This window comes from Ruminococcus sp. 1001136sp1_2201st1_G3_2201SCRN_220225, from assembly GCF_040924365.1.
Taxonomy (GTDB): domain Bacteria; phylum Bacillota; class Clostridia; order Lachnospirales; family Lachnospiraceae; genus Blautia_A; species Blautia_A faecis.
This window is the reverse complement of sequence record NZ_JBCOME010000012.1, coordinates 1-57,671: the sequence shown is the minus strand read 5'-3', so window position 1 is coordinate 57,671 and position 57,671 is coordinate 1. Positions and strand designations below refer to the sequence as shown.

General features: G+C 43.3%; 50 protein-coding genes, 1 tRNA gene and 1 riboswitch (1 of these 52 running past the window's edge). Of the genes, 36 read left to right on the top strand and 15 right to left on the bottom strand.

What is annotated here, in order from left to right; all coding sequences use genetic code 11:
- On the bottom strand, positions 1–738 hold the 5' portion of the coding sequence (gene nadC, locus AB5642_RS05985; RefSeq protein WP_173717473.1) for a carboxylating nicotinate-nucleotide diphosphorylase. The gene continues 120 nt to the left of window position 1, outside the view; only the first 738 of its 858 coding nucleotides appear in the window; the start codon lies at positions 736–738; its stop codon lies beyond the left edge, outside the window.
- Positions 731–2,068 carry an L-aspartate oxidase gene (locus AB5642_RS05980; RefSeq protein ID WP_195982909.1) on the bottom strand — a complete coding sequence of 446 codons (1,338 nt, stop codon included), beginning with the start codon at positions 2,066–2,068 and terminating at the stop codon, positions 731–733. Before AB5642_RS05980 ends, nadC begins: the two co-directional genes overlap by 8 nt.
- 357 nt (positions 2,069–2,425) lie before the next feature.
- Between AB5642_RS05980 and nadA the strand changes: the two genes are divergently transcribed.
- Positions 2,426–3,343, top strand: a complete 918-nt coding sequence (gene nadA, locus AB5642_RS05975; protein ID WP_347708956.1) for a quinolinate synthase NadA — start codon at positions 2,426–2,428, stop codon at positions 3,341–3,343.
- Between the two features lie 116 nt (positions 3,344–3,459).
- Here nadA and AB5642_RS05970 read toward each other — a convergent pair whose 3' ends face one another.
- Both AB5642_RS05970 and AB5642_RS05965 read right to left on the bottom strand, forming a co-directional pair.
- Positions 3,460–4,761: a sensor histidine kinase gene (locus tag AB5642_RS05970; RefSeq protein WP_195391716.1), complete on the bottom strand. Its 1,302-nt coding sequence runs from the start codon at positions 4,759–4,761 to the stop codon at positions 3,460–3,462.
- A gap of 12 nt (positions 4,762–4,773) precedes the next feature.
- On the bottom strand, positions 4,774–5,514 hold the full coding sequence (locus AB5642_RS05965) for a LytTR family DNA-binding domain-containing protein (RefSeq protein ID WP_118583205.1): 741 nt from the start codon (positions 5,512–5,514) through the stop codon (positions 4,774–4,776).
- A 260-nt stretch (positions 5,515–5,774) separates the two neighbouring features.
- Here AB5642_RS05965 and AB5642_RS05960 point away from each other — a divergent pair, with 260 nt between their 5' ends.
- Complete coding sequence (locus tag AB5642_RS05960) at positions 5,775–8,753, top strand: glycoside hydrolase family 3 protein (RefSeq protein WP_118583207.1); 2,979 nt, start codon at positions 5,775–5,777, stop codon at positions 8,751–8,753.
- 43 nt (positions 8,754–8,796) lie between these two features.
- Here the strand turns inward: AB5642_RS05960 and AB5642_RS05955 are convergent, their stop codons facing one another.
- The gene (locus AB5642_RS05955; RefSeq protein ID WP_330608471.1) at positions 8,797–9,261 is read right to left on the bottom strand and encodes a hypothetical protein; all 465 of its coding nucleotides are present in this window, start codon (positions 9,259–9,261) and stop codon (positions 8,797–8,799) included.
- Between the two features lie 447 nt (positions 9,262–9,708).
- Between AB5642_RS05955 and eda the strand changes: the two genes are divergently transcribed.
- The 4 genes from eda (at position 9,709) to AB5642_RS05935 (ending at position 13,684) form a co-directional block, all read left to right on the top strand.
- Complete coding sequence (gene eda, locus AB5642_RS05950) at positions 9,709–10,347, top strand: bifunctional 4-hydroxy-2-oxoglutarate aldolase/2-dehydro-3-deoxy-phosphogluconate aldolase (protein WP_195391715.1); 639 nt, start codon at positions 9,709–9,711, stop codon at positions 10,345–10,347.
- A gap of 4 nt (positions 10,348–10,351) precedes the next feature.
- Positions 10,352–11,374 (top strand): sugar kinase, encoded by a 1,023-nt coding sequence (locus AB5642_RS05945; RefSeq protein WP_173736461.1) that lies wholly within the window; start codon positions 10,352–10,354, stop codon positions 11,372–11,374.
- 207 nt (positions 11,375–11,581) lie between these two features.
- Positions 11,582–11,797: a hypothetical protein gene (locus tag AB5642_RS05940; protein WP_195391714.1), complete on the top strand. Its 216-nt coding sequence runs from the start codon at positions 11,582–11,584 to the stop codon at positions 11,795–11,797.
- A gap of 201 nt (positions 11,798–11,998) precedes the next feature.
- Positions 11,999–13,684 carry an AAA family ATPase gene (locus tag AB5642_RS05935; RefSeq protein WP_195391713.1) on the top strand — a complete coding sequence of 562 codons (1,686 nt, stop codon included), beginning with the start codon at positions 11,999–12,001 and terminating at the stop codon, positions 13,682–13,684.
- Positions 13,685–13,746: 62 nt separating this feature from the next.
- Here the strand turns inward: AB5642_RS05935 and AB5642_RS05930 are convergent, their stop codons facing one another.
- Positions 13,747–14,874 carry a glycerate kinase gene (locus AB5642_RS05930; RefSeq protein WP_195391712.1) on the bottom strand — a complete coding sequence of 376 codons (1,128 nt, stop codon included), beginning with the start codon at positions 14,872–14,874 and terminating at the stop codon, positions 13,747–13,749.
- A 199-nt stretch (positions 14,875–15,073) separates the two neighbouring features.
- Here AB5642_RS05930 and AB5642_RS05925 point away from each other — a divergent pair, with 199 nt between their 5' ends.
- From AB5642_RS05925 to AB5642_RS05885, 9 genes are all read left to right on the top strand, one after another.
- Positions 15,074–16,030 (top strand): ketopantoate reductase family protein, encoded by a 957-nt coding sequence (locus tag AB5642_RS05925; protein WP_118583213.1) that lies wholly within the window; start codon positions 15,074–15,076, stop codon positions 16,028–16,030.
- Positions 16,031–16,321: 291 nt separating this feature from the next.
- Positions 16,322–16,516 (top strand): hypothetical protein, encoded by a 195-nt coding sequence (locus AB5642_RS05920; RefSeq protein WP_187565841.1) that lies wholly within the window; start codon positions 16,322–16,324, stop codon positions 16,514–16,516.
- 83 nt (positions 16,517–16,599) lie between these two features.
- Positions 16,600–17,277 carry a DUF3990 domain-containing protein gene (locus AB5642_RS05915; RefSeq protein ID WP_195391711.1) on the top strand — a complete coding sequence of 226 codons (678 nt, stop codon included), beginning with the start codon at positions 16,600–16,602 and terminating at the stop codon, positions 17,275–17,277.
- Positions 17,255–17,896 carry a helix-turn-helix domain-containing protein gene (locus tag AB5642_RS05910; RefSeq protein WP_195992626.1) on the top strand — a complete coding sequence of 214 codons (642 nt, stop codon included), beginning with the start codon at positions 17,255–17,257 and terminating at the stop codon, positions 17,894–17,896. Before AB5642_RS05915 ends, AB5642_RS05910 begins: the two co-directional genes overlap by 23 nt.
- 513 nt (positions 17,897–18,409) lie before the next feature.
- On the top strand, positions 18,410–19,798 hold the full coding sequence (locus AB5642_RS05905; RefSeq protein ID WP_055174131.1) for an alanine/glycine:cation symporter family protein: 1,389 nt from the start codon (positions 18,410–18,412) through the stop codon (positions 19,796–19,798).
- Positions 19,799–19,935: 137 nt separating this feature from the next.
- Complete coding sequence (locus tag AB5642_RS05900) at positions 19,936–20,217, top strand: hypothetical protein (RefSeq protein WP_118583217.1); 282 nt, start codon at positions 19,936–19,938, stop codon at positions 20,215–20,217.
- A complete protein-coding gene (locus AB5642_RS05895) occupies positions 20,214–20,675 on the top strand; it encodes a hypothetical protein (protein ID WP_118583219.1) in 462 nt (153 codons plus the stop codon). The genes AB5642_RS05900 and AB5642_RS05895 overlap by 4 nt, the downstream gene beginning before the upstream one ends.
- 835 nt (positions 20,676–21,510) lie before the next feature.
- The gene (locus AB5642_RS05890; RefSeq protein ID WP_118583221.1) at positions 21,511–21,789 is read left to right on the top strand and encodes a type II toxin-antitoxin system Phd/YefM family antitoxin; all 279 of its coding nucleotides are present in this window, start codon (positions 21,511–21,513) and stop codon (positions 21,787–21,789) included.
- Between the two features lie 2 nt (positions 21,790–21,791).
- A complete protein-coding gene (locus AB5642_RS05885) occupies positions 21,792–22,109 on the top strand; it encodes a type II toxin-antitoxin system RelE/ParE family toxin (protein ID WP_118583223.1) in 318 nt (105 codons plus the stop codon).
- 471 nt (positions 22,110–22,580) lie between these two features.
- Here the strand turns inward: AB5642_RS05885 and AB5642_RS05880 are convergent.
- Positions 22,581–22,652, bottom strand: a tRNA-Gln gene (locus tag AB5642_RS05880).
- A 430-nt stretch (positions 22,653–23,082) separates the two neighbouring features.
- Between AB5642_RS05880 and AB5642_RS05875 the strand changes: the two genes are divergently transcribed.
- The 8 genes from AB5642_RS05875 (at position 23,083) to AB5642_RS05840 (ending at position 35,399) form a co-directional block, all read left to right on the top strand.
- Complete coding sequence (locus AB5642_RS05875) at positions 23,083–24,558, top strand: nicotinate phosphoribosyltransferase (protein ID WP_118583227.1); 1,476 nt, start codon at positions 23,083–23,085, stop codon at positions 24,556–24,558.
- 156 nt (positions 24,559–24,714) lie between these two features.
- Positions 24,715–28,413 (top strand): hypothetical protein, encoded by a 3,699-nt coding sequence (locus AB5642_RS05870; RefSeq protein WP_368371495.1) that lies wholly within the window; start codon positions 24,715–24,717, stop codon positions 28,411–28,413.
- 104 nt (positions 28,414–28,517) lie between these two features.
- The gene (locus AB5642_RS05865) at positions 28,518–29,345 is read left to right on the top strand and encodes a hypothetical protein (protein WP_368371494.1); all 828 of its coding nucleotides are present in this window, start codon (positions 28,518–28,520) and stop codon (positions 29,343–29,345) included.
- Complete coding sequence (locus tag AB5642_RS05860) at positions 29,269–29,850, top strand: leucine-rich repeat domain-containing protein (protein ID WP_368371493.1); 582 nt, start codon at positions 29,269–29,271, stop codon at positions 29,848–29,850. The genes AB5642_RS05865 and AB5642_RS05860 overlap by 77 nt, the downstream gene beginning before the upstream one ends.
- A gap of 231 nt (positions 29,851–30,081) precedes the next feature.
- Positions 30,082–31,548: a glycoside hydrolase family 32 protein gene (locus AB5642_RS05855; protein WP_173736163.1), complete on the top strand. Its 1,467-nt coding sequence runs from the start codon at positions 30,082–30,084 to the stop codon at positions 31,546–31,548.
- 113 nt (positions 31,549–31,661) lie between these two features.
- On the top strand, positions 31,662–33,068 hold the full coding sequence (locus AB5642_RS05850) for an MATE family efflux transporter (protein WP_173719196.1): 1,407 nt from the start codon (positions 31,662–31,664) through the stop codon (positions 33,066–33,068).
- 6 nt (positions 33,069–33,074) lie between these two features.
- The gene (locus tag AB5642_RS05845) at positions 33,075–34,388 is read left to right on the top strand and encodes a sensor histidine kinase (protein ID WP_173736161.1); all 1,314 of its coding nucleotides are present in this window, start codon (positions 33,075–33,077) and stop codon (positions 34,386–34,388) included.
- A 3-nt stretch (positions 34,389–34,391) separates the two neighbouring features.
- Positions 34,392–35,399, top strand: a complete 1,008-nt coding sequence (locus AB5642_RS05840; protein WP_173769647.1) for a GTP-binding protein — start codon at positions 34,392–34,394, stop codon at positions 35,397–35,399.
- 74 nt (positions 35,400–35,473) lie between these two features.
- Here AB5642_RS05840 and AB5642_RS05835 read toward each other — a convergent pair whose 3' ends face one another.
- The gene (locus tag AB5642_RS05835; RefSeq protein ID WP_173769646.1) at positions 35,474–36,850 is read right to left on the bottom strand and encodes an amidohydrolase family protein; all 1,377 of its coding nucleotides are present in this window, start codon (positions 36,848–36,850) and stop codon (positions 35,474–35,476) included.
- 146 nt (positions 36,851–36,996) lie between these two features.
- Positions 36,997–37,093, bottom strand: a riboswitch (purine riboswitch).
- 59 nt (positions 37,094–37,152) lie between these two features.
- The gene (locus AB5642_RS05830; protein ID WP_368366955.1) at positions 37,153–37,296 is read right to left on the bottom strand and encodes a DUF6783 domain-containing protein; all 144 of its coding nucleotides are present in this window, start codon (positions 37,294–37,296) and stop codon (positions 37,153–37,155) included.
- 25 nt (positions 37,297–37,321) lie between these two features.
- Between AB5642_RS05830 and AB5642_RS05825 the strand changes: the two genes are divergently transcribed.
- From AB5642_RS05825 to AB5642_RS05815, 3 genes are all read left to right on the top strand, one after another.
- Positions 37,322–38,032 carry an acyl-[acyl-carrier-protein] thioesterase gene (locus AB5642_RS05825; RefSeq protein ID WP_148463303.1) on the top strand — a complete coding sequence of 237 codons (711 nt, stop codon included), beginning with the start codon at positions 37,322–37,324 and terminating at the stop codon, positions 38,030–38,032.
- 122 nt (positions 38,033–38,154) lie between these two features.
- Complete coding sequence (locus tag AB5642_RS05820) at positions 38,155–39,123, top strand: Gfo/Idh/MocA family protein (RefSeq protein WP_173769645.1); 969 nt, start codon at positions 38,155–38,157, stop codon at positions 39,121–39,123.
- 428 nt (positions 39,124–39,551) lie between these two features.
- The gene (locus AB5642_RS05815) at positions 39,552–40,250 is read left to right on the top strand and encodes an L-ribulose-5-phosphate 4-epimerase (protein WP_118583558.1); all 699 of its coding nucleotides are present in this window, start codon (positions 39,552–39,554) and stop codon (positions 40,248–40,250) included.
- 133 nt (positions 40,251–40,383) lie between these two features.
- On the opposite strand, the gene AB5642_RS05810 is transcribed toward AB5642_RS05815, so the two are convergent.
- The 4 genes from AB5642_RS05810 to AB5642_RS05795 all read right to left on the bottom strand — a co-directional run bounded on the left by AB5642_RS05810 (position 40,384) and on the right by AB5642_RS05795 (position 45,927).
- Entirely contained in the window at positions 40,384–42,546 is a 2,163-nt protein-coding gene (locus AB5642_RS05810; protein WP_226855434.1) for a glycoside hydrolase family 3 C-terminal domain-containing protein, read from the bottom strand.
- Between the two features lie 116 nt (positions 42,547–42,662).
- Positions 42,663–43,517, bottom strand: coding sequence for a carbohydrate ABC transporter permease (locus AB5642_RS05805; RefSeq protein WP_173769643.1), 855 nt, complete (start codon positions 43,515–43,517; stop codon positions 42,663–42,665).
- Between the two features lie 12 nt (positions 43,518–43,529).
- Positions 43,530–44,417 carry a carbohydrate ABC transporter permease gene (locus AB5642_RS05800; RefSeq protein ID WP_118583552.1) on the bottom strand — a complete coding sequence of 296 codons (888 nt, stop codon included), beginning with the start codon at positions 44,415–44,417 and terminating at the stop codon, positions 43,530–43,532.
- A 217-nt stretch (positions 44,418–44,634) separates the two neighbouring features.
- The gene (locus tag AB5642_RS05795; protein WP_368371492.1) at positions 44,635–45,927 is read right to left on the bottom strand and encodes an ABC transporter substrate-binding protein; all 1,293 of its coding nucleotides are present in this window, start codon (positions 45,925–45,927) and stop codon (positions 44,635–44,637) included.
- A 420-nt stretch (positions 45,928–46,347) separates the two neighbouring features.
- On the opposite strand from AB5642_RS05795, the gene AB5642_RS05790 reads away from it, so the two are divergent.
- The 3 genes from AB5642_RS05790 (at position 46,348) to AB5642_RS05780 (ending at position 49,069) form a co-directional block, all read left to right on the top strand.
- The gene (locus AB5642_RS05790) at positions 46,348–47,232 is read left to right on the top strand and encodes an AraC family transcriptional regulator (RefSeq protein WP_148463309.1); all 885 of its coding nucleotides are present in this window, start codon (positions 46,348–46,350) and stop codon (positions 47,230–47,232) included.
- Positions 47,233–47,460: 228 nt separating this feature from the next.
- On the top strand, positions 47,461–48,315 hold the full coding sequence (locus AB5642_RS05785; RefSeq protein WP_118583547.1) for an alpha/beta hydrolase: 855 nt from the start codon (positions 47,461–47,463) through the stop codon (positions 48,313–48,315).
- A gap of 259 nt (positions 48,316–48,574) precedes the next feature.
- The gene (locus tag AB5642_RS05780; RefSeq protein WP_195379319.1) at positions 48,575–49,069 is read left to right on the top strand and encodes a hypothetical protein; all 495 of its coding nucleotides are present in this window, start codon (positions 48,575–48,577) and stop codon (positions 49,067–49,069) included.
- Between the two features lie 445 nt (positions 49,070–49,514).
- Here AB5642_RS05780 and AB5642_RS05775 read toward each other — a convergent pair whose 3' ends face one another.
- Both AB5642_RS05775 and AB5642_RS05770 read right to left on the bottom strand, forming a co-directional pair.
- Positions 49,515–49,730 carry a PTS ascorbate transporter subunit IIC gene (locus AB5642_RS05775; protein ID WP_368371491.1) on the bottom strand — a complete coding sequence of 72 codons (216 nt, stop codon included), beginning with the start codon at positions 49,728–49,730 and terminating at the stop codon, positions 49,515–49,517.
- Positions 49,730–50,749, bottom strand: coding sequence for an SPFH domain-containing protein (locus AB5642_RS05770; RefSeq protein ID WP_227200806.1), 1,020 nt, complete (start codon positions 50,747–50,749; stop codon positions 49,730–49,732). Before AB5642_RS05770 ends, AB5642_RS05775 begins: the two co-directional genes overlap by 1 nt.
- A 200-nt stretch (positions 50,750–50,949) precedes the next feature.
- On the opposite strand from AB5642_RS05770, the gene AB5642_RS05765 reads away from it, so the two are divergent.
- The 7 genes from AB5642_RS05765 to AB5642_RS05735 all read left to right on the top strand — a co-directional run bounded on the left by AB5642_RS05765 (position 50,950) and on the right by AB5642_RS05735 (position 57,370).
- On the top strand, positions 50,950–52,089 hold the full coding sequence (locus AB5642_RS05765; RefSeq protein WP_195379316.1) for a helix-turn-helix domain-containing protein: 1,140 nt from the start codon (positions 50,950–50,952) through the stop codon (positions 52,087–52,089).
- A gap of 30 nt (positions 52,090–52,119) precedes the next feature.
- Positions 52,120–53,427 carry a glycerate kinase gene (locus tag AB5642_RS05760; protein ID WP_270413636.1) on the top strand — a complete coding sequence of 436 codons (1,308 nt, stop codon included), beginning with the start codon at positions 52,120–52,122 and terminating at the stop codon, positions 53,425–53,427.
- Positions 53,428–53,431: 4 nt separating this feature from the next.
- Entirely contained in the window at positions 53,432–53,626 is a 195-nt protein-coding gene (locus AB5642_RS05755; RefSeq protein ID WP_148463316.1) for a hypothetical protein, read from the top strand.
- A gap of 230 nt (positions 53,627–53,856) precedes the next feature.
- Positions 53,857–54,714, top strand: a complete 858-nt coding sequence (locus AB5642_RS05750) for a transporter substrate-binding domain-containing protein (protein WP_173716972.1) — start codon at positions 53,857–53,859, stop codon at positions 54,712–54,714.
- A gap of 123 nt (positions 54,715–54,837) precedes the next feature.
- Positions 54,838–55,629 (top strand): amino acid ABC transporter permease, encoded by a 792-nt coding sequence (locus tag AB5642_RS05745; RefSeq protein WP_173716973.1) that lies wholly within the window; start codon positions 54,838–54,840, stop codon positions 55,627–55,629.
- The gene (locus AB5642_RS05740) at positions 55,629–56,372 is read left to right on the top strand and encodes an amino acid ABC transporter ATP-binding protein (RefSeq protein WP_272105090.1); all 744 of its coding nucleotides are present in this window, start codon (positions 55,629–55,631) and stop codon (positions 56,370–56,372) included. Before AB5642_RS05745 ends, AB5642_RS05740 begins: the two co-directional genes overlap by 1 nt.
- A 158-nt stretch (positions 56,373–56,530) precedes the next feature.
- Entirely contained in the window at positions 56,531–57,370 is an 840-nt protein-coding gene (locus AB5642_RS05735) for a S1 RNA-binding domain-containing protein (protein ID WP_173718338.1), read from the top strand.
- The last annotated feature ends 301 nt before the right edge of the window (positions 57,371–57,671 follow it).

Genomic DNA, 57,671 nt, shown 5'->3' with positions numbered 1-57,671 from the left:
TACATTTCCGGAAACTTCAATTTCGGCACGTCCGGCAATGTAGTCGATGGATTCTTTCAGCTGTTCAGTGGTCATATTATCCAGCATGATAATGTCCGCACCAGCTTCTACTGCCTCTTTTACCATATCCAGGTTTTCGACCTCTATTTCAATTTTGCGGACAAAAGGAGCGTAGGCTTTTGCCATGGAGATGGCCTGTTTTACGCCGCCTGCGGCACCGATGTGATTGTCCTTGAGAAGAACGCCGTCGGAAAGATTATAGCGGTGGTTATTGCCGCCGCCTACGCGAACGGAATATTTCTCGAAAATACGGTTATTCGGAGTGGTTTTTCTGGTGTCCAGAAGCTTGATCCCGGTTCCCTCAAGAAGAGCTGCAACCTGGCTTGTGTAGGTGGCGATTCCGCTCATTCTCTGGAGATAGTTAAGAGCGGTTCTTTCTCCGCAAAGGAGCACACGGATATCTCCGTAAATTTTTCCCACAAGCTGTTTATTTTCTACGTGGTCTCCGTCTTTTACATAGAATTCAGCTCTGGTGGATGGATCCAGAAGTGTGAAAACACGCTCAAAAACCTGGAGCCCGCAGATGATTCCATCTTCTTTGCAGATAAGATCTACAACGCCTGGGGTGGGATTGGGCATAACGCTGTTAGTGGATACGTCTTCGCTTGTGATATCTTCTTTTAATGCGCTTAAAATGAACGGATCAACATTTAATCCGAGAGTTACCTGATCATACATATAAAAATTCCTTTCTGCCTTCTGGATTCTGGCCAAGGGTGATGGCCTGTGTGGCAAGGTGATGATAAGTTTCGGCCAGGGTCTGAATGTCCTGGTATGGGGTGAAGTCTACGTGGGAAGCAAGGTAATCAGCAATTTCGCTAGCATTCTGGGGTGAAGCATTCTTAAGATCATGCTCTGCCATATCCTGCGCCGCACGTCTTGCGAAAACAAGGCTTTCCAGCAGGGAGTTGCTTGCCAGGCGGTTTTTGCCATGGACACCGTTGCAGGCAGCTTCTCCTACTACATAGAGATTTTCCATGGAAGAACGGCTTTGATAATCCACTTTTACGCCGCCCATGAAATAATGCTGTGCCGGAACAACCGGGATACATTCCTTGAAAACATCATAGCCCATTTCCCTGCAGTGTTCAACAATGTTTGGAAAATGGTGGCGAAGAGTTTCTGCCGGGATGGTGCGCAGGTCTTCCCAGACAAAGTCGGTGCCGTCTTTTGCCATCTGTTCGTGAATTTTCTGGGAAAGAAGATCACGAGGCAGCAGCTCGTTTACGAAACGGTTCATGTTTTTGTCGTAAAGTCTGGCACCTTCGCCACGGACAGATTCGGAAATCAGAAAGCTGCGGTCTTCCGGATGTTTGGTGTAGAAGGTGGTAGGGTGGATCTGCACGTAATCCGGGTTCTGCAGTTCAATATTATGCTTACCTGCAATAGCAAGTGCGTCGCCGGTAAGGTGGCGGAAGTTGGTGGAATGTCTGTAAAGTCCACCTACACCTCCGCTGGCCAGAACGGTATAGGCTGCAGTAACGGTGTCAAGGGAACCATCTGGACGGCGGATCACAGCGCCGTAGCAGTGGTTGTCTTTTTCCAGAATATCAACCAGGGTTGTGTATTCCAGAAGTTCTACATTGGAAAGCTTCTGGACTTCGCGGAGCAGGGTGCTGGTGATCTCTTTTCCGGTTACATCCTCGTGGAAAATAATACGGTTGGTGGAATGGGCTCCTTCTTTGGTGTAGGCAAGGCTGCCGTCTTCATTTCGCTCGAACTGGGCACCGTAAGAAACAAGATCCCTGACAACCTCCGGGGAGGTTTTAATCATGATCTCTACGGATTTTTTGTCATTTTCGTAGTGTCCGGCTTTCATGGTGTCTTCAAAAAAGCTGTCATAGTCGGACTGTTCTTTCAGCATGCACATGCCGCCCTGAGCGAGAAAGGAATCGTTACTGGTAAGGTCGGACTTGGTGATGACGATGATTTTTTTGTCGCGGGGAAGCTGGAGGGCACAGTAAAGACCGGAGCAGCCGCTTCCTGCGATGAGGATATCTGTTTTCATAATTGATGGTCCTTTTTTCGTGGATAAATTTGGTGTACAGAGAAATTTTGCAAAAGTAATCTGAAGCGCAGGCTTATGAAATTTCTCTGTGAATGATTACAATGGTGCGTGCGGATTCAAATTTTCCGAACGACATGCCCTGTAGTATATCACTAAACTTTACAATTGACAAGATAGCTGTAAACTTTTTTGTTGACAGTGAGGACGGCAGGTAATATAATCCTAAGAAAATGTCCGAAAAGAGTGGAGCTATTAGCAGCCAATGAGGGTAAGAAGATATTTAAGAACACATTCGGGCATACATGGAAAATTAAAGTTCCGGAATAAATGAAAACACAGGAGTGAAAAACGATTATGATGACAACAAGACAGCTGCAGGATGAAATTCTGCGTTTAAAGAAGGAAAAAGATATCTGCATTTTGGCGCATGCATACCAGAGCCATGAGATTCTGGAGGTAGCAGATTACACAGGTGACTCTTATGGACTGAGCCAGCAGGCGGCTAAGGCTCCGCAGAAGAACGTGCTGATGTGTGGTGTAAGATTTATGGCAGAAACTGTGAAGATCCTTTCCCCGGAGAAAAAGGTTTACCTTTCCAACAGCGGCGCAGGATGTCCAATGGCAGAGCAACTGGATGTGGAGATGCTTTCCGCACTGAAGGAGTCTAATCCGGACCACACGGTTGTGGCTTACATTAATACCACTTCCGAACTGAAAACGATTTGTGATGTGTGTGTAACTTCTTCTTCTGCGTTGAAGATTGTGAACAATATCGACAATGACAAGATTCTGTTTATCCCGGACTGCAACCTTGGCGCATGGGTGGAGAAGCAGGTTCCGCAAAAAACGTTCAAGTTTGTTCACGGGGGATGCCCAACCCATCTTAGAATGTCTGTAAGAGATGTAAAAAAAGCCAGAGCAGCTCATCCGGAAGCGAAGTTACTGGTTCATCCGGAGTGTCTGCCAGAGGTTTCTGCAATGGCAGATTATATCGGAAGTACAACTGGAATTATGAAATATGCCAAGGAAAGCGATGCCAAAGAATTTATTATCGGAACAGAGAACAGCATTGTTCAGCATCTTCAGTACGAGTGCCCGGACAAGAAATTTTATCCGCTGTCAAAGGACTGCGTATGCCACAATATGAAACTGACAACCTTGATGGATGTCTATAATTGCGTCTGCGGTCAGGGCGGAGAAGAGATCAAGCTGGATGAGAATGTGAGAGTGAAGGCGAAGGCTTGTATTGATACTATGTTGACGCTGGGGGAATAAAGATATTGACATACAGTAGAAGAGATTTTGGTACGAATATCCCAAAATCTCTTCTATAATGTTATGAATTTCTTAATTACTATTCTTTTTTGGTAAAAATAAGTCTGAAAACGTATCTATAATGTCAGCATAATATCTACGACATACAGCCCATTTTCCCAGTGGTTTTGAAAGTAGCCCTGATATTTAGTGACAATGGAGCGGATTACACGCATTCCAATGCCGTGGTTGCCGGAATCTTTTTTTGATGTGATTAGAAGCGGATTGCTTTTTAATACGTCAACTGAGGAACAGTTTTTTATGGAAATATAGAGATACTGGGAATCAGTGTGGATTTGCAGCTGAATGTCGCCATTTTTTTCCTTGCGGCAGGCATCGATGGCATTATCCATAAGATTCATGAGAAGACTGCACAGGTCATTTTCTTCGATGGAAATTTCAGGTGGAAGCTGAACATCTGCCATAAATTTAATATTGGAATCCTTTGCCTCATTTGCTTTTTGAGTCAAAAGATAGTCTACAAATTTGTTCCCGGTATTAAATTCTTCCAGGCGATCATAACGCTGTGAAAGGTTATGCTCTACAAATGTTTCCAGGTCATCATATTTTTTTAGTTGAAGTTCTGCCTGCAAATAAAAAAACAGGTTTTTCATCTCATGCTTATCGCGGTGCAGTTGTTCTACAAGCGCGGCAGAGCGTTCCAGATGTTCCAGTTGAAGTGCCTGTCTTTGATTGAGCATGGAAACCTCCATGAAGTGATCAAAGTTTCGGATCATCAGATAGGAAAGATAATATACAAGTACGATTAAAAAGCACAGCACAAATTCCTGTAAAAGTCCATAAAACGACTGAACCCGGTAACTTCCCCAAATAGAGAAATAAGATAATATCTGAAGTCTGTCTGCTGTATAGATAAGAACTGGTGCGAGAAACATGAAAAACCAGTAGGAATAAGGCTGTACAGATGTACTTTTTAAGGCATGGCGCTTATAGAAAGCAGATACTGCAATGATTGCCAGATAGTATAATAATGCGGAGAAAAAATTAAAACTATATTGGCTTACATAGCTGGAAAGCGTCAGTGAAAAAAGAATACCAATGCAGCCCTTTATGCTGACGAAAGTAAAAAGGCAGGAAACAAAAGTTGTCATAACATTTTTCAAATCGTAGTTCACAAAAAGCAAGGCATATAGCAGGCCACATCCGATTAACATAATGAGATAGAGATTAAATTCATCATAAAACACGTCAAACACATTAAATGGAATGGCAAAAATAATAGTAAACAGAATAATAGAAGCCCATTTGTTTATGTATTTATTTTCTTTAAAACTATAAGCGGAAACTAATGTAACCAGAAGGACGAAAAAAGTGATAACATCTTCCGGCCAGCTGACGATAATGCTTAATATTTCCATAAATAACTCCTCTTAATGCTGCATTTTCAATGAAATAAACTGAGCTCGTGTTTCAGTGATCCGATTTCTGCTTAAAGGAAGAACAGCGCCATTTTCCAATACAATCTGATTTTTTTCAATCCGGGAAATATAGCGGTGATTTACCAGATAGCTTCGATGAGGCTTTATAAATCCCTGATTGTTTAATTTGGTTTCAAAAAGGGAAAGGGTCTGGCGTAAAGAAACAGTTTCCTTGTTAGTGATAACTTTGCAGTGTTTTCCGTTTACTTCAATATATTGAATTTCGTTACAGTGAAAAGAGTAAACGGCAGTGCTTTTTTCTTCCTCTATTGTGATTGCTTTTTCTTCGTTGCGGGTCATTTCATAGATCAGATCACGGGTTAAAGGGGCAAGTTCTTCCAGAAAATGATTTTTGCGGATAAATCGAAACGGTCTCACTTCGAAAGACTGAAACACAAGCTCAGATTTGTTGCTGATAAATACGATCAGGGTTTGCAGACCAAGCTCACGTATTTTTGAGCTTAATTTTATGCCGTTTAATCCAGGCATTTCAATATCCAGAAAAAGAATATCGTAGGTGTTTCCTTTTAGAACAGACTGAAGCAGTGAATTGCCATCTGAAAACTCAGCACAGTCTGTTTGGTAATTGTGCTTTTGAAATGCTTCTATAATGTGAAGCGTCAGGTAATTTCGTATTGCCGCTTCGTCCTCTGCAATTGCAAAACGGACGGATTTGTTGATTACAGAATTCATAAGACCTCCCCATATTTATAAAACGCATTGCGTATTTGAAAAAGTTTCAAATTTTATATTCAGTATAGCACAATCCATTTCCGAACGTCATTGGAATATCTACATTTCAAGCCCTATTTTTACATTTCATGCCCCGTCCGAAACATCTGGAACCCCTATTTGACAATTGGTGCCACACTACTTCCTTTTTGAAAAAAAGTCTGTTATCTTCTCCTATACCAAAAGACATTGGGAAATGCAAAGAAAGAGAGGAAAGAACTATGAAAGAGAAGCTGAGAACAATATTTCTTAGCAGCAGTGTGTCCTTGTTGTGTTTTACATCAAAAGTAAGTGCGGCTGGCTTAGAGGTGCAGACAAGTGACGTAATAACGGTAGTAAAAAACTGTATTCCGTATGTGATCGGAATGCTTGCAGTAATTATAATTGCAATTGCAGTTGCTGTTGCTGCAAAAAAACAGGATTTAAAGAAAAAATTTATGATCAGAAAACAGTGCTTATGTGCAGGAATCCTTTCCTTTGTACTGTCCTTTAACTTAATCTGTAACGGACCCCTTAGTACGTTGCTGGATGTGCTTGTAAATCCGGTAAAAGAGGTTTCAGCAGAGACAAAAGAAGAGGCAAATAACCTGATTACAGATATTGCAGGAGAAGGTTCTGTTCTGTTAAAAAATGATGGAACCTTACCCCTTTCTTCCGACGTGAAAAACCTGAATGTATTTGGCTGGGCGTCTACCAATCCGTGTTATGGCGGAACCGGTTCAGGTGCAGTTGATACATCAAACTGCGTATCACTTCTGGATGGAATCCAGGCAGGTGGATATACTTTAAACCAGACTTTAATTGACATGTATACTTCTTACGCGGAAGCGAGGGGCGAAGCTGGAATGACAGCTGTTGATTGGACTTTGCCTGAACCTACAGCAGATTATTATACAGATGAAATTTTGGATGAAGCAAAAGAATTCTCTGATACAGCAGTGATCGTGCTTTCCCGAATTGGTGGCGAGGGAACCGATCTTCCTACTGACTTTGGAGCAAAAGATGCTGAAGGAAATAAAATTTATACATACAATGATAACAGCAGCGAATACAGCGATTTTGAAGAGGGACAGCATTACCTTGAACTTAGCCAGACTGAGAAAAATATGATAGACATTGTGTGTGAAAATTTTGCTCATGTAATTGTGATCTGCAACAGCTCAAATGCAATGGAGCTTGGGTGGGTAGAGAATTACGACCAGATCGGCAGTGTGATCAGTTGCCCAGGCGCTGGAGAAACAGGTTTCGCTGCACTGGGAAAAATCCTTAATGGAGAAGTAAATCCCTCTGGAAAACTGGCTGACACTTATGTATATGATCTGACAGCAACACCTGCATTCAACAATTTTGGTGATTTCACTTATGAAAATATGAATGAATTCGGCTGGGAAGAGGCCAATCCATTCAGCGGTGAGACAAAGCAGAACGATGTAAACTTTGTCAACTATGTTGAGAATATTTATGTTGGCTATAAATTCTATGAAACAGCATATGCAGAAGCGGAAGCTGGAAATATGGATTTTGACTATGATAAAGTAGTTCAGTATCCATTTGGCTATGGTTTATCTTACACCAGTTTTTCCCAGAAAATCGTAGATTCAAGCGAAACAGATGAGGGAATCAAGCTTACTGTCGAAGTTGAGAATACTGGTGATGTGGCAGGAAAAGATGTAGTAGAGGTTTATTATAATCCGCCATATACCAATGGCGGCATTGAAAAGTCAGCTGCTAATCTGATTGACTTTGGAAAAACAGGTGTGTTAAATTCTGGTGAGAAAGAAACTCTGGAGTTTACTATTAACAAGGAAGATATGGCATCTTATGATTATAAGAACGAAGGCTGCTATGTTCTGGATGAAGGCGACTATGAACTGAGTATTCGTTCAGATGCACATACGATTCTGGATACTGTAGAGTATAATGTGCCTGAAACCATCGTTTATGATGAGGACAATGCAAGAGAATCTGATCAGCAGACTGCAACAAATCAGTTTGATTTTGCAGAAGGAGATGGTGTTGTTTATCTGAGCAGAGAAAATGGCTTCGAGAATTACGATGAGGCAACAGCAGCTCCGATTGATTTCACAATGGATGAGGATAGAAAAGCAAATTATCAGAATATCACCAATTATGATATTGATAGTATGAATGATAATTCAGAGGAAATGCCAACTACAGGCGCTGATAATAAAATTAAGCTTGGTGCCCTCAGAGGAAAAGATTATGATGACGAAATGTGGGACAGCCTTTTGGATGAGCTTTCTATTGAGGATATGACCACATTGATTGCAGGCGGTGGTTATCAGACAACTGCAATTGATTCCATTGATAAAGCAGCAACAACGGACAATGATGGTCCGGCAACTATTTACAACAACTATACGGGAGCAACCGGAAGTGCATTTACAACAGAGGTTATGCTTGCAAATACCTGGAATAAGGATATTGCTTATGAAATGGGTAAGAGCGTAGGAAAAGAAGCAGACGAGATGGATGTTTCAGGATGGTATGCACCTGCAATGAATATTCACAGAACTGCTTTTGGCGGAAGAAACTTTGAGTACTATTCAGAGGACAGCGTACTTTCTGGAATTATGGCAGCAAATGAGATCAAAGGTGCTGATGAGTATGGCGTATACAGTTATGTGAAGCATTTTGCCCTGAATGACCAGGAGACAAACCGAATTTACCAGCTTTGCCTGTGGAGTACAGAGCAGGCAATCCGAGAGACTTATTTGAAGGCATTTGAGATTGCTGTAAAAGAAGGTCATACAGGTGCAGTAATGGATGCACATTGTTTTATTGGTGATAAGTGGGTCGGCGCAAGCAGTGAGCTGAATAACACAGTCCTTAGAGATGAGTGGGGCTTCCAGGGCTTTGTTTCTACAGATATGTTTGCTGGATATGGCTATTATGATGCGGATATAGCAATCCGTTCCGGTGTGGACAGTATGTTGAATCCAATGAATTCCCCAGACGCAACTGTAACGGATACACAGAGCGCTACTTCTGTGAATGCAATGCGTAAAGCCTGCCACAACATTTTATACACAGTGGTAAACAGCAGAGCATATAATGAGGAGAATGCATATTTTATGGTTCTTTGGAAGAAGATCCTGATTATGCTCGATGTGTTGGCAGCAGTTATTCTTGTTGTGATTGAGATACTTACAGTGAGAAAATATCGTAAGATCAAATAAAATGTTTTAATAATGATAAGGTCCTGCACCTGTGGAGAAATCTTCAGGGCAGGATCTTTTGTGCTTCCACAGCAGAAGGAATTCGGCAAAATGGGGGAATAATACCCACATCAACATTGTAACCGCGCATGCGAAGCTCATTATAGATGACATTTTCCATAGAATGAGTCTGTTCAAACTGGCGGAAATTGATCCTTGCATTGCGGAGTCCTAAATCTGTAAAATAATATTTTTTCGGCGTTTCGATATATGCTTTTCCCTTAATGTTATAACGACCGGCTGCTTCAATTAGAAAAGAATCTTCAAAATAATCCAGATATTTCTTTATAGTACTGGAAGTTATTTTGGATTTTTTTACTGTTCTGAAGGTGTTTTTCAGTTTTTCATCCATATTGTCTTTTCGGAGATAACCGTTTAGAACGGATTCGAAACAATCCAACATTTGCACTTCGTCCAGGAGAAGATAATACATTTTATCGTCTACAATCTGAGTACGAATGTAAGCCATAAATTTCTCTGGATCTACACCTCCTTGTAGAAGAGATTTTTGGTAATATATGTAAAATCTCTTTTAGAAAGTTCGTGCTTCGCTGAAAGATAGCCAGCCGTTTCGGCAGACTTTTTTCTTCATCTGCAACTGTCATCATACGTTTTCACACAAAGCAAAAGACTATAGTTGCAGGAAACTTGCAAAAAAGAACTGCCAAAATGGAAAAATAACCTAAAATTGAAGGAAATAATTGGTAGTAATTACATATTGCAAATAGAGTATGGTGAGATATATTATAAGCACATCAGATGAATTTTATAATAAAAAAGAAATATCTGCTAAAAAATGGAGGTTATCTGTTAAAAATAAAAAAATGGTATGATGAATTTGATGCGTTCGAAAAACGCTCATGTCTATTGTTAGACAGGATTTTCGTAGTAATTAAGTGGTGAAAAAGGAGAAAGTATGAACACAGTATTGGAAAAAATTAAAAAAATGGGAATTGTACCGGTTGTAGTAATTGAAAATGAGAAAGATGCAGTGTCGCTGGCAGATGCACTTTGTAATGGCGGACTTGCCTGCGCAGAAGTAACTTTCAGAACTGCAGCAGCAGGTGAAGCTATCCACCTCATGAAAGAGGCACATCCAGAAATGCTAGTGGGTGCAGGAACCGTACTCACTGTAGAGCAGGTAGACCGTGCTGTTCAGGCAGGTGCTGAATTTATTGTAAGCCCTGGTTTTGACCCGGAAATTGTCGATTACTGTATTGAGAAAAAGATTCCGGTGCTTCCAGGCTGCATTACACCATCTGAAGCTGCACGGGCAGTACGCAGAGGTCTTTCTGTAATCAAATTTTTCCCGGCGGAGCAGGCTGGTGGACTGGCATTTATTAAGGCAATGGCAGCACCGTATACTTCCTTAAGTTTTATGCCAACAGGCGGAATCAATCCGGAGAATGTAAAGAAATATCTGGAATACGATCGTATTTTTGCCTGTGGAGGAAGCTGGATGGTAAAAGGCAAACTGATCGCAGAAGGCAGGTTTGACGAAATTGAGAAGCTGACCAGAGAAGCCGCAGAAATCGTAAAGAATATAAGAGGATAATAAAATGGGAAAAAAATTTGATATGCTGGCATTAGGCGAAGTGCTTCTTCGTTTATCACCAGAAGGAAACGAACGTTTAACCCAGGGTACCAGGTTTGAGAAACAGCTGGGTGGGGCAGAATTAAATGTAGCTGTTGGCGCAGCCAACCTGGGGCTTACTACAGGTATTATCTCCAAGATTCCATCTCATGCCATTGGAAATTATGCGAAAAGGGAGATCAGAAGAAACGGTGTTGACACGGATTACCTGGCTGGAGATGACAGTGCAGATTCCAGACTGGGAATTTACTATTACGAATATGGCGCAGATCCTCGTAAACCGCAGGTGGTTTACGACCGCAAGTATTCTTCTGTGAATAAATTATCTTTAGAAGATTTTCCAGAAGAAATGTATGAAAATACAAGATGCTTCCATACCAGCGGAATTACCTTGGGACTTGGCGGTCCGGTAAGGGAAAATGCTATTGAAATGATGAAAAAATTCAAAGAAAAAGGTGCATTGATCTCATTTGATGTAAATTTCAGGGGGAATTTGTGGACCGGAGATGAGGCAAGAGACTGCATTACAAAGATTTTGCCCATTGTAGATATCTTTTTCTGCTCAGAATCCACAGCTAATCTCACATTTGGAAAAACAGGGGATATAAAAGAAATCCTGAAAAGTTTTTCTGATGAATATGATATTGCTGTAGTTGCAGCAACCCAGAGAATCGTGCACAGTCCCAAGTCCCATACTTTTGGTTCTGTAATCTATGAGAAAAAAACAGACAGCTATTATGAAGAAAAGCCTTATGAGAAAATTGAGGTTGTAGACAGAATCGGAAGCGGAGACGCTTATATTTCCGGTTTCCTGTATGGATTATTAAAGGAGAATGGAAACTGCCAGGCTGCGCTGGAATATGGAAATGCAGCCAGTGCTATGAAAAATACCGTCAGTGGGGATATGTTATGGACAGACCCTCAGGAAATGCAGCAGACAATCGAGATGCATCACAATATAGGGCAGGATTTTGAAATGAAGCGTTAGAGCCTGCTACTTGCCCGGTACATACATAATAAAAGGCTGTTAATGCTTGTGATAAAAGGGCTGGCTGTATCTGTCGGCTCTTTTTTTCGTAGGTCTAAATTACAGAAAACGATTTTATGTATGTTGTCTGCAGGTAATGATTCGAGGAATACATTGCTGTGAAGCTCATGAATAGAAAGTTTATATGAGTCAGAAAGGGAGGAATTTATGAAAGCTCCTGATTTTTACTTAAATAATTACATTGCTGATGAATTAAGAGCAGCTTTCGATAAAGAAGATGTATGTATCAGTTACAGTGGAGATTATGAACCGGAAACTTTGAATCAGGTTCATAATTCCTGCGAAATTCTTTTTGTAGAAGAGGGGGAAGCGGATCAGGAGATGTATAAGGAGAAGATGGCATCCCGGGTCGGGAGAGAGTAAATGGAGGAGACCATCGGTTGGCAATATTTTGTGGCTACCGGTGGTCTTGTTCTTGTAAAGCATTCAGATGATAGTGTATAATGAAGTAATAATTTAAGGCGTAGCATCAAATTATTACGCTACGCAAACGTAGCCGCAGGCGGAGTTCGCGGTTCCACGAGAATTAATTTGAGACGTAGCATTTGAAAGCGAGGGTGAGGTATGGGACAGGTTATCAGTATTGGAAAACAGGATTATGTTTCTTTAAGAGAAAACCACTATTTTTATATTGATAAAACGGATTTCATCAGGCAGTGGTGGAAAAATGCAGATGATATTACCCTTATTACCCGTCCGAGGAGATTTGGAAAAACACTGAATATGAGTATGTTGAACTGTTTTTTTTCAAGACAGTATGCAGAAAGAGGAGACCTTTTTGAGGGACTTTCCATTTGGGAAGAGGAGAAATATCGCGAGCTGCAGGGAACCTATCCGGTGATTTTTATTAGCTTTGCAGATGTGAAGCAGAATAATTATGAGGATGCGGTTCAGAAGATTAAAAATATTATTGTGGATGTGTATAGACAGCATCGCTATTTGGAACAGCAGGAGTGCTTTTCTGAAAGCGAGAAGCAGAATATATTGTCTGTCACGGAAGAAATGAATGATGTGACAGCACAGGATGCGCTGAAAAATCTCTCCAAATACTTAAAATTATTATATGGAAAAAAGGTTTTGATTTTTCTGGATGAATATGATACGCCCATGCAGGAAGCGTATATACATGGATATTGGGATGAATTTATTGGATTTATGAGGGGGCTTTTTAATGCAGCCTTTAAAACAAATCCTTATCTGGAAAGAGCGGTGATGACTGGGATTACCCGTGTGTCAAAAGAATCCGTATTTTCGGACTTAAATAATCTTGCGGTGATTACGACTACATCAGAGCAGTATGCAGATTGCTTCGGTTTTACAGAAGAAGAGGTCTTTTCAGCCTTAGATGCGTTTGGAATGTCTGAGAAAAAACAGATAGTAAAACAGTGGTATGATGGATTTATTTTTGGTCAGAGGCGGGATATTTACAATCCCTGGTCAATTACGAATTATCTGAAGGAAAAGAAACTAAAGCCATATTGGGCGGCAACAAGTTCTAATGCACTTATCAGCAAATTAATCCAGACGGCTTCGGCTGACATGAAAAAGCAGATGGAAAGGCTTTTAAATGGAGAACTGATTACTGTCAGCTTTGATGAGCAGGGTGTATTCAGCCAGTTAGAGCAGGATGAAAGTGCAATATGGAGTCTGCTTGTGGCAAGTGGGTATTTGAAAGTGGAGGACGTGGAATATCGGGGAATGACGCTGGAGCCATGGTATCATCTGGATATAACAAATCTGGAAACGGTAAGCATGTTTTCTAATATGTTTAAAGGATGGTTTGCTCCGGTAGCATCAAATTATAATGAATTTATCAGAGCCTTACTTGAGGGAAATGTTAAGGCTATGAATCTGTATATGAATGATGTTGCACTTGCAACGTTCAGCAGCTTTGATGTTGGAAAATATGTCTCTGAGAGAACACAACCGGAACGTTTTTACCATGGATTTGTGCTGGGGCTTCTGATAGAAATCAGAGATCGTTATGCTGTTCGTTCTAACAGAGAAAGTGGTTTTGGAAGATATGATGTAATGCTGCTTCCCAAGAGCAAGCGGGATAATGCAATTATTTTGGAATTTAAGGTGCGTGAGCCAGATTCGGAAAAAACACTTGAAGATACTGTGGAATCTGCACTCGATCAGATAATAGAGAAAAAATACGATGCAGAGCTTCTGGCACTGGGGATTACACAGGAGCGGATCAGGCATTATGGGTTTGCGTTTGAGGGGAAGAAAGTTTTAATAGGATAAATGGAGAAAGGCGATATAATGGTTTAATTCGGTTTACAGCCAGAATTAAACCATTATATCGCTTAAAGCAGCCGGAAGACCTGCTCGGCAGTGGCAGTCATATTGTTTTTTGCAGTGGCAGGATCCATAGCCTCCGCAAGTGTGCAGACATTTCGTAAAATTGGAAAAAAAGCATCAATTCCCTCTTTATTGCAGGCGGCAGCTTCCTTTGTGACACTTCCGGCAAATGCGATAACCTTTGCATGGTGCTTTTTTGCCAGCTTTGCCACGCCTACAGGGGCTTTTCCCATGGCTGTCTGAAAATCCAGGCGGCCTTCACCGGTGACTACCACGTCCGCATCAGAAAGTTCCTGCTTCAGTCCTACAGCATTCAGAATCAGTTCGATCCCAGGCGTCAGCGTCGCCCCCAGGTAGGAGAGAAAGGCGAAGCCAAGCCCTCCGGCAGCACCGGCACCAGGGGTATTGCAGTAATCCGTTCCCAGAGCTTGGGAAGTGATTTGCGCAAAATGTGCCATATCTTCATCTAATTGCTTTTTCTGATTTTCTGTCACACCTTTTTGCGGACCGTAAACATATGTGGAACCAATTTCCCCGCAAAGAGGGTTATTCACATCGCATGCCACCTGAATATGAGCTTCTCTTAAAAGCGGATTCAGGCCGGAAATGTCGATTCTGGAAACCTTCGCCAGTGCCTGTCCGCCTTCGCCTGCATCCACATCATTTTCATCCAAAAAACGTACGCCAAGAGCTTTTAACATACCGATGCCGCCGTCGTTGGTGGCGCTTCCGCCGATTCCAATGATAAAATTGCGGCAACCCTTTTGGAGGGCATGGTTTATCATTTCGCCCACACCGTAGCTGGTAGCAAGAAGAGGATCCTTTGCATCATCTGGAACCAGTGTGATTCCGGCAGCGGAAGCCATTTCCATGACAGCGGTATTGCTGTCTTTCAGATATCCATAATGAGCCTTGACCGGAGTGTGCATGGGTCCGGTGACGGTCAGATCGATCCGCTCTCCGTTCATGCCTTCGATCAAGGCGTCCGTAGTGCCCTCTCCGCCGTCTGCGAGAGGTTTTACGATGACTTCTGCATCCGGCTTTGCCCGAAGAACTCCTTCCCTGATGGCCATTCCGGCTTCTATTGAGCTTAAGCTTCCCTTTAAAGAATCAATTGCGATGACAACCTTCATATGAAAAAATCCCCCAAAAAATAAATGGTAAAATATGTTGCGAAAAGATTCTCAATCTTATGTCTATTTAAAGAATAGACCGCCTGGATTGTGGAGTCAAGTAGAAAAAAGCAAGAATTTTTGTATGGAGTTTTTATCAGATAATGATAAAATAGTAATATCTGTCTAGAAGGGAAAATATACATGGGAGGTTAAGACAATGAAGATAAAAACAGTTGCAGTTCTTGGCGCAGGTGCGGTTGGGTCTTATGTGATATGGGGGCTTTCCAGGCGGAAGGATATCCGGCTGGGAGTTCTTGCAGAGGGTAAGCGTGCGGAGAAATTGAAAAAAGGCTGCACGATCAATGATGAGGTTTATCATCCGGAAGTATGGACACCCCAGGAAGCAAAAGGGATAGACCTGCTGATCGTATCTTTGAAATATGGAGCGCTGCCAGGTGCAATGGACAGCATCCGCCAGGTTACAGGAGAGAATACCACGGTCATGAGTCTTATGAACGGCGTGGACAGTGAGAAATTGATTTCCGATGAAATTGGAGCTTCCCATGTGATCTATTCGGTAATAAAAGTTGCTTCCCATAAAGAGGAAAATGGATATTGTTTTAACCCGGAAACCACCATTGGCATTATTTTCGGAGAGCCTTGCGCACCCTATGACAGTGAACGTGTGCAGGCCATTGAGGCTCTTTTTGCAGATACCGGACTGCATTATCGCTCTACAGAATATATCAGGGAAGAAATGTGGAGCAAATTCCGGCTGAATGTATGCAATAATCTGCCCCAGGCAATTCTAGGGGCAGGAGTTGGCTGTTACCAGGACAGCGTTCATATGAAAGCAATCAGCGACGGACTTAGAAGAGAACTGGAAGCCATTGCTTCTGCAAAAGGAATCGATATAAGTAAGGCTGCTGCATCCTCTGGACATGGAAGTGCCGTTCCCCCATCAGCCAGATATTCCACATTGCAGGATCTGGATGCGGGACGCCATACGGAGATTGATATGTTCTCAGGCGCGTTGGTCCGCATGGGGCGGGAACTTGGGATTCCTACGCCGTATAATGAATATACCTACCATATGATAAAAGCTTTGGAAGAGAAAAATGATGGGAAGTTTGACTATAGCAAAGAGGATGGAGAAGTAACCTGTTCCAGGTAAAGAATTACAGCTATTGAGAGGCGTAAAAATGAACAATAAATGGCTTGATTTTGCAATCCGTATTCAAAGCATCGGCTGCACTCTCTTGTATCCACAGAGGCGGCTGGAGTCGAGAAAGCACATGAAGAAAAATGACGACATTATTGCATTTGTTAAAACAAAATGTTCGTAGTTTTTTGAGTGATTATAGAAGAATGGAAGAGACTGGAAATTTGAATTCTGGTCTCTTTTTTTATATCTTCAAATCTGTAACAAGGTGTAAATATTTAGATATGCTCATAGAAGGGAGAATTGGAACCAGAGCAGGTTCGGAACATTATGGACAGCATGATAAGAAAATTGTATGACATGGAACTGGAAGAACAGGGACGGAGCGACTGGCAGGATGAAAAATTACTGTCAGAAGTCAGAAAACTTCCGGAAAATAACAAGGCTTCTATCCAGGTGGAAGATAAAACTGGACGTGAGGGTGAATGGCGTGGGTAGACCCTAAAAGTCAAAATAACGGTAAAGAAAATACTTGAAACTATATCGCACAAGAGATACAATAAAGTAAAAGGGGTGATGAGATGGAAAGAACGTTATACCATGGCTCACAGATCATTCTGGAAAAACCGGAATATGGAAAAGGTGCAAGAAATAATGATTACGGAAGAGGATTTTACTGTACCGAGGAAATAGAACTGGCGAGAGAATGGGCATGTGCAAAACAGACAAATGGATATGTCAATCAATATAAGCTGGATTTGGAAGGGCTTCGGGTGCTGAATCTGAATAATGGCAAGTATAATATTTTAAATTGGCTTGCATTATTGGCTGCCAATAGGACATACTGGCAGAATGGAAGCATTGCAGAAGAGGGGAAAAGATATCTGAAAGAACATTTTTTGCTGGATATTTCAGAATATGATGTGATCATAGGATATCGGGCGGATGATTCTTATTTTTCGTTTGCACAGGATTTTGTGGCAGGGGTAATCTCGTTACAGAAGCTTTCGGAAGCTATGCAGCTTGGGAAACTTGGTGAGCAGATTGTCTTGAAAAGTCCGCAGGCATTTGAAAAAATCCAATATGTAAAAAGTGAACTGGTTGACATGCAGGCGTACTATATAAAGAAAATAGAGCGGGAGCGTGCCACCAGAAAAGAATATCGAATGAGTAAACGACAGAAAGCAGATTTAAACGAACTGTTTATATTGGATATTATGCGAGAGGAAATGGAAAATGATGATCCACGCTTATTCTGAAGATTATTTGAATAATGCACAAAAAATACTTGGAGATATGATGGATTATGCGGTAAATACGTATGAGTTTTCTCCGAATCAGTTTTATGAGATGTTTCTGGTATCGGATGTGTCAATGCAGTTTCAGACAGGAAATCCGACTTATGTGGCAGGAAAGACCGGGTGTGAACTGGTAAAAGAAGTAATTCGGAAATCAGGTCTGTTGATTCCAGAACTGGAAGATGAAATGTATCTGGATAAATCTCCGGAGTACTGGTGTGGTTGGGCACTGGCCTATTATCAATGGTACACAGGGCGAAGCTTCATAAAAATCTATCATGCGGTCTCAATCGAAGAGATTTTAAACATGTATCCAGTTTATCACGAAATGGATATTTCCAGATTTGTAGAAACCATAAATGAAAAATGGGATCAGTACTATGTGGAAACCAATTTGAAGCGGCTTCGGATGTTATCCGGTCTGTCCCAGAGCGAGCTGGCAAAGAGGAGTGGTGTGGCACTTCGTCAGATCCAGCTTTTTGAACAGCGTCAGAGGGATATCAACCATACAAGGGCGATTGATGTGTTAAGTCTGGCAAGAGAAATCGGCTGTAAAAGTGAAGAACTGCTGGAAATTTAAAAGATGTAGTAATACGAAAAAAGGGGATGTGAAATAAGTCCCCGCGCCGCAACTCTCGGGTTTTCTGTGAACTTTGTTCACAAAAAACACCTCGCGGAATGTTACCAGTGAACCAATGGTATTTAGATAATGCAAACAATACTTGATGAAATTCCATGTTAAACGATGCTGTAGGCTTCAAACATAGTTGAAAGCTTGATTGCCAGTAAATAAACTATTTATTTTCAACGACAAATAAGATGATGTGATTTTATTAAAAGGAAGAGTTTCGCCGGCGGATATGAATATGGCGGTAGAGGAAGCAAGAAAGTTTACACTGGATATATGTGAACAGTTTTGGTAAGGTGAAAGATTTAATTATTTAAAGTTTTTGACTTTAAACCCTAAAAGTACTTGCGTTTAAAGGTTAATATGGGCTATACTATTATGGTATCTGTCCGGGAATCAGGCTGTTGTAGATGACGTGAGCAGCATGTATCCCGGATGTTGTGAGTATGGAAGAGGGTTTAAAGTATGATAGTTACTCTGATTGAGAAAGTATATAGTTTTCTGTGGGGAGATCTGGTGCAGATTCCACTGCCGGGCGGCAGCACTCTGGGGATTTCGCTTCTGATTATATTACTGATTCCTACAGGAATTTATTTTACGGTTCGGACGCGTTTTCTGCCGATTCGCCTGTTCCCGGATATGGTGCAGGCACTGGTTGAGAAGAAACAAGAAAAAAACAGTCTGTCTTCATTTCAGACACTGATCGTTTCGACGGCAACCCGTGTCGGTATGGGAAATCTGGTCGGTGTTGTTGCGGCAATTTCGGCAGGCGGCGCCGGTGCGGTTTTCTGGATGTGGGTGACGGCAATTATCGGTTCATCAACAGCTTTTATAGAAGCGACACTGGCACAGCTTTATAAAGAAAAAGATCCGCTGTACGGAGGTTACCGCGGCGGTCCGGCGTATTATATTCATGCATATGTAGAAGAAAAACAGAAGAAAAAGAGAAACAAAGTGGTGATTTCTGTGTTGTTTGCAATCTCCGGTCTGATCTGCTGGTGCGGTATCAGTCAAGTGATCAGCAATTCTGTTGTTTCTTCATTTAAAAATGCATTTTCCATTCCGCCGATCTATATGACGGTAGTACTTGTTGCTGTGGCTGCTGTGATAGTGCTTCGTAAAGATGCGACAGTTAAGATCCTGGATATGGTAGTGCCGGTCATGGCGGTATGCTATTTTGCAATCACGATTCTGATCATTGTGATGAATCTTGGAAGTTTGCCGGGTGTTTTTGCAAGAATTTTTGAGGAAGCATTTGGATTCCGACAGGCAGCAGCCGGCGGTTTTGGCGCAGTCCTAATGAATGGAATCAAACGTGGACTGTTTTCGAATGAAGCAGGTTCCGGATCTGCTCCGTGTGCGGCAGCAGCGGCAGAATGTGACCAGCCGGTCAAAGCCGGATTGGTACAGGCGCTCGGGGTATTTGTGGATACGATTGTGATCTGCAGCTGTACAGCATTTATCATGCTGCTTGCGCCGGAAGAAAAAGTTACAGGACTTTCCGGAATGGATCTTCTGCAGACAGCAATGGAACATCATCTTGGCCGTTTTGGTGTGATCTTTATTGCGGCGACGCTGTTTTTATTCAGTTTTTCGACGTTTCTGGGCATCCTTTTTTATGCGAGATGCAATGTTGCATATCTTTTCGGAGATAACTGGGCTTCACAGACTGCATACAAAGTACTGGCGCTTGTGATGCTGTTCATCGGCGGCCTTGCAGCATATACATTTGTGTGGGATCTTGGTGATGTTGGAATCGGACTGATGACGATCTTTAATATCATCATTCTTTACCCACAGGGTGAGAAGGCTCTGAAAGAACTGAAAGAATACGAAAAAGAAAAAAGAAAATGAAAAACACAAAGAGGAAGCATTTGAAACTATGTCTGTTGTTATTGTTTATGGTTCTGGGATGTTTTGCGATAACCAATGTCAGGACGACAACGGTGCAGGCATCATCGCGGACGTTCAAATCAAATGGCAGAACCTATATGGAAAAGCATAATGACAATACACTTAATACGGTATTGTATCAAAAAGTTTCCGGACGTTACAAACAGGTTGCGAAATCGTCAAGATATCTCATCTACAGATTTTCTTATGGAAAGAAATTGTATTTTTCAAGTGCTGACGATGAAGGAACAGGTATTACCTGCACATATACGAAAGGCAAAAATGGATTTAAACTTGAACGAAGCAAGATGGTACTGACAGAACGCAGTGGAAGATATGCAGTCGGATATATCTGTATGATCGTGTATACAATTTTATGATCCCGTTTGTGGATGTTGTTTACGACGGGGATGATTATGAATTTGAAATTTCCCTTGAGCCAAAGGATCCGTGCTGCTTTGGATTTAAAGTAGTATATCATAACGGTTCATTTTTACTCCTGCAGAATATTGAGTCAATAGACATCTCCTGTGTCCCGGGAATGGAATATATTGAAAACGATGAAGAACTGTATGACCGTGAACCGTTTACGGTAGAAGTTGGAAATACAGAAGACATTGATAAAATCGCAGATATTCTCCGTGAGCTTGGAGACCATTATCTGGAAGAAGATGTAGCATCTATTCCGTTATCACTCACTGCTTATATGAAAGTCACATCTTTTAATCCAGTTGTATATGAAGTTTGCTACATGGATAAAGAAAGAAAACAGAGGACAGTAGAAGAGGAGAAACTTCGAAAAGAAGCAGTACAGGAACTTCTGATATACCAGGGGTAATTTTCGAACATTTTTTGGGGATGTGAAAAAACTCAATCGAGTTTTTTCACATCCCCTTTTTTCACGTTCAAATATATCAGAGAAAGGAGCTATGCCAATGGATTTTTCATGGGAGCTGTTATTTGAGCTGCTGGGTAAGGTTGCAGATACAATCGGTAATGTTCTCGGCGGTACAAAGAAAGATTAAATTAAGGTAAATGCAAACAGAAAGTGATGAAACGTGGGAAAACCTACGGTAATGCAGGAGGTACGGCAACTCTATTGTATTTATAAGATACAGCTAAGAGAAAGGAAAGCACCTGTATATCAGCGGATCAGCGGTACAGGGCAAAGGCGCTAGAGAATGATAAAAGAGGCTGAACGCTATCTGGACTATGCGTGGGTTGATTGGGAGTATAGGAAATGAGCTAAAAGTGATGGAGAAGAGAACAAAAAATATTTTCGAGTAAAGATCAATCGAATACCACCATATTACCCTATAAACGCAGCTTACGACTTTGAAGAGGATGTGTGGGCTTACTCAGACAAGGGAGCAGAAAATAAAGTAAAAGGGCAGTATAAGAAATGTTACGGAAGCCATGTTATAGAAAAAGTTATAGAAGTGTCTAAGGCTGATTTCCGTGGAGACAAAAAAGTTGTGATGTAAGAGAAGAAGAGAAAATTCTATGTTCAATTACTACTGGGGATGTCGAAATGAGGTATTAATCGACATCCCCTTTTGGGGTGCTAGAACAAATGAAGAATTCTAAAATTTATGAATGGAATTGACTAAGAAGTTGAAAGTATAGACATTAAATGATATAATTTTCATATATAACAACAGGAGGTGCGTATTATGTTTGCTATGCAGGAAACTATCAGACCATCAGCGGATTTAAGAAATCATTATAATGAAATCTCAAAGCAGTGCCGTGAGGGAAAAGAAGCTGTTATCATAACTGTAAATGGAAGAGGCGATACAGTGTCTCTGTCCTATGAAGAGTACAAGAACATGAAATCAAGAATAGAATTGCTTGAAATCCTTACTGAAGCAGAAGATGATGTAAAGAATGGTCGCGTTGCGCCAATCAGTGAAACATTTGATGATTTACGTGCTATGCTGCAGGAGGGCTGAGTTTGAAATACAATATTGTTCGTACTGATACCGCAGATGCTGGTCTGCGAAAGATTGTATTATATATTGCACAAAATTTCGGCAATGATGTGGCATTGAAAAAGTTAGACGAAATAGAAGATCGTATACGACAGCTGGGAGAAAATCCAGATCTTGGAATTGATCCAAGATACCTGGTATTAAAGCGTCAGGGCTATAAGGTATTGATTCTTGAAAAAGACCTTGTATTTTATAAAGTTAATGAAGCCCGAAAGGAAGTTATTATATATGCTGTCGTAGACCAGAGACAGGATTATTTGAACATTATCCGAGGGCTGTGAGGCAAACGCCGAAATATAACTGACCAAGTAAGTCAATTAAGGTTCGCTTTCGGACAGAAGAATAAGCGGTGGGAGTACTAAAATGGATTTGTGCACTTGAAGCGTGGAAACTGTCTTGATTATGAGGCGAAAATATCACAAAAGTAAACATAATTTTTTGTGCAAAAGGTAGAAAAAGTAGAATTTTGTCGATTTTTAGCCGATTTTCTTCATTTTTCCTGTTTTCAGCACCTTTTGGCAGCAACGTCATTTTAAATTGACCTATAATCGCTCCCAAATTGACCTATCACATCTGAAAACCACCGAAAATGTAGTAAAAATCAGTAAGCCAAATAAGGAAAAAATCGCCTTTCAGAGCCACGAAAAAGCGTTTCAGAAAAAATTTTAAAAGTCCCGCAAAGCCAGTAACTACACGCCTTCCGGGACTTTCATAATACGAAAAAAGCACCTCATCTGAGGTGCTCCACTTAGCAGGGCTACAAGGATTCGAACCTTGAAATGACGGAGTCAGAGTCCGTTGCCTTACCATTTGGCGATAGCCCTATGTGTCTTAGCAAGTCGTTTCTCGCTTGCGACATGTTGTATTATATATCAATGCATATATAAAAGTCAACCCCTTTTTTCAAATTTTTTTAAAAATTTATTCAATTTCTGTGAAGCCTTGATTTTTCGGGGAAAAATTAAGATTTCGCTTTTCTTTTTCCTGTGCATTTTGAGATGAATGTGTTATAATCAAGCAAAATATACGGAATCGCATAGGTCGCTGGCGGGAAGCTTTTGGAGTTTTTTTCGACACACTCTAAGGTAGTAGTGCCAGAAACTTTTTTACTTTATAAGAAATTACTTCGCTTTGTTCCTGTGAGTCTATGGTTACCGTATAAAATTTTTATAATTAAACAGCCTGTCTGGAGCCTGTTTAAAATTATTCAGGTAATTGGTTCTCAGACTGGCCTCATTAATAAGGAGAATAAACATGAGAGCAAATAACCTGACTCTGCTCACGGATCTCTATGAACTTACCATGATGCAGGGGTATTTTAAGAACCCAACTGACCAGACTGTCGTATTCGACATGTTTTACCGTGATAACCCATGCGGAGGCGGTTTTGCTATCTGTGCAGGACTGGAGCAGGTAATTGAATATATTGAGAATCTGAGATTTACAGACGCAGATATCGAATATCTTCGCGGTCTTTCCATTTTTGAGGAGGATTTTCTGGAATATCTTCGCTCCTTCCATTTTACCGGCGATATTTATGCCATCCCGGAAGGCACTGTTATTTTCCCAAGAGAGCCAATGGTGAAAGTGGTAGCACCGATTATGGAAGCTCAGCTGGTGGAAACTGCGATTTTGAACATTATGAACCATCAGAGCCTGATCGCTACTAAGGCAGCACGTGTCTGCTATGCGGCGAAAGGTGACGGAATCATGGAGTTCGGTCTTCGCCGTGCCCAGGGACCGGATGCTGGTATTTTTGGAGCCCGTGCAGCTGTGATCGGTGGTTGTGTCGGAACATCCTGTGTGCTTACTGGTCAGATGTTTGACGTGCCAGTGCTTGGAACCCATGCACATTCCTGGATCATGAGCTTCCCGGATGAGTACACTGCATTCAAGACCTACGCAAGAATGTATCCGGATGCATGTATTCTTCTGGTAGACACTTACGACGTGCTGAAATCCGGTGTTCCCAATGCAATCCGTGTATTTGAGGAAATGCGGGAGGAGGGAATCCAGCTGAAAAAATATGGTATCCGTATCGACAGCGGTGACCTTGCTTACCTTTCCAAAGAGGCATATAAAATGTTATCGGCAGCTGGTTTTGATGATGCGACCATTTCCGCATCCAGTGACCTTGATGAATATCTGATTGAGAGCTTGAAAGCCCAGGATGCCAAGATTAATTCCTGGGGCGTTGGAACACGTCTGATCACTTCCAATGATAATCCGGCATTTGGCGGTGTATACAAGCTGGCAGCAGTGAAAAATCCTGAGACAGGTGAATTTGTTCCGAAGATCAAGCTTTCTGAGAACACAGCTAAGGTAACAAACCCTGGAAATAAGACAGTATATCGTATTTACAGCAAGTCCACAGGCAAGATTAAAGCTGATTTGATCTGTCTTGCTGACGAGAAACTGAACCCAGATGAAACTATGGTAGTATTTGACCCGGTTGACACCTGGAAAAAAACTAAGATTCTGGGCGGTACTTACGAGGTTCGTGAGCTTCTGGTTCCGGTTATTAAGGAGGGAAAACGCGTTTATACGTCTCCTTCAGTAATGGAACTTCGCGCAATCTGCCAGAAAGAACAGAGCACTCTCTGGGACGAGTCCAGACGATTCTCCAACCCACAGAAGGTTTATGTGGATCTTTCTCCGAAGCTTTTTGAGGTGAAGAGAGAGCTGATTGAGGAGATGAGCCGTAAGGATCTGGAGTTTGAGGAAGAGTAATTTAATAAGAAAATAAATGGGGCAATGTATCAGCGGAAACGATACATTCGCCCCATTTTTTGTTGAAATTAACCAGAAAAGTGCAGAAAAAAACATAGTGTACAGAATGTAAAAATGGTAAACTGTAGGAAAGGAAATTTTTTACAGGAGGAGTGTATGAAAAAAAGAAAATCCATTGGTCTGTGGGTGGGAATCTGTCTTCTGTTTCTGGGAATATTTGGAAGTGTAAATGTTTTTGCTGCAGTGACAGAGGGAAAAGCCGGGGAAATACTTACTGGGGAGTATGCAGTGATTATTAATACAGATACATCTGATTCGAGGAGCGCAGGCACACTGATCTTTGATGACAGTGGAAGTACTGCGTCAGTTTCAAGTGGAAGTGAGCTTCCCGCAGCTCAAAGCCTGGCCGGGCTGAATGCAGGGAGCACCAGCTCAGTCACTGCGTTGAAGGAAAAAAGCGCTATTTCGTCCATTACATCAGCAGATGAGACTGACGATGGTATATCCGTCCAGGCAGCGACTACCACTTATGCAATAGGAGAAGAGAAATATATTTACAGAAGCAATGGCAGCGGCAAGACCTATATATGTATTGGGATTGGTGAACATTGCTATATCTGGATGGACAAAAATATGAAAGCGGATTATGATGCCGCTGGAAAAACATCTCTCATAGCATCAGACATGGCGAGCATTTATGACAGACAGCCCTATCAAATCCTGAAAACACTGGCAGGAGGCGATCTTCCCTGGGAAGATGGATCCGGCAAACTCTCTATTGTGCTGGAAACCTTAAGCGGCGCAAGTGGTCAGTTTCAGTATGATGAGGGAATTACAGCAATCCATATCAACACTCCGGCGGCAGCATCCTATGTTTCCGGTGAAATGACCAGAAGAAACGGTCTGCTGGTTCACGAGGGACAGCACGCAGTATTCTGGCTGAAAACAAAATTCAATGCCTCCGAGAAATATATGTGGATAAACGAAGGTCTTGCAGTAACGGTCATGGATTATCTGTGGGGCGGTACGGACACAAATGGCTGGATGAACGGAATTGCAGGAAGTACCGCTATTCGTAACGGCTCTTCCTTGATGTATAAGAGTTATCGCGATGATATTGCCCAGGACTATGGAATGCCATACCTGTTTGTCAGATACGTAATTGACCGTATGGCAGGAAGCTATGAGCCTATGGCTGTGTTGCCGAGATTTTATACAGTAGATGCTTCCTCCCTTACCTGTGAAGCTTATCTGGAGAAGGTAACAGGAATTCCGTTTAAAACACTTCTTTCAGATTTTTATACAGCTGTGGCAGCAGGAGAAGCTTCTGGTGTATACAGTTTTCCAGGCGATCGGATAGCGGCAAAAAAGGCATCTGCATTTCCGATATTTTCCGGAGACAGTGGCTCAAAATATTCCATTCCGGCAGCTTCCGCGATCCTTGTGAAACTGAAGGATGGAAAATTTACAGTCCCATCTGATGGGGAAAGCGGAATTGTTTATCGTGTAATAGGAAGCCGGACTTCATCTGTGAAACCGGCTGGCGGAAATGGTACAAGCAGCAGTCCTTATCAGATCGATTCTCTGGATGATCTGAATTTGATCGAGGAAAATCAGGGTGCATATTATCAGCTGACCTCAGATATTCAGACACAGGGAAGAATTAATTTTACCATCTCTTATTTTGGTGGAACGCTGGATGGAAATGGACATACGATCTATGGACTGAAGAAGCCTCTGATAGCCATGAATCAGGGGAAAATCAGGAATCTGCGCGTAGCTGCAGATTTTGATGATGATATGCAGAACGTGCAGGGAGTCATCACACAGTACAATGAAGGAAATATTGAAGACTGTATGGTGACAGGAACAATCAGCGGATATATGGGCGGAAACGGAGCTGTTGTATATCCGGAATTTGGCGGAATTGCAGGTGAAAATGCACTTGCCGGAAGTATTTTTGGCTGCACATCAAAGCTGAATGTTAATTTGACAATGGCTCCTATGAAAAGCTGGGTAGGTGGAATTGCAGGTCTGAACATTGGTACTATAAGCAAGTGTGTCAGCACCGGTACGATTCGTGTTACCCAGACAAACGGAAACGAATATCCGGTCTATGTGGGCGGAATTGCGGGAGAAATCCAGAAGTTTGGGGGCATGGGCGGTGTGCTCAAAGAATGCCTCCATGCAGGAAAAATCACAGTAACTGCAGCAAACAACCGTGTAGGACAGATGTGTGGAACTGCTGCTGATAATGTACTCAGCTCTTCTTACGGTTTAAGCGGACATGTGCTGAACTGTTATGGAAAGAGTGGAGAGGGGAATCTTGTCGGCGGAACTGATGCTTCCATTGGAACAGGTGGACTTCTCACAGAGGCACAGATGAAAGATTCCAAATCTTACGTGGGCTGGGAGTTTGGAACTGACTGGAAGATTTCAGAGGATGGTTTGCCAGAGCGGGTGAAGAATCCGGAGATTACTTCATTGGAGGTAAAAAACAACTGGACTTCCTGTTACGTGGGAGAAAAACCGTGGTATTGGGGCAGGCTTTTGATAAATGGTACAACTTATTCTGAGATTACAGCCGATATGATAAGCGGCTTTGACAGTTCTGCTGAAGGAACTACTCATGTTTATGTAGAATATAAGGGCAAACAGGTTGCTTATTCAATGGAAGTTGTTGCGCCAAAAACCAGTGATATCAGCAGCATTGTAATATCAGGACAGCCGAAGAAATCTTATGTGGAAGGAGATGTATTCAATCCATCCAGAGCCAGTATGTATGCGACGATTGGTGGTCGTGCAGCTTATATTTACAGTGGATTTACCTATGACAAAACAGGTGCACTGAAAACCTCGGATACTCAGGTTACTTTTGATTACTTTGGAGCAAAAATACCGTGGGCGATTACGGTTGCAGCGAATGCACCAGCGGCTTTGACTATGCTTGCAGCTCCTGAGAAACTGAATTATGTAGCTGGAGATAAACTCGATCTGACCGGAGTGAAGCTTCAGATTACATATAGCAATGGAAAAGTATCGCCGGTTATTACAAGGGCTGATCTGAATACTTATGGAATACATTTGGCGCTTGGAAGTGGAAGCGGTTCATCGGCAGTGATTGATAATGGCAGAATAACAGAGTCATCAGATAATGGAAAAGATCTTATTGCTTATGCGACTGATAAGCTGCCAGGAGAATATGGTGCCGTGATCGCTGTGCTTGGAACAATGAGCGTAACAGAACCATTGGCGATTACAGATACTGAGCTGTACGCGATTACAGGAACTGGAAAAGAGCAGTGGATATATTCAGGCTTTGTTACAGGTGGAAGTGGTAAGTATGAAACTCAGGTTGTTTCTGAGAATTTACCAGCTGGTTTAACTGTTTTTGCGGTTCCTGGCGGAGGCTCTTATGGAAGCAAATACTTTACTTTTTCCGGAACTGTCACTGCACCAGTGGGAATTTATGAGTCACAGTATAAAATTGTGGATACAGGAACAAAGGCAGTTTTGCCAGTCACAATAAAAATTATAGTGACGGCTTCTAATGAGGCAAGATTTTATAGTTTTGTACTTAACAAGGCGTTTAATTCCCAATTAAAAGAGGATGTTGTTGGGGAAATTGATAATGAGAACCGTAAGATTACGCTGCGGTTGCCAAAAGGAACTGATGTTACCAGGCTGGCACCGAATATTGATTATGGTTCTGGTACAGGAACAGCGGTAGCAGATGAGTTTACCAGTGGAAGATCTCATGATTTTACAAATCCGGTACAGTATGTTCTGACAGCACCAGATGGTGTAACGAAGATAACATATACGGTTACAGTTGTTTTTTACGATGAAACGTAAGGTGGTTCCGGGGAAACTGAGCATACGCATACCTGGGATGCCGGAGTTATAACGAAAGAGGCTACCACTTCAAGTATAGGAATTAAGACATATACCTGTACGGTGTGCCAGAGCAAGCGCGAAGAAGAAATTCCGAAGTTGGTTGTTTTACCGACGAATACGCCGGTGCCAACGGCAACGCCGACAAACACGCCGGTGCCAACGGCAACGCCAACGAACACACCGGTGCCAACGGCAACGCCAACGAATACGCCGGTGCCAACGGCAACACCGACGAATACGCCAGTGCCAACGGCGACACCGACGAATACGCTGGTGCCAACGGTAACGCCTACGAATACGCCGGTGCCGACGGCAACGCCAACGAATACGCCAGTGCCAACGGCGACGGCGACGCCGACAAACACACCGGTGCCAACGGCGACGCCAACGAATACGCTGGTGCCAACAGCAACGCCAACGAATACGCCGGTGCCAACGGCAACACCAACGAATACGCCGGTGCCAACGGCAACACCGACAAACACACCAGTACCAACGAACACGCCAGTGCCAACGAACACACCGGTACCAACAAACACACCAGTACCAACGAATACGCCGGTGCCAACGGCAACGCCAACAAACACGCCAGTGCCGACAAACACACCAGTACCAACGAACACACCGGTGCCAACGGCAACGCCGACGAACACACCAGTGCCGACAAACACACCAGTACCAACGAACACGCCAGTGCCAACGGCAACGCCAACGAACACACCGGTACCGACAAACACACCAGTGCCAATGAACACACCGGTGCCAACGGCAACACCGACGAACACGCCAGTGCCAATGCCAACGAATACGCCGGTGCCAACAGCAACGCCGACAAATACACCGGTGCCAGCGGCGACATCGGCGAACACACCTGCGCCGACTGGATATAAAGTGGGCACAACAGTGAAACATCCGGCGACAAACGGATATTATAAAGTTACCGCCACCGACACGGTAGAATATATAAAACCGATAAAGAAAAAAGTAAGCACTGTCACAATTCCAGACAGCGTAAACCTAAAGGGCGCGAATTACAAAGTAACCTCAATAGCCTCCAAAGCATTCAAGAGCAATAAATACCTGAAAAAGGCTATCATAGGAAACAATGTAATCCAGATTAAGAGCTATGCCTTTTATAAGTGCACGAAACTCTCTTACGTACAAATTGGCGGTTCAGTAAAAGCGATCGGAAAACAAAGCTTTTATAGCTGCAAAAAGTTAAACGAAATGAGAATCTACACCTCCCGCCTGAAAGCCAAATACGTAGGCTCCAATGCCTTCAAAGGCACTCCATTCAGGATGAAAGTTTACGTCCCAAGGAAAAAGGCAAAGAGCTACAAAACGGTTTTTGTAAAACGAGGCATAAGCAAAAAGATTGTAATAAAGAAGATGTAATATTTGTTTGTGTTATGGGGAGGTTTTCAAAGAAAGCTGGATCTTCAAACATCGAAAAAGCAATAGGCGGTTCAAATTAATGTAACAAGAGAATATATAAGGGACTGTAATAGATGCGTGCTGCGTATGAAGTGACATTCATCTGTTATAGTCCCTTTTCTCTTGACATTTTTCCACGTAATGTGCAAAATAAACTCATAAAGTTCAAACAATTTCAGGAGAAATTATATCATGAGACAGGATTTTTTACACTTAAAAGCACCGGAAAACTGGATCAATGATCCAAATGGATTTATATATTTTAAAGGCAGATATCATCTTTTTTATCAGCATTTTCCCTATGCACCTATGTGGGGAACCATGTATTGGGGACATGCGGTAAGCGATGATCTGGTACATTGGAGCCATGAGAAAATAGCCCTGTTTCCAACAAAGGATTACGACCGAAACGGAGTTTTTTCTGGAAGTGCAGTGGAGAAAGATGGGAAAATGTACCTCTATTATACTGCAAATCGCTATCTGAAAGAACAGGATGAAAATATCCATGTGGCAGATGGAGAATACGAGGAAAGCCAGGTTATGATCATATCAGAAGACGGTTTTCACTTCGATAACTGGAATGGGAAAAAGCAGATCATTCCGGTAATCAGAGATGATGAAACTGCTGATTCCATGGATACCAGAGATCCGAAAGTATGGGAAGAAAATGGCGTTTATTATATGATTCTTGGCAGTACATACAAACATGAAATCGGCAGAGTAATTCTGTATTCCAGCAAGGACGGAGAAAACTGGAGCTATCTTTCCCAGTGCAGAATGAAGAATTACGGATATGTGATCGAGTGTCCGGATATGTTTGAGGTGGATGGACAACGTATATTTACAGGCTGTCCGGTGACTCCTGTCAGGTGTGGGGATAAGATAGAATATGAGGCTGTTTCCGGTTATTGTCTTGCCGATTTTGATACAGAAACCGGCAGGCTGGAGCTGGAGGATAACTACTCGCTGATTGATTACGGCGGTGACTTCTACGCCCAGCAGACCAATCTGGATAAGGATGGCAGAAGAGTTATGATTGGTTGGATCCGCATGCCAGAGGCTGTGACTGGAATGAAAAGTAGTAAAGCTGCTGTATTTTTTGAGCAAAATAGTGATAGAGAAGAAAATGAGAGAGAAAAAATCACACAGTCAACAGATAAAAATCATCTGAAAAAGAGTGATAAAAGTCAGTTGCTAACGGAAGAACGGGTAATTTGGAACGGTATGATGAGCCTGCCGCGTGTAGTAGAAATTGAGAATGGACAGGTTTGTTTTCGGGTTCATCCAAACGTGCGAAAGGGCCTTTCCAGATCACTTTCCAGCCAGGATGCCCTGCGCAGCAGTAACCCATTCTGCATAAAAACAACCCTCCAAAACGGCGACTGTCTGGACATCGGAGGATATCAGATCTCCATGAAAGGCAGAACAATATGTACTGACAGAACAAGAGTATTTCCTCACACAGACAGTAAAAAACTGCATTGCCAGATTCCGGATGCAGGTGAAAAAGCTGATTTGGAAATTTTCGTGGATCCTAATTTGATCGAGATTTTTGTCAATGATGGAGAGTATGTTCTGAGTAATGTAGTCTATGATCTGGGCGTAGAAATTAAGGGTAAAGTACAGAGGATTTTAACCTGGAATGATGAATTATGCTGAAATTAACCTCGAAAATAAAACAGAAAGAGTGTTATAAGCCTGAAAGAAAGTCATAAACTGGAAATGAAAATATGAAATAAAAATATCAAATAAAAAGAAAGCTGTGAAACAAAATGAAACGAATTGATTTTGAAAATGGTACGGTAACCAGAAACATTTTCAGCGCTGCAATCCCCATGCTGGTGGCACAGATACTCAGTCTTTTATATAATATTGTAGACAGAATCTATATCGCCAGAATCCCTGAAGTGGGAACTACAGCGCTTGGCGCAGTCGGTTTATGTTTCCCGTTAATCGTGATTATCACTGCCTTTGCAAATCTGTTTGGCAGTGGCGGCGCTCCTGTTTTTTCTATAAACAGAGGTATGAAAGACAACCAGAAAGCGCAGGAAGTGATGAACACTTCCTTTACTATGGTGTGCGGAAGCGGGATCATTCTGATGATAGCTGGTATGCTTTTTGCAAGACCTCTGCTGGTACTTTTTGGAGCATCTGAGGATGCTTTGGTTTATGCATATCCCTACATGATGATCTACCTGATCGGAACGATTCCATCCATGATCGCCACAGGAATGAACCCGTTTATCAATGCACAGGGATACGCGACAACTGGTATGTTTTCTGTAGCAATCGGTGCAGTTGCCAATCTGATCCTGGATCCATTATTCATTTTTGTGCTTGGTTTCGGAATCAAAGGAGCAGCCATTGCGACTGTTCTTTCCCAGTTCCTATCAGCTGCTTATGTACTTCTTTTTCTTGAAAAAAGAGCGGAAATGAAAGCTCGTCTTTTGAAAAAAACAGAGCTGAAAAGCTGCAAAGAGAATGCAAAAAACATTGTCAGTCTTGGTACTGCAGGCTTCATTATGCAGCTGACAAACAGTCTGGTAACTATCTGCTGCAACAATGTTCTGGGGGTTACCGGAGGGGATGTTTACATATCTGTTATGACTATCGTATCCAGTGTCCGTCAGATGGTAGAGACGCCGATTTATGCTATAAATGAAGGCACATCACCTATCCTGAGCTACAATTACGGGGCAAAAAGACCGAAGCTTGTCCGCAAGGCAATGGTCACACTGGCAGTAATGGTTCTGGTTTATACAGCAGTAATGTGGAGCGTGATTATCTTTGTCCCGGATTATCTGATTGCCATTTTCAGCTCCGATAAGCTCTTGATAAAGGATGCAGTTCCGGCATTGAAAACCTACTTTGCAGCCTTTATTTTTATGGATCTGCAATACATTGGACAGACTGTTTTCAAGTCTTTAAATAAGAAAAAACAGGCCATTTTCTTCTCGCTTTTGAGAAAAGTTTTTATTGTAGTTCCGTTGACATACCTGCTTCCCTACGTGTTTAAAATGGGAACTCACGGAGTATTCCTGGCAGAGCCGGTATCTAATGTAATTGGCGGAAGCCTTTGTTTTGTTACAATGCTGCTGACTATATTGCCGGAGTTAAAGAGGATGGAGAAGAAAAACGGAGAGGCGGACCGTCCCATGGAGTACTTTAAAACGAGGTAAAAATATATGGAAAATACAATTATAATCGCGATTGTAAGTCTTCTCTGTATCCTGGCTCATGTCCCCACTCTGATCCTGCGAATTGTTCCGTTTCACGAAAAAATCTCAGATAAAGACAGGATCAGACTGACTGTAATCTATGCAATTGGTCTGGCTGTGGACTTCGGAATCTGCATGTGGGTGGGAAATTACCGGAAAATTGACGTGCCGTTTTATAAGATAAATCTTATTGCTTTCTGTATTGTAATGGCTGCTGTAAATATCTGGCTTGTCCCTGGATACACCAAGGTGCATTTGTTTGTATTTGGAATTGTGGCAGATATTGTCATGATTGCACTGTCAATCGGAGCTTATGTCAGTTCACTTTTGGGAATGCAGGGAAATGCGATTGGAATTGCAGAAACCAGCGCAATTGCAATTGTAGTGTATGCGCTTCTATATCCGCTGCTTAGCAGCCTGCTCCGTTATACCGTAACACCATTCCTTGAAATTGAATGCCAAAATTATTGGGAGACCTTATGGTTCATTCCTATTGCCATGTTTTTTTCCAGTATTTTTTCAGAAGGAGTGGATGTCTACACTACCACTTTTCCACAAATGTTGAGTAAATGTCTGATCGGCGTCGCCACATTGCTGATTTGCTTTGCGGTGTCTTATGATCAGCAGCATTTTCTAAATGAAAAAGAACTGAACCGGCAGATCGATCAGCAGAAAGGTTACTATCATGCGCTCACGGAGCAGGTTCTGGCAGAACGTGAAGCACGCCATAATTTCCGTCATCAGGTAGCTGCTATTAAAGGTTTTCTTGATAAAAATGATATGGAGGGCTTGCGGGGATATTGTGATGATCTGGAACTGGAAGAGATGGGAAAAGTAACAATTCCATATACAGGAAACGCCGCGGCAGACGGCGTCCTTTATCATTACGGCTGTATTGCCAGGGCGAAAAATATCGAGTTTTCCGTATGCTGCTATCTGAAAGATATTGCTATTCCGGACACTGATTTTTGTACGATTCTGGGCAATGCCCTGGATAATGCGGTGACTGCCGCCGGTCAGTATGACGGAAAACGCTTTATTGAAGTTGCTACGGAGAAGAAACACGACATGCTTCTGATTACGGTAGACAATTCTTTTGACGGAATATTATTCCAGGAAAATGGGAAAATTTACTCAAAAAAACGGCAAAACAAACAGGAAGGAATCGGCATTCTTTCCATGAAAAAACTTTGCGAAAAACACGGCGGAGCCAGTCGCTTCGAAGCGGTCGGCAACAGGTTCCAGGCCAGCTTTATATTGAAAAATGAGGTTGAAGATTAAAAAATGGTTAAAGTTGATTTGATTACAGGCTTTCTTGGTTCGGGAAAAACGACTTTCATAAAGAAATATGCTGCATGGCTGATGAGCCAGGGGCAGAATATTGGAATTCTGGAGAATGATTTTGGTGCAGTGAATGTGGACATGATGCTGCTTCATGACCTGGAAGGGGAGAACTGCGAGCTGGAAATGGTTTCAGGTGGATGTGATGCGGACTGCCACAGAAGACGTTTCAAGACCAAGCTGATCGCAATGGGAATGTGCGGATATGACAGGGTTCTCATTGAGCCTTCCGGGATTTTTGATGTGGATGAGTTTTTCGATGCCCTTTATGAAGAGCCGTTGGATAAGTGGTATCAGATTGGAAATGTGATTACCATTCTGGATGCCAGACTGGAGGAGAAGCTGCAGCCACAGGCAGAGTATATTCTGGCTTCAGAGGCAGCTGATGCAGGCTGTATTGTTCTAAGCAAGAGTCAGGAGGCATCCGGGGAAGAAATCAGCGGAACTGTGAAACATCTGAATCGCGCACTGGAAAGTGTGAAATGCAAACGACGTTTTACGGAAAATGAGATACTGAATAAGGATTGGGAAACGTTTACAGATGAGGATTTTCAGCGGATTTTCAACAGCGGGTATGTGATGGAAGATTTCGAGAAACAGTGTTTTGATGAGAAAGAAGGGTTCCAGTCATTGTATTTTATGGAGCTGAAGATTTCCGAGACACAGTTGGAGAAAGCGGCGCATCAGATCCTGGATGATCCGGAATGTGGGGATGTTTTCCGAATTAAGGGCTTTGTGAAATTAGAAGAAAGTGCTGCCGCGGTAACCGAAAACGAAAAAATGAATTCGGACTCCGCTCAGAAAGCATCCACTAACAATATTTGGCTGGAACTAAACGCCACCCGCAAAGAATTTTCCCTGAAGCCTATTTCCGCAGGACAGGAAGTAGTGATCGTGATCGGGGAGAATATGAATGAGGCGCGGATACGGGAGTATCTGGGGACAGAATAATTTACGCGAGCAACGAGCAAAAGGAAAAACCTCTGGTCGAAGATTGATTTCCTGACCAGAGGTTTTTTAGCTTTTTAAATTACTTTCCGTCCCTGTACATATTTCCCAACCAAATTGCGGTCGTCGGACAGATAAACAAGCCTTTCCAGTCTGTCACGGGTGGAGATTTCCTGGGGATGACGGATGTTGCTGTCGTCCAGAATCATGGCGTCGAATTCATAGCCTTTTTCGAAGCTGCCGACTTTTCCGAAGAAGGAGCCACCACCGATCGTAGCCATGTAGAAGGCTTCTTCCAGAGTAACCGGGGCCTGGGTCTGATCCATCAGGCGCCAGCGGAGCTTGGAAACCTGGATGGCATCTGCCATAGCACGGAACATGGAGAGAGAAAAACCTCCGGCAACATCGGTGCCAAGTCCTACATGAAGTCCCATATCAAGATAGAGGCGGACAGGTGCGATTCCGGAAGCAATGTCTGTGTTGGACTCCGGACAGTGGGCGATGTAAACGCCCTGGTCCTTGATCATCTGGATCTCTTCGTCAGTAGAGTGGACGCAGTGTGCCATGATGGTAGGGCAGACGCTGGCACCATCAGATGAAATATGAGCTGCTGTGTTATCAGTGGTATTAAGGCCGGATGCGGAAGCGAAATCAGCCTCGTTAGTATTGAATGCGGGTTTTGTTCCAAACAGCCCGAACATGTCATACGCATCTCCATAAAATCTGCTGGTCGGGCAAAGCTCCTTTACCCATGCAATTTCCCCGAAATTTTCAGACAGATGAGACTGAACCGGAAGGTGATATTCCCTCTGGATTTTTCCAAGCTCGGTCATCAGCTCATCCGTACAGGATGGGGTAAAACGTGGGGTTAGGATTGGGTAGGTGTGGTCGTAACGTCCCTTGATCTCTTCCAGCCACTGGCGTGTATCCTGTGCAGAAGCCTGTGCGCTTTTCTCCTGAAGCTCCGGTGCTCCGTTGCGATCCATATTTACTTTTCCAACCATAGTTGCCAGACCGCTTTCCTCCAGCATGTCCATGAGAAGCTCCGTTGCCGGACGGTGCAAGGTGGCGAAAATGCAGGCTCTGGTGGTGAAGCTGTGCTTTAAGTCATCCACGAAAATGGAGTAAGCCTTTTTCGCATAGGACAGGTCAGCGTACTTGGCTTCCTGCGGGAAAGTGATGGTGTTCAGCCAGTCCAGCAGCTCCAGATCCATGCCGGTTCCGCGGTAAGCGTACTGGGGAGCATGCAGATGAAGGTCGGTGAATCCTGGGATGATCAGTCGATCACCCATGTCTTTTACAGGAATATCTTTATATTCCTCTGGAAGCTGGGAAAAAACACCGGCACAGAGCCCGTTTTCACAGACTGCATAAGAGTTTTCTGCAAAAATAAGTTCTTTCTGATTCTTGCTGTAACAAATTGTACCTTTCAAAGCAAACAAATCTTTTTTCATATCAGACCATCCTTTCTGCCAGAGGCGAGGTAAAGTAAAGTTCCGGGATAGTTTGCGGCTGAGAACGTACTGCCGGAAACATGCAAAATGTGATTTCGGGCTGATTCAGCAATAAAAAAACCACCCGGAAAATGCCATACCTGCATACCTCTTCGCATGCAGCTTATAGACAACTATTAGGGTAGTTGGTAGAAACGTCCAACCAGATTATGGACATATATAAGCGTTTGCTGTTTTTATTTTTATATCTTTATTGTACATGGTAAAGAGTGCAGAATCAAGAGGATTTTCACAAAAAAAATCTACATTTTCATATCTTTATTGATGGATTTGTTATATAATGAAGTAAAATTCGCGGACAAGAAATTAGAGCGTGTTTGAAAAAGGCTTTCTGCAAGATGTGCGTCACAATTTGTGGGAGATTGCGGGAATGATTTTTCAAACAGGCTCTAGAATGGAGATTGACATAACATGAGTTACAGTTTTAAAGGCCGTGTCAGATACAGTGAAATAGGCGAGGATGGCTGCCTGACTCTTCCTGGAATTCAGAATTATTATCAGGATTGCTGCACCTTTCAATCTGAGGAAATAGGGCAGGGAATGGAAGTGCTGGAGGAACGTCAGAGAGCCTGGGTGTTGTCATCCTGGCAGATTGTGGTGAACCGCTATCCGGGATTGGGAGAGACAATTGTGGCATCAACGGCGCCATATGGTTTCAAAGGTTTTCTTGGAATGCGTAACTTCACTCTGAAAACAGAAGATGGAGAGCTTTTATCCTATGCAAATAGTATCTGGACCAATATTGATACAGAGACCGGTCTGCCTGCCAGACTTACAGATGAAGACATCAGAGGATACGAACTGGATGAAAAGCTGGAGATGGATTATGCGCCCCGTAAGATCGCACTTCCGGAAGGGATGGAAGCCCAGGAGCCTTTTGCAATACAGAAACATCATCTGGACACCCATCACCATGTTAATAATTGCCAGTATATCCGCATGGGGGCAGATTATCTGCCAGAAGGCTTTGTGATCCGACAGATGAGGGCAGAATATAAGAAGCAGGCACTGCTTGGAGACGTTTTTTATCCGGCAGTGAAGCTGGAAATGAGAAAGGTTACGGTTGCGCTTTCCACGGAGAATGGCGAACCTTATGCGATTGTAGAGTTTATGTCTGCATGAGATGAGATTATATGAATATCATGTGAGCGAAATAACTGTATCGCTTTAGCGACATCTCCATACAGGAAAGTCAGCTGAGAATGGCGAAACAGGAAATTTTATTAGAAAGGCGGTTTACATAAATGAAAATTGGAATACTTGGAGCTGGAGGAATTGCAGTTCAGATGGCGAAAACGGTAGCTGGAATGAAGGATGTGGAGAATTACGCAGTGGCAGCCAGAAGCCTTGAACGGGCGCAGGCCTTTGCCGAGAAATACGGTTTTTCCAAGGCTTATGGCTCTTATGAGGAAATGCTTGCAGACCCGCTGGTGGATCTGGTTTATATTGCAACCCCTCATTCCCATCATTATCTTCATGCAAAGATGTGCCTGGAGGCTGGAAAAAATGTACTTTGTGAAAAGGCGTTTACTGTAAATGCAGACCAGGCAAGAAAGCTTTTTACCCTGGCGAAAGAGAAAAACCTGCTGATCACAGAGGCAATCTGGACCAGATATATGCCATCCAGAAAGATGATTGATGATATTATTTCAAGCGGTGTGATCGGTGAAGTGACAGCTGTTACGGCCAATCTGAACTATGCCATCAGTGAAGTGGAACGTATCCGTAAGCCGGAGCTGGCAGGCGGTGCGCTTCTGGATGTTGGTGTTTATACCATTAATTTTGCAAGCATGGTTCTTGGGGATAAGCTAAAGGATGTCCAGGCAACTGCTATTTTCCGTGAAGGTGTGGATATGCTGGATACTATTGCTATGGTATTTGAAGGCGACCGTATGGCTACCTTGCAGTGTGGTGCCCGTGAAATTTCTGACAGAATGGGAAGTATTTTTGGAACTAAAGGTTATATTCAGGTGCAGAATATTAATAATCCGGAGAAAATCACAGTGTTTGACAAGGAGCATAAGGAGGTTGCAGCTTATTTGCCGCCGGCACAGATCACAGGCTATGAGTATGAGGTTGAAGCCTGCGCCAGAGCAATCGCACAGGGCGAAAAGGAATGCCCGGAAATGCCTCATGATGAGACTGTGCGTGTGATGGAGATCATGGATGGAATTCGTAAATCCTGGGGTTATGAGATTCCGTTGTATGAGTAGGCAGGGCGGAAGCTCAGCTATTTTGCAGAAAGCCTTTTTCAAACATGCTTTAGTGAACAGTAACAACAATAGGTTACTGTTCACTCCGTTCACAGTAACGCGCTTCGCGATGCACAGAAATCATGCTTTGCATGATTTCGCGCCGCAACTCTCGGGTTTTCTGTGAACTTTGTTCACAAAAAACACCTCGCGGAACGTTACCAGTGAACAGTAACAACAATAGCAACAGATACAAAAAAATATAAGATACAAGTAGAAATACATCCGCACAAGTGCTATATTATGTTTAATATGATGTCTGTGGTAAAGAATGTAGGAGCTCTGATAGACAGGGGGAATGGAAAGATAGCGGAAGCTTTTTGTGAGATGTAACCAGACATCTGAAGAATAAAATGCGTATTTGCGTGTGTAAAAAGGAGGATACAGCTATGCTTGAAAAATTAAAAGAAGAAGTTTACAAAGCAAATATGGACCTGCCGAAATACGGCCTGGTTACTTTTACTTGGGGAAATGTAAGTGGAATTGATCGTGAAAAAGGTCTTTTCGTAATCAAGCCAAGTGGTGTGGAATATGAGAAACTGACACCGGAAGATATGGTAGTTGTAGACCTGGAAGGTAATAAAGTAGAAGGTAAATATAACCCATCATCTGATACACCCACTCATGTAGTTCTGTACAATGCTTTCCCGAAGATCGGTGGAATCGTACATACGCATTCCTCCTGGGCTACCAGCTGGGCACAGGCCGGCCGCGCAATTCCATGCTATGGAACCACTCATGCTGATTATATTTACGGTGAGGTTCCATGCGTCCGTAATCTGGATAAGAGTGAGATTGCGGAAGCTTATGAGAAGAATACTGGTATTCTCATTGCCGACTATTTCAAGAAGAGAGATTATGAGGCTGTTCCGGCTGTTCTTTGCAAGAATCATGGTCCTTTCACATGGGGCAAGGATGCGCACGAGGCAGTGCATAATGCAGTAGTTCTGGAAGAGGTTGCCAAGATGGCTTCCCGCTGCGAGCTGATCAATCCGAATGTGAAACCTGCTCCGCAGGAGCTTCAGGATAAGCATTACTATAGAAAACATGGTGCAAATGCTTATTATGGACAGGAAAATATTGAGTGAAAACTGAGATGAATTGCGTGACCGCTGTTTGTACCTTGAGACAGGTATGAATGGCGGTTACTTAATATTCGATGCTTTTAAAGGAGGAAAAATATAAGGCGAACGACTAAGATAGTCGTTCGCCTTATAAAGATTATTTACTATATTCAATTTCCACTGGTTTCACACCTGCAAGTTCCATACTTCTCTTGTCCGGCTGTGTACAGCCAACGTAAATATGGAAATGGCTGCCGTCCTCTGTTCTTGCGCCGGTTTCATCTACTACGGTGAAGGCCTTTGGAGCAATGGAAAGTGTGACGGTTTTTGTTTCGCCTGCTTTCAGGAAAACAGGAGTGAAAGCAGCAAGCTCCGGGTTTGGAACGGCCAGAGAAGAATCTGCATTCTTTATGTAAACCTGAACCACATCCCGGGTATCAATTGCGCCCTGGTTGGTGACAGTGGCCTGGATTGTAACTGGTGCTGCTGTGGTATTAGTGCCGCTTTCGAAACCTGCCTTGCCGGAAACACTTGTACCATTTGTGTCGGCTGCGCTGTTTTCACTGACAACTGCATCTGTCACTACTACCTTCCCATAAGTCAATCCATATCCAAATGGGAACTGCGCCTTATTCTCCATATAGCGGTAAGTACGTCCCTTCATGGCATAATCTGTAAAATCCGGAAGCTCTTCCAGGGTATTGTAGAAGGTCACTGGTAATTTGCCGGATGGGGAGACATCTCCGAACAGTACTCTTGCGGCGGCTTTTCCACCTTCAGCACCTGGGTACCACAGAACCATCACTGCATCAAAATGTTCTTCTGCATAAGAAAGATCAATGTCACTTCCTGCCATCAAGCAAAGAACAACCGGTTTGCCGGATTCAGCCATGGCTTCCATCAGATCCAGCTGAACCTGTGGAAGCTGCAAGGTCTCTTTGTCACCGGAAGCATAGCTGTTTCCGGTATCTCCTTCTTCACCTTCCAGTGTTTCATCAAGCCCCACGCAGAGAATTACGATATCGCTGTTTTCTGCAACGATTTTCGCTTCCGCAAGTCTGTCCTGAGTAAAAGCAAGATGCTCGGTGCGGTCGCGGAAAAGGTCACATCCTACAGAGGCAAGCACACGTACATCATCTCCAAGGTAATCCTGAATACCTTCCTGGATCGTGCAGTAGCGGGAAGCTGTACCGTGATAATTGCCTACCAGAGCCTTACGGCTGTCTGCATTTGGTCCAACGATTCCAACTGTTTTGATCTTCTCTTTGTTCAAAGGCAGGATCCCATTGTTTTTCAGAAGTACAAAGCTTTCTTCAGCAGCTTTTTGGGAAAGCGCCAGATGGGCAGGTGACTCCACCTCAGAATAAGGAATTTTGTCGTATTCCGTCTCTTCAAATAATCCCAGCAGATATCTGGTAGTGAAAAGGCGGATGGCGGATTCCGTGATGGTATCCTCGGAGATCAGTCCTTTTTCATAAGCTTTCAAAATGTGAAGATAAGTGTTTCCGCAGTTCAGATCGCAGCCATTGTTCAGTGCTAATGCAGCCGACTCTGCCGGGGTGCTGGTTACCATATGATGCTCGTGGAAATCCTTGATGGCCCAGCAGTCGGAAACGAAATATCCCTGGAAGCCCCAGTCGCCGCGAAGTATTTTCTGAAGGGAAGGACTTCCGCAGCAGGGCTCTCCGTTGGTGCGATTGTAGGCACCCATGAAGCCTTCCACGTCCGCTTCTCTGGTTAAAGCTTCAAATGCCGGGAGGTAAGTTTCTTCCATATCCTTCGGAGTTGCGATTGCGTCAAATTCATGGCGGATGGCTTCCGGACCGGAATGGACTGCAAAGTGCTTGGCGCAGGCAGCGGCTTTCATAACTTTGCCATCGCCCTGGAGCCCTTTTACAAAAGAGACTCCCAACTCTTTCGTAAGGTAAGGATCTTCACCGTAAGTTTCATGTCCCCGTCCCCATCTTGGATCACGGAAAATATTTACGTTTGGCGACCAGAAGGTAAGACCTTTGTAAATGTCACGGTCTTCTTCCTGGGAATATGCATTGTATTTGGCACGACCTTCGGTAGCAATGGTATCTGCAATCTGTCCCAGAAGTTCGGTGTCAAAAGTGGCGCCAAGTCCAATTGCCTGCGGGAAAATTGTGGCCTGTCCGGCGCGGGCAACTCCGTGGAGCGCTTCATTCCACCAGTTGTAGGCGGGGATGCCAAGCCGCTTGATTGCAGGTGCGTCATAGCGTAGCTGACTTGCTTTTTCCTCTAAGGTCATCTGGCTGACCAGTTCGGTCGCTTTTTTTCTAGCCTTTTTTCTATCCATAATGTTTCTCCTTGTTGCGAATTCATGGTGACTGTAAAACATTGAGCCATATAAGGTTTGTGACCCACAAATAGCAGGTTACGTTGTAAAGCGAGTGTGAGTTTTCGGGCTGCATATCATCCTTTTACTGCACCTGTGGTAAGACCTTCTACGATCTGGTTACTGAACAGTGAGTAAACAACAACGGTAGGTGCGATTGCGATAATGATCGCAGCAAACATCTGCACATAGTTGGTTGCGTAAGGACCAACGAAATAGGTCAGTGTAACCGGCAGTGTCTTTTTCATAGGATCAGAGATAAATACCATGGCAAGAAGCAGCTCGTTCCAGTTGTTGATGAAGGTCATCAGACCGGATACGAAGAAACCGGTTCTGCAAAGTGGCAGTGCGATCCGGAAAAAGCATCCGTAGATTCCGCAGCCGTCAATGGCAGCAGCCTCGAACATTTCTCCTGGCATGGAACGGAAAAATCCGGTAAGCAGGAAAATGGTCATTGGCAGGGAGAAGGTAATATAAGGAATCATCAATCCGCCCTGGGAATTGGTAAGACCAAGTTTCGCAAATCTTACAAAAAGAGGAATCAGAACACAATGTACTGGAACCATCATTCCGATGAGGAAGAAGGTGTGCATGAATTCCGATAATTTCCAGCGCATTCTGGCGATGGCAAAAGCAGCCATAGCGCCGAAGAAAAGGCTGACAATCAAGGTAGCGCCGCAGACGATGACAGAGTTTATAAGGGCTGTGCCAAGTTTACCCATCTGCCATGCCTGCGCATAGTTTTCAAAATGAAATACCTCTGGCAGGGAAAATGGTGCGGACATAACACCAGCGTTATCTTTCAGAGATACGGACAGCATCCACAGAAGCGGAGCCAGATAAATAACTGCCAGGATCACCAGCAGGATATAAATCACTACGATTACCGGTTTTACCGGCTTTTTCGGAGCTTTTACTTTTACGTTGCTCATTTTCCCACCTCCTTATGACTCGTAAGTTTCAACTTTGATGACTTTCTTTACCAGAAGGGTTACAAGCAGGCAGAGCACCAGGAGAACTACGGAAATGGCGCTGGCGTAGCCGTATTTGAAATAGTTGAAACCTTCTGCATAAAGCTCAGTTGCAAGGACTTCTGTTCTGTGGTTCGGACCACCCTGAGTCATGTTGTAAACCAGGTCGAAGAACTTCAGAGAACCGATACAGTTCAGGGAAAGTGATGTGATCATCATTGGTTTGATCAGCGGAAGGGTGATATAGCGGAATGCTTTTACCTTTGACGCGCCGTCTATATAGGAAGCTTCATAAATATCACGGGAAATTCCGGTGATCTGTGCCATATAAAGCATCATATTCTGACCAAGGTACTGCCACAGGGCAACAAATGCGATAACCCACATGGGAAGTACAATAAATCCGGTAGAGTCCATCAGCCACAGAGGTCCTTCAATGCCGAATTTTGCAAGCAGATTGTTGATACCAATTCTCGGATTGAAAAGGAAGGACCAGAGAAGTCCAAGTGCTGCTGAGGAAAGTACGCATGGAAGATAATAAATGTTCTTGAAAATGTTGCGGCCTTTCGGGATGTTGGTGAGCATAACAGCAAGTAAAAGACCGAAGATCTGCTGTGTGACTGCTGAAAAGATCATGAAAAAGATGGAGTTTTTCAGGGCAATACGGAATGTGGCGTCACCGAAAAACAGTTTCTTATAGTTTTTTAATCCCACAAATTCAGGGGGTGTAAGTGCTGCGTAATCGCAGAGTGAGTAGTAAACCATTTGTATCGTCGGGATGATCAGGACCAGAAGGAACATGATCAGCGCCGGGGCGATAAATACGAAAATGGCTTTTTTGTCGCGCAGAATTTTATCCATAATATCTCCTTCCGTCAAATGTGTGCGGTTTTACTACTAAAGAAAACCGAATGATAGCAAAGAATAAGCCGTTGTCTGCATGAGTATCGTATTGATTTTGGTGGGCTCGCTGACTGGCGATAACCTTTTTAGTAAAAAGACTGCCGCGGAACATGCCTTAGTCCGTTCCGCGGCAGCCATGTGCCTGGGTTTATAACTTATTTTTATAAGGGAGGATTTATTCCCAAACGTTCTCCTCATAGAATGTCTGTACGGTCTGGAATGCTTCTTCAGGTGTCTGGTTGCCAAGGAAGATATCAACCATTGCGTTATCGAAGCAGTCACCAGCTTCTACAGATGCAAGGGACTCATTGTAGAATCCGAATGTACCAGTTGCCTTTGCCATGATATCCTGAACGTATTTCAGCTGTGCAGGAGCTTTGTTATAGTCGATATCAAGGTCTTTGATGATTGGGAACTTGCCGCCGACTTCTGCTGTGTATTTCTGAGCTGTTTCGTCTGTGAACATCTTCATAAGAGCGATAGCTGCGTCCTGATGCTCTGTTGTGGAGCTCATCAGAAGGTTATCAGTTTTAACAATCATACGGTTCGGGTCGTTAGCACCGTCGATTCCAGGGAACTGGAAGACACCACATTTGGACTCGAAGTCTGGATTGTTGCCGTTGATCTGTGCGATTGCCCAGGAACCCTGAACCAGCATAGCTGCTTCGCCGTTATAGAAAGCTGCTGTAGCCTGGTCATTGGAATCTCCGGCTGCTGTAGCCTGGAAATACTGGGAAAGGTCTTTTAACTTGGTGCCTGCTTCAATGCAGTTCTCATCGGTCCAGTTAGCGGTATGGTCTGCGATAGCTGCAAGGTCAACGCCCTGACGGTCACACAGATAACCGGCGATCATGGATAAGCACCATGCGGTACCAGCGGAGCAGGAGATTGGTGTGTAGCCGGCATCCTGAAGCTTCTGGCATGCAGCGATCAGTTCGTCGTATGTGGTAGGAACTTCAACTCCGGCATCTGCGAACATCTCGGTGTTATAGTAAACGCAGGCTGCTGCGAAGTTGGTAGGAACTGCCATGATCTTTCCGTCATAAGTCATTCTTTCGAAAATACCATCTGTAAAGGATGCGTACCAGTCAGCTTCCTGATTCTCAAGGATATCGGTAAGGTCAGCTGCTGCACCTGCATTTACATATACGTCCATGTTTGGACCAGGGTTGCAGATGTAAACATCCGGTGTCTGTCCGGCTGCGATCAGTGCGTTCAGCTTGCCATCGTACTCTTCCAGGTTGGTGGTGATCGGAGTTACGTGATATTTGCCATCGTACTCTTCGTTGAAACGATCAATGACTTCTTTGTAACCTTTGGAAATAAGATCTTCCGTAGCTTCCAGGTCATCCCAGAACATCCATGTGATTTCTTCAACATCATCAGCATAAACCGGTACAGATGTAACCAGTGTTCCAGCTGCCATTGCTGCAGCCATTAATATTGAAAGTGCTCGTTTCTTGTTCATATTGAACCTCCTTTTAAAAATTTAGATCTCGTATTTGGTAATTCTTACTATAGCAGAGATTGCCTGGGTTTTCTTTCTAATTCTTGTTTGTTTACTATCAATTATTGCTATCTAAAATTGTACAAAAACAAGTACATGTCAAAGTATATAATTTAAAACATAGAAAATTATGCAATATATACAAAGATAAACGATACTTATTTAGATTTAAAATATAAATTTGGCTATATATTGATAAAAAAAGAAACATTTGATACAATACAAACATATTGAAAAACGCAATATTTGAGAACTAAATGACAATATTTGATACTGACCGTCGGAAAATGATATATGTTGGGAAAATTCAAACATGCTCTGGTAAAAGGGTGAAACTCAGGAGCATTATAATAAGAATATACAGGGAAGGAGCATGGGGAAATGATACATAAGCTTAGTGGAATACATGAAACAGTAGATTTCCGGGAGGATGAGCAGGTTTGTCTCTATTATAATGATGAATACGAGAATTACCCACCGCACTGGCATACCTCCTTCGAGGTACTTATGCCAATCGTAAATGGCTATAAGGCACTGTGCGGTGGAAAGGAATACAATCTGCGTGAGGGGGATGTGCTGATTATCGGTCCGTGTATGCTTCATGAGCTTTTTGCTCCGGAAAGCGGAGAGCGGATTATTTTTCAGCCGTGTCTGAACAATATTTCTACCAAGGAGCTGAACTTGCTTACTATGATTATAACCCCGGCTACTTTGATTACACCGGAGGGGTATCCGCAGATTTATGAAAAAGTAAAAACGCTTATGCTGGAAATCAAAGAGGAATATTTCGGTGAGTCTCCCTATCTGGAAACTATGATTATTTCGAAATTCCTTGAGATTCTTACATGCGTTGGAAGACAGCGTGTAAATGCACATACTGTAGCGGGACAGCAGAAGGAAAACGGAGCAAACAGCAGGCAGAAGGAATATGTGGAGAAGTTTATCCTGGTTACAGATTATATTAACAATCATTTTGCGGAAGATTTGAGCCTGGAGGGAGTGGCTTCCCAGGCAGGATTCAGTAAGTATCATTTTTCCAGGTTGTTTAAGCAGTATACAGATTCTACTTTTTATAAGTATTTGAATCAGAAGAGAATTGAATTTGCAAAAACGTTGCTGCAGGATCCAGGAGTGAGTGTGACGGAGGTGGCATTTAAATCGGGGTTTTCCAGCCTGTCGGCGTTTCTTCGGATGTTTAAGCTGATGAATAATTGTACGCCTACGGAGTTCAGGGAGATGTATGACAGGACGAAGATGGGGAACTAGAGCGTGTTTGAAATAGCAGGTGTCAATTTTATTTAGGTATTGATTTCTTATAGGAAGAAAATTATTATGGCATTAGAGCCTGTTTGAAAAAGCATTATTGCAAACTGCACGCCAAAATTGTGACGCACGTCTTACAGAAAGCTTTTTTCCAAACATGCTTTAGGGGATAAGCTGGTTATTTCTGACATTATAAAATGAACGAAATATATACAACAGGAGGCTCGCGAAATGATTCACGAAAAAATAGAAATCCAATTGAAAGATTCTGAGTTTAAAGCAAATTTATTTACATATTTCCTGGATAATTCCCCGGAGATCGAGCCGGAGAGAAAGAGATCGGTTGTGCTGATCTGTCCTGGCGGCGGCTATCAGATGACTTCTGACAGAGAGGCAGAAGCTCTTGCCGTCAGATTTATGGCAATGGGCTATCATGCTGCGATTTTGCGCTACAGCGTTGCTCCGGCACGTTTCCCGGAGGCGCTTCTTCAGCTGGCTACAGCAGTTGCAATGCTCCGTGAAAATGCAGAAAAATGGCATATTGATACAGAGAAGATCGTAGTCCAGGGTTCTTCTGCTGGTGGACATCTGGCGGCAAGCCTTGGTGTATTCTGGAACAAGCCCTTTGTTGCAGAAGCTTTGGGCATGGACTCCGAAAAGTTTCGCCCCAATGGGCTTATGCTCAGCTATCCGGTAATCACTTCTGGCGAGAAAGCACATAAGGGTTCTTTTGAAAGCGTTCTGGGAGAGGATTATGCAGATGAAGAGAAACGCAGATTCCTGTCCCTGGAATATAATGTTACGAAGGATACCCCGTCGACTTTCCTGTGGCATACAGCACCGGATGATACTGTACCGGTAGAGAACTCCCTGCTGTTTTTCCAGGCACTTCACGCTCTGGATATTCCGGCAGAATTGCATATTTATCCAGTGGGCAGTCATGGTCTGGGACTTGCCACTGCAGAAACAGCATGCCCCAATGGTTATGGAATCCAGGCAGAATGTGAGAGCTGGATTCAGCTTGCCGGTGACTGGATGAAGCACCTGTTTGAAGCGAAGGAAGTCGTAAAGGCACCTTGGGAATAAAAAGATGGGGTGTTGGTGAAATTTCCACAGTTGGTAAGAATATGAAAGTAATAGAAAATATAGATTAGGTGAGTAGAAGCTTTAAAGTCCGTTGCCTTGGGGATTCCCAGACAGTGGACTTTTTTCCTGTTCTGAAATGTGTTGCTGCAAATCATGCGTGGCGTGATTATAGCACAGAACAAAATGTACTTCAAGTATTGTTTTTACATTATTTTGCTGATATACTTTTTTTATCTTAAATATACGGGAGGTGAAAGAAATGTTGACGAAAGAAGATCTACAGGCGATTGCAGGATTGCTGGTGCCCATTGAGACACGGATTGTGAATTTGGAAAGCCGTTTCGACAAGTTGGAAAGCCGTTTCGATAATTTGGAAAGCCGCTTCGACAAGTTGGAAAGCCGTTTCGATAATTTGGAAAGCCGTTTCGACAGCTTAGAAACTCGCGTTGACAACTTCGAAAGCGAAACCAAGAGGCGCTTTGAGAATCTGGAAGCGAACTTGCGCAGCGTAGACAAGCATGTATGTGAATTGGATGCATCAGTATCAGAATTGCAAAGAAGTGTAAAAGAACTCTGGCTTCATGTGGAGAACACTACAGACTGGAAGCTTCAGGTTGTAGCAGAGAATCATTCCAATCTTTTACAAAAGCTGGAAGAACAACAAAAGAAATGGGAAACGCAGGAAAGACTTTTATTTTACGTGAACAAACATGAGAAAGACATCACCGCGATAAAGCAGAGGCTGTGTATGTGATTGACAGAACCATTCATACATAAGAATGGCTGTAGAAATACTCTCAGAAAAAATGAAATATAAAATGCATCAGAAAAACGTAATAGAAAAACAAAATAGAAAAACGAAACAGAAAAATACATATAGAGAAAGCAAATTGCAAGTAATATATCATTTTATAGAATTATAGAAATACTAAAATACAAAAGATAAATTAACACAAAGAACGAAGAAAATAAGCTTAACAATTATAATTATAAGCGTTAAATACCATACAAAACAGAATTGGTGTTCAGAGCATTCAGAAAGTCATTACCCTCTGTGCACGAATAGATAAAAGCGGGGAGTACAGCACTGTTGTTATAACATCTGTACTCCCTGATTTGTTTAAAATGTGAAAAATTTGTATTGTTTTATAATTGTCGATAGTGGGTTTGGCAAGTAGAAGGGCTTTTTATGCTGGAAATCATGAGATATCCAGTTCCGGCGGTTTATCCATCGTGTCGGAAACGTATTTCCCATTTTTCTTGCGCTGGCGGACACATTCGGTGAGCAGATATTCAATCTGCCCGTTTACGGAGCGGAAATCATCCTCCGCCCAGGCTGCAATCTGGTCATAAAGCTTGGCGGAAAGCCTGAGCGGAATCTGTTTCTTGGGCCGGGTGTCTTTTGTCTCAGCCATTAGTACAGACTGCCGGAATTAACCACCGGCTGGGCATCGTGATTGCCGCACAGCACTACGAGAAGATTGGAAACCATGGCAGCCTTCCGCTCCTCGTCAAGTTCTACCACATTGTTTTCATTCAATCGCTCTAATGCCATTTCTACCATACCAACAGCACCGTCTACGATCATCTTTCTTGCGTCGATGATAGCGGAAGCCTGCTGTCTCTGCAGCATAACCGCTGCGATTTCAGGTGCATAAGCAAGATAAGTAATACGTGCTTCGATAATCTCCAGACCAGCCTCAGCAACCTTCTGCTGAATTTCATCGCGGATACGTCCGGCTACGATTTCACTGGAACCGCGAAGGCTTCCCTCATCTGCAACTCCGTCACCTGTAGTGTCCACATTTGGCGCTACATCATAAGGATAGATGCGGACAATATTTCGAAGGGCACTGTCACACTGTAAAGAAAGATATTCCTTATAATTGTCTACATTGAAAACTGCTTTCGCTGTATCAGTAACGCGCCACATAACTGCGATTCCGATCTCTACAGGATTACCCAGGCAGTCGTTGATCTTCTGACGGTTGTTATTCAGAGTCATGATCTTCAGGGAAATCTTTTTGTTTACATAAGTAGAACTGGCAGAAGTGGCTGTTCCTGTGGCTGCAAGCGTGAAAACGGACTTGGCAGCATTTCCACCGTCTACGTCGCCGCTCTGGTTCAATTTCGTCTTCGCAGCGGGGTTTACAGCGGTGCAAAATGGATTTACCCAGTAGAAGCCGTCGTTCTTCAAGGTTCCCACATATTTGCCGAATAAGGTGAGTACAAGGGCTTCCTGCGGCTTCAGCACTTTAAGGCCAAGGAACGGGATCCATCCAAGTGAAGCCCAGATGATACCGATGACCATAAGGGGAAGCTGTTCGAAGGCTGCGCCGAATATTACAGCGGCTGCGGCCACGGCATAGAGCAGAATAAACAGCACCATCATTCCCATACCATTTTTCTTGTTGTCCAAAACTTTTTCTTTCATAGCAATCCTCCTGATAATGAAAATTATCTTTTACGAGATATAAATATGATATCATTCAGATATCAAAATGTCAATACATACAAGAGAGTTATAGAAAATTTTTCGTTTTTTTCCAGGTAAACAAATCGTCGATTGACTAAAATCCACATTTTAGTGTATATAAGAGAGTAACGCAAAAGAATTATGGAGGATATCATATAGTGGACGCAAAAAGGTTTGGGGCATTTATTTCGGAAAGAAGAAAAGAGCATCATATGACACAGGCCGATCTTGCCGGAAAAGTCGGAGTGACGGATAAGGCGGTCAGCCGTTGGGAGCGGGGACTTGGATTTCCGGATATTAATACAATGGAACCATTGGCTGAGGCACTGGATGTATCACTTTTGGAGCTGATGCGATCAGAAATGCAGACAACCGAAGGGGCTAACGTGAAAAAAGATGAGGCAGCAGAAAAAGATGGGACAGTAGAAATGAATGAAGCAGCAGAAAAAAACGGGATGGCAGAAAAGAGAGAGAAAGCAGAGAAAAAATACACGTCTGCAGAGGTGACTGAGATGATGCAATCAATGGAAGAAATACGAAAACAGCAACAGCATCAGGATAAAATCGCAGGCTATCTTGCGATACCGGTAATTCTGCTCATTGTGGCTGTGTTTAAATTCTCTGGTCATGCAAACCTTGGCGGTGCGTTATTTGCCGGGCTTCTTGGCGCGGGAGCTGCTGTGAGTGGATATTATCTGTGGGTGAATCGGGAAGATAAGGAAAGCAAAAGAATTTATGGATTTTTTACAATCACTCTGACCGGCATATTTTTCACAATATGTTCTTTCCTGGTTCCTGACGGATTCTGGGAACAACATAGACAGGAAGCAAGTCTCATCACATGTCTGGTGAATCTGGCGAGTGTGATATACGCATTTGGATTTGCAGTAAAGAGAATGTGCAAGGAAAAAAAGAACCCGGTACTTATTGCTGTTGTGGTGGTTCTGGAGATTTTGATAACGGCGTGGACTTTACATGGCTTTGCTGCCAGGTCCATAGAAAATGCCATGGGAACCAGCAAGGGGGATGTGGCAGAACAGTACGCAACACAGCTGTTGCTCAATGAAAAAAATCTTGAAGAAGACTGGATACGGGGATATAGTTATGTTCAGATTGATCTGCATCCGGATATCTACCGTGTAGGTTTTTCCTATTATGCAGATCAAAAAGACGCAGAAGCGGGAAAAGAAAGCATATATGGCTATGATATTCAGGTGGATTCTGATTATAAAATTACGATAAAAGAAGGAAGTTCTGCAATTGGAATGGATTTGTGGAGTGAAAAAATAGAAGGGTAGATCGTATTTGAAAAAACGGGAGAAAAGAACATGAAAGTAGTAATTGCAATTGATTCATTCAAAGGGAGCATGAGTTCTATAGAAGCGGGTGAAGCTGCCGCAGCAGGCATTCGGAAAGTATATTCGGAAGCCAAGACCAAGGTTTATCCGCTTGCAGATGGCGGGGAAGGGACAGTACGGGCACTTGCCCAGGGACTTGGCGGAAGTCTGGAGAATGTGACAGTTACCGGACCACTTGGAACTCCGGTTGACTGCGAATATGCAATTTGGGAGAAACGTAATATAGGCGGTTCAGGTAGAATTGATTTTGTGGGAAAAGAGATGATGGCTGTTTCAGAGAATGCTTCCGTAGTAGAAAATACTTCTATAATAGAAAGTAAACGTGGCTACAAGAATGAGAAAAAGTGCGGAAAGACTGCCATTATAGAAATGGCTGGTGCAGCCGGGATCACTTTGGTTCCACCTGAACTTCTGAATCCTATAAACACTACAACCTATGGTGTTGGAGAGGTCATAAAAGACGCCATTTCCAAAGGCTGCCGAAATTTTATCATCGGAATCGGAGGCAGTGCAACGAATGATGGTGGAATCGGTATGCTTCAGGCTTTGGGAGGAGAGCTTCTGGATAAAAGTGGAAAACAGGTGCCATTTGGAGCAGAAGGTGTGGAAAAGCTTGCCTCCATCAGTTGCAAAAATTTGCTTCCGGAATTAAAAGAATGCAGCTTCCGCATTGCCTGTGACGTGGACAACCCTTTATATGGGGAAAAAGGCTGCAGCTATATCTTCGGCCCCCAGAAAGGCGCAACACCGGAGATGGTGGAGCTGATGGACGGGTGGATGGAAAACTATGCAAAGATAACAGAAGAATATTTTGCAGATTCCAAAACCCAATTGGGAAAATTTAATTATGATCCAAACTACCCAGGCTGCGGAGCAGCCGGAGGCCTTGGCTTTGCCTTCCGTACTTTTCTTCATGGAAAACTGGAACCAGGTATAAGCATTGTCCTGGAAGAAATCGGCATAGAAAATCAGATAAAAAATGCAGACATCGTAATCACTGGTGAAGGTCGTCTGGATGGCCAGACCGTTATGGGAAAGGCGCCCATCGGAATTGCCAGACTTGCAAAGAAATATGGAAAGCCAGTGCTTGCCTTTTCTGGCTCGGTCACTGAAGATGCTGCCTCTTGTAATGAAGCTGGAATCGACGCTTTTTTCCCAATCCTCCGTCAGGTGACCACTCTGGAAGAAGCCATGGATCCGCAGACTGCACAGAAAAATATGGAAAGTGCTGTAGAGCAGGTGTTCCGGGTGATTAGGCTGAAAGAAAGGAATTGGTGAAATTATGGGCGGAAAAGTGCTGGAATTAGAGTCGGATAAACTGATTGAGCAAGGACTTGAGCTTGGAAGACTGGAAAATCAAATGGCTACAGCCGTCAAAATGTTGCAAGTGGGCAAGTATACGATTGAGGAAATTGCAGATATTTCTGGTTTAACGGTTAAAAAAATATGTGCGTTGAAGGATGAAAAGAATCTGTGAGCCAGAGAAATATGGAGAAAAACCATGAATTCTGCAACTCCCCCCTCTTGACTTCTCCCACAAACAAGAGTAATATGAACTACAACGCAATGGCGCGTTAGTGTGATAACGCCGCCATTGCATTTTTTTTACCCGGAAATGGGGAAACAACCTCGAAATGAGGAAACACACCGATAAAATATCGGTGGTGCTGTGATTAATGAGTTTTTTACAAAGAGGAGGAAAGAAAAATGAAGAAGAGCTATTTATGGAGAAAAATGACAAGTGGTCTTATGGCAGCGGCGGTTACCGTGACAGCAATGCCAGGACTTGGACTTACAATGGTACAGGCAGAAGAGAAGAAAACATTAAAGGTAGCAATGGAGTGCAGCTATGCACCATACAACTGGACACAGCCCGATGATTCCAACGGAGCAGTTCCGATTTCCGGAAGCTCTGATTACGCATATGGCTACGATGTTATGATGGCAAAGAAAATCTGCGACGAGCTGGGCTACGATCTGGAGATCGTAAAGCTTGACTGGGATTCCCTGGTACCAGCTGTTCAGTCTGGAAAGGTTGACTGTGTTATCGCAGGTCAGTCCATTACCTCCGAGCGCCAGCAGATGGTGGATTTTACAGAACCATACTACTATGCATCTATCATCACCCTGGTAAAGAGTGACGGAGATTATGCAGATGCAAAGAGCGTAGCAGACTTAAAAGGTGTAACCTGTACATCCCAGCAGAACACTATCTGGTATGATTCCTGCCCGCCGCAGATTGAAGACGCAAACATCCTTCCTGCACAGGAAAGTGCACCGGCCATGCTGGTTGCCCTGGAATCCGGAAAATGTGACGCCGTTGTAACGGATATGCCTACCGGAATGGCTGCATGCGTAGCTTATCCGGATTTCAAGCTTCTTGATTTCTCCGGCACAGACGGTGATTTTGAAGTATCCGACGAAGATATTAACATCGGTATTTCCGTACAGAAAGGCAACACTGAGCTTCTGGATGCCTTAAACAGCGTGCTGGATAAAATGACAGAGGACGATTACACCGAAATGATGGACGAGGCAATTTCCGTACAGCCACTGTCTGAGTGATGAAACTGCTCGACCTGTGAAACATAAAGTATAAAATACATGTCCGGGTATGAATTTAATAAAAAGATATGTGTGAAGAATTCCGAACAGACATGTACATATGTAAGATAGGAGATAAAAACTATGCTTCCTGAAACCTTCTGGGGCCGGATCCAGTATCTGCTCCAGCAATACGGCGCCTCCTTTTTATCAGGAGCCGGAAATACAATGATCATAGCCATTGTAGGCACCTTTTTAGGGTGCCTTATTGGCTTTATAGTTGGAATTATCCAGACAATTCCTGTGGACAAAAGAGATTCTGACGTTAAAAAGACACTGGTTGGATTTCTCAAATTTATTATGGCCTGCTATGTGGAATTTTTCCGCGGCACCCCAATGATGGTACAGGCCATGTTTATCTATTACGGAAGTGCTTACCTGTTCAATATCAACATGTCCATGTGGTTTGCGGCATTTTTCGTAGTATCTATCAATACCGGAGCCTACATGGCAGAAACCGTCCGAGGCGGAATCCTTTCTGTTGACGAAGGTCAGACAGAAGCTGCAAAAGCAATCGGAATGACGCATGTACAGACTATGATGAACGTAATCCTTCCACAGGCATTGCGCAACATCATGCCTCAGATTGGCAACAACCTGATCATCAATATCAAGGATACCTGCGTTCTTTCCATTATTGGAATTGTAGAACTTTTCTACACAACAAAAGGCGTAGCTGGAGCTTATTACACTTATTTCGAATCCTTTACCATCGCTATGGTAATGTACTTTATCCTTACTTTTGTATGCTCCAGATTGCTCCGCCTGCTGGAACACAAGATGGAAGGCCCGCAGAATTATGACCTTGCCACAACGGATACACTGGCTCACACAAGTGGTCTGTATTCCTACCCTAAGAAAAAGGAGGAGAAATGATCATGAGTGAAAAAATCCTTGAAGTCAAGCATCTGGGAAAAGCATTTGGCAGCAATCAGGTACTGAGAGATATTGATTTTTCCGTAAGTCCGGGAGATGTGACGTGCATTATCGGACCGTCCGGTTCTGGTAAATCCACGCTTCTTCGCTGCCTGAATATGCTGGAAACTCCATCCACCGGAGAAATCAATTATCATGGAACTGACATCACCAGTAAGAACGTAAACGTTCCGGAATACCGTTCAAAGGTAGGTATGGTGTTCCAGAATTTTAACCTTTTTAACAACATGACTGCTCTGAAAAACTGCACCGTAGGTCAGGTAAAGGTTTTGAAGAAGAGCAAAGAAGAGGCAGAGAAAAAAGCTTTGTATTATCTGGAAAAAGTAGGTATGGCGCCGTACATCAACGCCAAACCCAAACAGCTTTCCGGAGGTCAGAAACAGCGTGTGGCAATCGCAAGAGCCCTTGCCATGGAGCCGGAAATCCTGCTCTTCGATGAGCCGACATCCGCACTGGATCCCCAGATGGTAGGCGAGGTTCTGGAGGTTATGAGAGACCTTGCACACGAAGGCCTGACCATGATCATCGTTACTCATGAGATGGCATTTGCCCGTGATGTTTCCAAGCGTGTAATCTTCATGGCAAATGGCGTTATCGTAGAAGACAGACCGCCGAAGGAACTGTTTGAGAATCCGAAAGACCTGCTGACAAAAGATTTCCTGAGCCGCTTCCGCAATGCGTGAGCCGGAAAGTCACTTTGCAGATGGGGGTTCTGCATTTTTTCTCCTTACTTCAATAAGTTAATGTTCACAGTGGCGGTAAATGTGTGCTATACTGGACAATAGATTGGGAAACTACTGAGAAATTTTATATTTAACCGTAATTGAATTAAGGAGAATCCATGATTGAAATAGGAAAAAAACAGAAGCTTATTGTGGCAAAGACCGTAGATTTCGGTGTTTACCTTGCAGAAGATAAAAATGCAGGCCAGGAAGACAGAGTACTTCTTCCAGCCAAACAGGTTCCGGAAGGAACCAGAGAGGGCGATGCACTGGATGTATTTATTTACAAGGATTCCAGGGACCGTCTTATTGCAACCACCAGAGAACCACTTCTTCAGGTTGGACAGACTGCTGTTCTGAAAGTGCTTCAGGTAACCAAGATCGGTGCATTCCTGGATTGGGGCTTAGAGAAAGACCTGCTCCTTCCATACCATGAGCAGACCAGCCGTGTGCGGGAAGGACAGGAGTGTCTGGTAGCTCTCTATGTGGACAAGAGCAGCCGCCTCTGTGCCACCATGAAGGTATACCATTACCTTTCTACCAGAACCCCATATGTAACAGGTGATTCCGTAAAAGGCCGTGTCTACGAGATCAGCGATCGTTTCGGTGTTTTCGTAGCTGTTGATGACAAATATTCCGCCCTGATTCCAGCCAGAGAAGCCAGCGGCAAATACCGCCCGGGCGAAGTCCTCGACCTTCGCGTTTCCGAGGTGAAAGAGGATGGCAAGATGAACGTCACAGACCGTCAGAAAGCCTACATCCAGATTAACGAAGATGCCGAGAGCGTCCTTAGCATAATCGAAGAATTCGCCGGCGTCCTCCCCTTCGATGACAAAGCCTCACCAGAAGTGATCAAACGCGAATTCGGTCTCAGCAAGAATGCCTTTAAACGTGCTGTGGGACACCTTCTGAAAGAAGGTAAAATTGAGATTAAGGACAAACGCATCTACAAGAAATAATGGAATCTGATACACCCTTTATTGGAAAATAATAAAACCTGCATACCATATTGGAATACCCAAAATATGGTATGCAGGTTTTTTCTCTAAAACACGAACGGGTGTTTACCGGGGCTTGAACTTGTGTTAAACTATTTATTAATCATACTTGCTATTTAATGTGTTGGTCGTTATTCCGGACGCGATTTCACAATGTATATTCACCGCCGCGCGTCGCAACGTTTCGGCAAGCTAATGACTAACTACGACTAAGACGCTCAGGAAAGCCTTCGCGCCTAAGTCTCCGTAAGCCATGGATCTC

What these genes read in the sequence shown, in the direction of transcription:
- eda (WP_195391715.1), top strand. Translation starts at nt 9,709, where the DNA reads ATGAACACAGTATTGGAAAAAATTAAAAAAATGGGAATTGTACCGGTT.
- AB5642_RS05835 (WP_173769646.1), bottom strand. Translation starts at nt 36,850, where the DNA reads ATGAAAAAAGATTTGTTTGCTTTGAAAGGTACAATTTGTTACAGCAAG.
- AB5642_RS05785 (WP_118583547.1), top strand. Translation starts at nt 47,461, where the DNA reads ATGATTCACGAAAAAATAGAAATCCAATTGAAAGATTCTGAGTTTAAA.
- AB5642_RS05825 (WP_148463303.1), top strand. Translation starts at nt 37,322, where the DNA reads ATGAGTTACAGTTTTAAAGGCCGTGTCAGATACAGTGAAATAGGCGAG.
- AB5642_RS05970 (WP_195391716.1), bottom strand. Translation starts at nt 4,761, where the DNA reads ATGGAAATATTAAGCATTATCGTCAGCTGGCCGGAAGATGTTATCACT.
- nadA (WP_347708956.1), top strand. Translation starts at nt 2,426, where the DNA reads ATGACAACAAGACAGCTGCAGGATGAAATTCTGCGTTTAAAGAAGGAA.
- AB5642_RS05840 (WP_173769647.1), top strand. Translation starts at nt 34,392, where the DNA reads ATGGTTAAAGTTGATTTGATTACAGGCTTTCTTGGTTCGGGAAAAACG.
- AB5642_RS05770 (WP_227200806.1), bottom strand. Translation starts at nt 50,749, where the DNA reads ATGAAAGAAAAAGTTTTGGACAACAAGAAAAATGGTATGGGAATGATG.
- AB5642_RS05855 (WP_173736163.1), top strand. Translation starts at nt 30,082, where the DNA reads ATGAGACAGGATTTTTTACACTTAAAAGCACCGGAAAACTGGATCAAT.
- AB5642_RS05940 (WP_195391714.1), top strand. Translation starts at nt 11,582, where the DNA reads ATGAAAGCTCCTGATTTTTACTTAAATAATTACATTGCTGATGAATTA.
- AB5642_RS05745 (WP_173716973.1), top strand. Translation starts at nt 54,838, where the DNA reads ATGCTTCCTGAAACCTTCTGGGGCCGGATCCAGTATCTGCTCCAGCAA.
- AB5642_RS05955 (WP_330608471.1), bottom strand. Translation starts at nt 9,261, where the DNA reads ATGGCTTACATTCGTACTCAGATTGTAGACGATAAAATGTATTATCTT.
- AB5642_RS05960 (WP_118583207.1), top strand. Translation starts at nt 5,775, where the DNA reads ATGAAAGAGAAGCTGAGAACAATATTTCTTAGCAGCAGTGTGTCCTTG.
- AB5642_RS05910 (WP_195992626.1), top strand. Translation starts at nt 17,255, where the DNA reads ATGATGATCCACGCTTATTCTGAAGATTATTTGAATAATGCACAAAAA.
- AB5642_RS05780 (WP_195379319.1), top strand. Translation starts at nt 48,575, where the DNA reads ATGTTGACGAAAGAAGATCTACAGGCGATTGCAGGATTGCTGGTGCCC.
- AB5642_RS05945 (WP_173736461.1), top strand. Translation starts at nt 10,352, where the DNA reads ATGGGAAAAAAATTTGATATGCTGGCATTAGGCGAAGTGCTTCTTCGT.
- AB5642_RS05810 (WP_226855434.1), bottom strand. Translation starts at nt 42,546, where the DNA reads ATGGATAGAAAAAAGGCTAGAAAAAAAGCGACCGAACTGGTCAGCCAG.
- AB5642_RS05870 (WP_368371495.1), top strand. Translation starts at nt 24,715, where the DNA reads ATGAAAAAAAGAAAATCCATTGGTCTGTGGGTGGGAATCTGTCTTCTG.
- AB5642_RS05790 (WP_148463309.1), top strand. Translation starts at nt 46,348, where the DNA reads ATGATACATAAGCTTAGTGGAATACATGAAACAGTAGATTTCCGGGAG.
- AB5642_RS05755 (WP_148463316.1), top strand. Translation starts at nt 53,432, where the DNA reads ATGGGCGGAAAAGTGCTGGAATTAGAGTCGGATAAACTGATTGAGCAA.
- AB5642_RS05915 (WP_195391711.1), top strand. Translation starts at nt 16,600, where the DNA reads ATGGAAAGAACGTTATACCATGGCTCACAGATCATTCTGGAAAAACCG.
- AB5642_RS05845 (WP_173736161.1), top strand. Translation starts at nt 33,075, where the DNA reads ATGGAAAATACAATTATAATCGCGATTGTAAGTCTTCTCTGTATCCTG.
- AB5642_RS05800 (WP_118583552.1), bottom strand. Translation starts at nt 44,417, where the DNA reads ATGGATAAAATTCTGCGCGACAAAAAAGCCATTTTCGTATTTATCGCC.
- AB5642_RS05930 (WP_195391712.1), bottom strand. Translation starts at nt 14,874, where the DNA reads ATGAAGGTTGTCATCGCAATTGATTCTTTAAAGGGAAGCTTAAGCTCA.
- AB5642_RS05850 (WP_173719196.1), top strand. Translation starts at nt 31,662, where the DNA reads ATGAAACGAATTGATTTTGAAAATGGTACGGTAACCAGAAACATTTTC.
- AB5642_RS05925 (WP_118583213.1), top strand. Translation starts at nt 15,074, where the DNA reads ATGAAGATAAAAACAGTTGCAGTTCTTGGCGCAGGTGCGGTTGGGTCT.
- AB5642_RS05795 (WP_368371492.1), bottom strand. Translation starts at nt 45,927, where the DNA reads ATGAACAAGAAACGAGCACTTTCAATATTAATGGCTGCAGCAATGGCA.
- AB5642_RS05775 (WP_368371491.1), bottom strand. Translation starts at nt 49,730, where the DNA reads ATGGCTGAGACAAAAGACACCCGGCCCAAGAAACAGATTCCGCTCAGG.
- AB5642_RS05760 (WP_270413636.1), top strand. Translation starts at nt 52,120, where the DNA reads ATGAAAGTAGTAATTGCAATTGATTCATTCAAAGGGAGCATGAGTTCT.
- AB5642_RS05875 (WP_118583227.1), top strand. Translation starts at nt 23,083, where the DNA reads ATGAGAGCAAATAACCTGACTCTGCTCACGGATCTCTATGAACTTACC.
- AB5642_RS05820 (WP_173769645.1), top strand. Translation starts at nt 38,155, where the DNA reads ATGAAAATTGGAATACTTGGAGCTGGAGGAATTGCAGTTCAGATGGCG.
- AB5642_RS05735 (WP_173718338.1), top strand. Translation starts at nt 56,531, where the DNA reads ATGATTGAAATAGGAAAAAAACAGAAGCTTATTGTGGCAAAGACCGTA.
- AB5642_RS05815 (WP_118583558.1), top strand. Translation starts at nt 39,552, where the DNA reads ATGCTTGAAAAATTAAAAGAAGAAGTTTACAAAGCAAATATGGACCTG.
- AB5642_RS05980 (WP_195982909.1), bottom strand. Translation starts at nt 2,068, where the DNA reads ATGAAAACAGATATCCTCATCGCAGGAAGCGGCTGCTCCGGTCTTTAC.
- AB5642_RS05805 (WP_173769643.1), bottom strand. Translation starts at nt 43,517, where the DNA reads ATGAGCAACGTAAAAGTAAAAGCTCCGAAAAAGCCGGTAAAACCGGTA.
- AB5642_RS05900 (WP_118583217.1), top strand. Translation starts at nt 19,936, where the DNA reads ATGGAAAAGCATAATGACAATACACTTAATACGGTATTGTATCAAAAA.
- AB5642_RS05750 (WP_173716972.1), top strand. Translation starts at nt 53,857, where the DNA reads ATGAAGAAGAGCTATTTATGGAGAAAAATGACAAGTGGTCTTATGGCA.
- AB5642_RS05890 (WP_118583221.1), top strand. Translation starts at nt 21,511, where the DNA reads ATGTTTGCTATGCAGGAAACTATCAGACCATCAGCGGATTTAAGAAAT.
- AB5642_RS05965 (WP_118583205.1), bottom strand. Translation starts at nt 5,514, where the DNA reads ATGAATTCTGTAATCAACAAATCCGTCCGTTTTGCAATTGCAGAGGAC.
- AB5642_RS05935 (WP_195391713.1), top strand. Translation starts at nt 11,999, where the DNA reads ATGGGACAGGTTATCAGTATTGGAAAACAGGATTATGTTTCTTTAAGA.
- AB5642_RS05905 (WP_055174131.1), top strand. Translation starts at nt 18,410, where the DNA reads ATGATAGTTACTCTGATTGAGAAAGTATATAGTTTTCTGTGGGGAGAT.
- AB5642_RS05895 (WP_118583219.1), top strand. Translation starts at nt 20,214, where the DNA reads ATGATCCCGTTTGTGGATGTTGTTTACGACGGGGATGATTATGAATTT.